The 55619-nt window shown below is 61.7% G+C and carries 59 protein-coding genes, 1 tRNA gene and 2 pseudogenes (1 of these 62 running past the window's edge); 22 read left to right on the top strand and 40 right to left on the bottom strand.

All coding sequences use genetic code 11. The features are described 5' to 3' along the window. The 5 genes from aroQ to CO670_RS22175 form a co-directional block, all read left to right on the top strand. On the top strand, positions 1-377 hold the 3' portion of the coding sequence (aroQ, locus tag CO670_RS22195; protein ID WP_097592238.1) for a type II 3-dehydroquinate dehydratase. Its footprint begins 61 nt before the window's first position; 377 of the gene's 438 nt are visible here — the last part of the coding sequence; its start codon lies beyond the left edge, outside the window; the stop codon is at positions 375-377. A 20-nt stretch (positions 378-397) separates the two neighbouring features. Continuing rightward, positions 398-874, top strand: a complete 477-nt coding sequence (gene accB, locus CO670_RS22190; RefSeq protein ID WP_097592237.1) for an acetyl-CoA carboxylase biotin carboxyl carrier protein — start codon at positions 398-400, stop codon at positions 872-874. Between the two features lie 4 nt (positions 875-878). Then, positions 879-2234: an acetyl-CoA carboxylase biotin carboxylase subunit gene (gene accC / locus CO670_RS22185; protein ID WP_176539001.1), complete on the top strand. Its 1356-nt coding sequence runs from the start codon at positions 879-881 to the stop codon at positions 2232-2234. Positions 2235-2241: 7 nt separating this feature from the next. Further along, the gene (gene aat, locus CO670_RS22180; protein WP_097592236.1) at positions 2242-2856 is read left to right on the top strand and encodes a leucyl/phenylalanyl-tRNA--protein transferase; all 615 of its coding nucleotides are present in this window, start codon (positions 2242-2244) and stop codon (positions 2854-2856) included. A 75-nt stretch (positions 2857-2931) separates the two neighbouring features. Next, the gene (locus tag CO670_RS22175; RefSeq protein ID WP_097592235.1) at positions 2932-3861 is read left to right on the top strand and encodes a DUF2167 domain-containing protein; all 930 of its coding nucleotides are present in this window, start codon (positions 2932-2934) and stop codon (positions 3859-3861) included. A gap of 115 nt (positions 3862-3976) precedes the next feature. Here CO670_RS22175 and CO670_RS22170 read toward each other — a convergent pair whose 3' ends face one another. From CO670_RS22170 to gatB, 5 genes and pseudogenes are all read right to left on the bottom strand, one after another. Further along, entirely contained in the window at positions 3977-4417 is a 441-nt protein-coding gene (locus tag CO670_RS22170) for a DUF2155 domain-containing protein (protein ID WP_097592234.1), read from the bottom strand. A gap of 111 nt (positions 4418-4528) precedes the next feature. Next, on the bottom strand, positions 4529-4927 hold the full coding sequence (locus tag CO670_RS22165; RefSeq protein ID WP_097592233.1) for an NADH:ubiquinone oxidoreductase subunit NDUFA12: 399 nt from the start codon (positions 4925-4927) through the stop codon (positions 4529-4531). A 102-nt stretch (positions 4928-5029) separates the two neighbouring features. Beyond that, positions 5030-5495: pseudogene (locus CO670_RS22160) on the bottom strand (GNAT family N-acetyltransferase). A gap of 4 nt (positions 5496-5499) precedes the next feature. Next, positions 5500-6003 (bottom strand): GNAT family N-acetyltransferase, encoded by a 504-nt coding sequence (locus CO670_RS22155; RefSeq protein ID WP_097592232.1) that lies wholly within the window; start codon positions 6001-6003, stop codon positions 5500-5502. Positions 6004-6006: 3 nt separating this feature from the next. Next, complete coding sequence (gene gatB, locus CO670_RS22150; RefSeq protein WP_097592231.1) at positions 6007-7509, bottom strand: Asp-tRNA(Asn)/Glu-tRNA(Gln) amidotransferase subunit GatB; 1503 nt, start codon at positions 7507-7509, stop codon at positions 6007-6009. 265 nt (positions 7510-7774) lie between these two features. Here gatB and CO670_RS33055 point away from each other — a divergent pair, with 265 nt between their 5' ends. After that, a complete protein-coding gene (locus tag CO670_RS33055; RefSeq protein WP_176539000.1) occupies positions 7775-7951 on the top strand; it encodes a hypothetical protein in 177 nt (58 codons plus the stop codon). Positions 7952-7958: 7 nt separating this feature from the next. After that, the gene (locus CO670_RS22145; RefSeq protein ID WP_097592230.1) at positions 7959-8333 is read left to right on the top strand and encodes a VOC family protein; all 375 of its coding nucleotides are present in this window, start codon (positions 7959-7961) and stop codon (positions 8331-8333) included. A gap of 33 nt (positions 8334-8366) precedes the next feature. Here CO670_RS22145 and CO670_RS22140 read toward each other — a convergent pair whose 3' ends face one another. After that, complete coding sequence (locus CO670_RS22140) at positions 8367-8873, bottom strand: GNAT family N-acetyltransferase (RefSeq protein WP_097592229.1); 507 nt, start codon at positions 8871-8873, stop codon at positions 8367-8369. Positions 8874-9184: 311 nt separating this feature from the next. On the opposite strand from CO670_RS22140, the gene CO670_RS22135 reads away from it, so the two are divergent. Further along, a complete protein-coding gene (locus CO670_RS22135; protein WP_097592228.1) occupies positions 9185-9442 on the top strand; it encodes a YjhX family toxin in 258 nt (85 codons plus the stop codon). Positions 9443-9493: 51 nt separating this feature from the next. Here CO670_RS22135 and CO670_RS22130 read toward each other — a convergent pair whose 3' ends face one another. The 5 genes from CO670_RS22130 to CO670_RS22110 all read right to left on the bottom strand — a co-directional run bounded on the left by CO670_RS22130 (position 9494) and on the right by CO670_RS22110 (position 12884). After that, a complete protein-coding gene (locus CO670_RS22130; RefSeq protein WP_097592227.1) occupies positions 9494-9769 on the bottom strand; it encodes a hypothetical protein in 276 nt (91 codons plus the stop codon). A 22-nt stretch (positions 9770-9791) separates the two neighbouring features. Further along, a complete protein-coding gene (locus CO670_RS22125; RefSeq protein ID WP_097592226.1) occupies positions 9792-10292 on the bottom strand; it encodes a GNAT family N-acetyltransferase in 501 nt (166 codons plus the stop codon). Then, the gene (gene gatA, locus CO670_RS22120; protein WP_097592225.1) at positions 10283-11764 is read right to left on the bottom strand and encodes an Asp-tRNA(Asn)/Glu-tRNA(Gln) amidotransferase subunit GatA; all 1482 of its coding nucleotides are present in this window, start codon (positions 11762-11764) and stop codon (positions 10283-10285) included. The genes CO670_RS22125 and gatA overlap by 10 nt, the downstream gene beginning before the upstream one ends. 58 nt (positions 11765-11822) lie before the next feature. Beyond that, entirely contained in the window at positions 11823-12110 is a 288-nt protein-coding gene (gene gatC, locus CO670_RS22115) for an Asp-tRNA(Asn)/Glu-tRNA(Gln) amidotransferase subunit GatC (protein WP_097592224.1), read from the bottom strand. 69 nt (positions 12111-12179) lie between these two features. Then, positions 12180-12884, bottom strand: coding sequence for a metal-dependent hydrolase (locus tag CO670_RS22110; protein ID WP_097592223.1), 705 nt, complete (start codon positions 12882-12884; stop codon positions 12180-12182). Between the two features lie 113 nt (positions 12885-12997). On the opposite strand from CO670_RS22110, the gene ruvX reads away from it, so the two are divergent. Further along, positions 12998-13492 (top strand): Holliday junction resolvase RuvX, encoded by a 495-nt coding sequence (gene ruvX / locus CO670_RS22105; protein ID WP_088675315.1) that lies wholly within the window; start codon positions 12998-13000, stop codon positions 13490-13492. Here the strand turns inward: ruvX and CO670_RS22100 are convergent. From CO670_RS22100 to CO670_RS22095, 3 genes are all read right to left on the bottom strand, one after another. After that, on the bottom strand, positions 13429-13761 hold the full coding sequence (locus CO670_RS22100; RefSeq protein ID WP_088687237.1) for a DUF6105 family protein: 333 nt from the start codon (positions 13759-13761) through the stop codon (positions 13429-13431). The genes ruvX and CO670_RS22100 overlap by 64 nt on opposite strands. Next, positions 13758-13931 carry a hypothetical protein gene (locus tag CO670_RS33050; RefSeq protein ID WP_176538999.1) on the bottom strand — a complete coding sequence of 58 codons (174 nt, stop codon included), beginning with the start codon at positions 13929-13931 and terminating at the stop codon, positions 13758-13760. Before CO670_RS33050 ends, CO670_RS22100 begins: the two co-directional genes overlap by 4 nt. Before the next feature lie 129 nt (positions 13932-14060). Next, a complete protein-coding gene (locus CO670_RS22095; protein WP_097592222.1) occupies positions 14061-14717 on the bottom strand; it encodes a TetR/AcrR family transcriptional regulator in 657 nt (218 codons plus the stop codon). A 248-nt stretch (positions 14718-14965) separates the two neighbouring features. Here CO670_RS22095 and map point away from each other — a divergent pair, with 248 nt between their 5' ends. The 7 genes and pseudogenes from map (at position 14966) to CO670_RS22060 (ending at position 22558) form a co-directional block, all read left to right on the top strand. Beyond that, positions 14966-15802: a type I methionyl aminopeptidase gene (gene map, locus CO670_RS22090; RefSeq protein WP_088675312.1), complete on the top strand. Its 837-nt coding sequence runs from the start codon at positions 14966-14968 to the stop codon at positions 15800-15802. A gap of 4 nt (positions 15803-15806) precedes the next feature. After that, positions 15807-16619, top strand: a complete 813-nt coding sequence (gene radC, locus CO670_RS22085) for a DNA repair protein RadC (protein ID WP_097592251.1) — start codon at positions 15807-15809, stop codon at positions 16617-16619. 177 nt (positions 16620-16796) lie between these two features. Further along, a complete protein-coding gene (locus CO670_RS22080) occupies positions 16797-17984 on the top strand; it encodes an alpha-hydroxy acid oxidase (RefSeq protein WP_097592221.1) in 1188 nt (395 codons plus the stop codon). Continuing rightward, a pseudogene (locus tag CO670_RS22075) lies at positions 17974-18117 on the top strand (JAB domain-containing protein); the annotation flags it as partial. The gene CO670_RS22080 and the pseudogene CO670_RS22075, both read left to right, overlap by 11 nt. A 117-nt stretch (positions 18118-18234) precedes the next feature. Further along, positions 18235-19641: a Si-specific NAD(P)(+) transhydrogenase gene (sthA, locus tag CO670_RS22070; RefSeq protein WP_097592219.1), complete on the top strand. Its 1407-nt coding sequence runs from the start codon at positions 18235-18237 to the stop codon at positions 19639-19641. 179 nt (positions 19642-19820) lie between these two features. Then, the gene (locus CO670_RS22065) at positions 19821-20624 is read left to right on the top strand and encodes an endonuclease/exonuclease/phosphatase family protein (RefSeq protein WP_097592218.1); all 804 of its coding nucleotides are present in this window, start codon (positions 19821-19823) and stop codon (positions 20622-20624) included. 158 nt (positions 20625-20782) lie between these two features. After that, complete coding sequence (locus CO670_RS22060) at positions 20783-22558, top strand: radical SAM protein (protein ID WP_097592217.1); 1776 nt, start codon at positions 20783-20785, stop codon at positions 22556-22558. Positions 22559-22653: 95 nt separating this feature from the next. Here CO670_RS22060 and CO670_RS22055 read toward each other — a convergent pair whose 3' ends face one another. The 5 genes from CO670_RS22055 to CO670_RS22035 all read right to left on the bottom strand — a co-directional run bounded on the left by CO670_RS22055 (position 22654) and on the right by CO670_RS22035 (position 26813). Further along, complete coding sequence (locus CO670_RS22055; RefSeq protein ID WP_097592216.1) at positions 22654-23076, bottom strand: nuclear transport factor 2 family protein; 423 nt, start codon at positions 23074-23076, stop codon at positions 22654-22656. Between the two features lie 164 nt (positions 23077-23240). Next, complete coding sequence (tig, locus tag CO670_RS22050) at positions 23241-24728, bottom strand: trigger factor (RefSeq protein ID WP_097592215.1); 1488 nt, start codon at positions 24726-24728, stop codon at positions 23241-23243. 180 nt (positions 24729-24908) lie between these two features. Then, positions 24909-24993 (bottom strand) — tRNA-Leu (locus CO670_RS22045). Positions 24994-25122: 129 nt separating this feature from the next. Beyond that, positions 25123-25713 (bottom strand): GDYXXLXY domain-containing protein, encoded by a 591-nt coding sequence (locus CO670_RS22040; RefSeq protein WP_097592214.1) that lies wholly within the window; start codon positions 25711-25713, stop codon positions 25123-25125. Continuing rightward, a complete protein-coding gene (locus CO670_RS22035) occupies positions 25710-26813 on the bottom strand; it encodes a DUF2157 domain-containing protein (RefSeq protein WP_097592213.1) in 1104 nt (367 codons plus the stop codon). The genes CO670_RS22040 and CO670_RS22035 overlap by 4 nt, the downstream gene beginning before the upstream one ends. Positions 26814-27666: 853 nt before the next feature. Here CO670_RS22035 and CO670_RS22030 point away from each other — a divergent pair. The 3 genes from CO670_RS22030 (at position 27667) to trmFO (ending at position 29792) form a co-directional block, all read left to right on the top strand. After that, positions 27667-27813 carry a DUF1127 domain-containing protein gene (locus CO670_RS22030; protein ID WP_004678838.1) on the top strand — a complete coding sequence of 49 codons (147 nt, stop codon included), beginning with the start codon at positions 27667-27669 and terminating at the stop codon, positions 27811-27813. A gap of 299 nt (positions 27814-28112) precedes the next feature. Then, entirely contained in the window at positions 28113-28256 is a 144-nt protein-coding gene (locus CO670_RS22025) for a DUF1127 domain-containing protein (RefSeq protein WP_004678841.1), read from the top strand. 102 nt (positions 28257-28358) lie between these two features. Then, positions 28359-29792, top strand: coding sequence for a methylenetetrahydrofolate--tRNA-(uracil(54)-C(5))-methyltransferase (FADH(2)-oxidizing) TrmFO (trmFO, locus tag CO670_RS22020; RefSeq protein ID WP_097592212.1), 1434 nt, complete (start codon positions 28359-28361; stop codon positions 29790-29792). 9 nt (positions 29793-29801) lie between these two features. Here the strand turns inward: trmFO and CO670_RS22015 are convergent, their stop codons facing one another. The 5 genes from CO670_RS22015 to yajC all read right to left on the bottom strand — a co-directional run bounded on the left by CO670_RS22015 (position 29802) and on the right by yajC (position 34525). Beyond that, positions 29802-30269: a hypothetical protein gene (locus CO670_RS22015; RefSeq protein ID WP_097592211.1), complete on the bottom strand. Its 468-nt coding sequence runs from the start codon at positions 30267-30269 to the stop codon at positions 29802-29804. A 71-nt stretch (positions 30270-30340) separates the two neighbouring features. Further along, a complete protein-coding gene (locus CO670_RS22010) occupies positions 30341-31198 on the bottom strand; it encodes a phytoene/squalene synthase family protein (protein WP_097592210.1) in 858 nt (285 codons plus the stop codon). Positions 31199-31200: 2 nt separating this feature from the next. After that, positions 31201-31587, bottom strand: coding sequence for an Mth938-like domain-containing protein (locus CO670_RS22005; RefSeq protein WP_097592209.1), 387 nt, complete (start codon positions 31585-31587; stop codon positions 31201-31203). Between the two features lie 4 nt (positions 31588-31591). Next, a complete protein-coding gene (gene secDF, locus CO670_RS22000; RefSeq protein WP_097592208.1) occupies positions 31592-34132 on the bottom strand; it encodes a protein translocase subunit SecDF in 2541 nt (846 codons plus the stop codon). Positions 34133-34177: 45 nt separating this feature from the next. Beyond that, on the bottom strand, positions 34178-34525 hold the full coding sequence (gene yajC, locus CO670_RS21995; RefSeq protein WP_088675297.1) for a preprotein translocase subunit YajC: 348 nt from the start codon (positions 34523-34525) through the stop codon (positions 34178-34180). Positions 34526-34730: 205 nt separating this feature from the next. On the opposite strand from yajC, the gene CO670_RS21990 reads away from it, so the two are divergent. After that, entirely contained in the window at positions 34731-35603 is an 873-nt protein-coding gene (locus CO670_RS21990; RefSeq protein ID WP_097592207.1) for an ATP-binding protein, read from the top strand. 76 nt (positions 35604-35679) lie between these two features. Here CO670_RS21990 and CO670_RS21985 read toward each other — a convergent pair whose 3' ends face one another. The 13 genes from CO670_RS21985 to CO670_RS21925 form a co-directional block, all read right to left on the bottom strand. Beyond that, positions 35680-37272 (bottom strand): M23 family metallopeptidase, encoded by a 1593-nt coding sequence (locus CO670_RS21985; RefSeq protein WP_097592206.1) that lies wholly within the window; start codon positions 37270-37272, stop codon positions 35680-35682. A gap of 138 nt (positions 37273-37410) precedes the next feature. After that, complete coding sequence (locus CO670_RS21980; RefSeq protein ID WP_088675294.1) at positions 37411-38064, bottom strand: protein-L-isoaspartate(D-aspartate) O-methyltransferase; 654 nt, start codon at positions 38062-38064, stop codon at positions 37411-37413. After that, positions 38061-38834: a 5'/3'-nucleotidase SurE gene (gene surE / locus CO670_RS21975; RefSeq protein ID WP_088675293.1), complete on the bottom strand. Its 774-nt coding sequence runs from the start codon at positions 38832-38834 to the stop codon at positions 38061-38063. Before surE ends, CO670_RS21980 begins: the two co-directional genes overlap by 4 nt. Positions 38835-38838: 4 nt before the next feature. Beyond that, positions 38839-40122 carry a serine--tRNA ligase gene (serS, locus tag CO670_RS21970; RefSeq protein WP_097592205.1) on the bottom strand — a complete coding sequence of 428 codons (1284 nt, stop codon included), beginning with the start codon at positions 40120-40122 and terminating at the stop codon, positions 38839-38841. A gap of 90 nt (positions 40123-40212) precedes the next feature. Then, on the bottom strand, positions 40213-41040 hold the full coding sequence (tatC, locus tag CO670_RS21965) for a twin-arginine translocase subunit TatC (RefSeq protein WP_097592204.1): 828 nt from the start codon (positions 41038-41040) through the stop codon (positions 40213-40215). Then, the gene (gene tatB, locus CO670_RS21960; RefSeq protein WP_097592203.1) at positions 41037-41654 is read right to left on the bottom strand and encodes a Sec-independent protein translocase protein TatB; all 618 of its coding nucleotides are present in this window, start codon (positions 41652-41654) and stop codon (positions 41037-41039) included. Before tatB ends, tatC begins: the two co-directional genes overlap by 4 nt. 51 nt (positions 41655-41705) lie before the next feature. Beyond that, positions 41706-41897, bottom strand: coding sequence for a twin-arginine translocase TatA/TatE family subunit (locus CO670_RS21955; RefSeq protein ID WP_097592202.1), 192 nt, complete (start codon positions 41895-41897; stop codon positions 41706-41708). 181 nt (positions 41898-42078) lie between these two features. Beyond that, positions 42079-42783, bottom strand: a complete 705-nt coding sequence (gene scpB / locus CO670_RS21950; RefSeq protein ID WP_097592201.1) for an SMC-Scp complex subunit ScpB — start codon at positions 42781-42783, stop codon at positions 42079-42081. Beyond that, entirely contained in the window at positions 42780-43637 is an 858-nt protein-coding gene (locus CO670_RS21945) for a ScpA family protein (protein WP_097592200.1), read from the bottom strand. Before CO670_RS21945 ends, scpB begins: the two co-directional genes overlap by 4 nt. 18 nt (positions 43638-43655) lie before the next feature. Then, positions 43656-44669, bottom strand: coding sequence for a beta-N-acetylhexosaminidase (gene nagZ / locus CO670_RS21940; RefSeq protein ID WP_097592250.1), 1014 nt, complete (start codon positions 44667-44669; stop codon positions 43656-43658). A gap of 110 nt (positions 44670-44779) precedes the next feature. Beyond that, complete coding sequence (locus CO670_RS21935; RefSeq protein WP_097592199.1) at positions 44780-47950, bottom strand: SPOR domain-containing protein; 3171 nt, start codon at positions 47948-47950, stop codon at positions 44780-44782. Positions 47951-48011: 61 nt separating this feature from the next. Further along, positions 48012-49769, bottom strand: coding sequence for an arginine--tRNA ligase (gene argS, locus CO670_RS21930; RefSeq protein WP_097592198.1), 1758 nt, complete (start codon positions 49767-49769; stop codon positions 48012-48014). Between the two features lie 63 nt (positions 49770-49832). Continuing rightward, positions 49833-51050: a deoxyguanosinetriphosphate triphosphohydrolase gene (locus tag CO670_RS21925; RefSeq protein WP_097592197.1), complete on the bottom strand. Its 1218-nt coding sequence runs from the start codon at positions 51048-51050 to the stop codon at positions 49833-49835. 222 nt (positions 51051-51272) lie between these two features. On the opposite strand from CO670_RS21925, the gene erpA reads away from it, so the two are divergent. Both erpA and xth read left to right on the top strand, forming a co-directional pair. After that, complete coding sequence (gene erpA / locus CO670_RS21920; RefSeq protein WP_097592196.1) at positions 51273-51605, top strand: iron-sulfur cluster insertion protein ErpA; 333 nt, start codon at positions 51273-51275, stop codon at positions 51603-51605. A 125-nt stretch (positions 51606-51730) separates the two neighbouring features. Then, entirely contained in the window at positions 51731-52522 is a 792-nt protein-coding gene (gene xth, locus CO670_RS21915; RefSeq protein WP_097592195.1) for an exodeoxyribonuclease III, read from the top strand. Between the two features lie 9 nt (positions 52523-52531). Here xth and exoR read toward each other — a convergent pair whose 3' ends face one another. From exoR to CO670_RS21900, 3 genes are all read right to left on the bottom strand, one after another. Beyond that, the gene (gene exoR, locus CO670_RS21910) at positions 52532-53335 is read right to left on the bottom strand and encodes an exopolysaccharide production regulator ExoR (RefSeq protein WP_097592194.1); all 804 of its coding nucleotides are present in this window, start codon (positions 53333-53335) and stop codon (positions 52532-52534) included. Between the two features lie 19 nt (positions 53336-53354). Next, a complete protein-coding gene (locus tag CO670_RS21905; RefSeq protein ID WP_097592193.1) occupies positions 53355-53789 on the bottom strand; it encodes a hypothetical protein in 435 nt (144 codons plus the stop codon). A 230-nt stretch (positions 53790-54019) separates the two neighbouring features. After that, positions 54020-55300: an OmpP1/FadL family transporter gene (locus tag CO670_RS21900; protein WP_097592192.1), complete on the bottom strand. Its 1281-nt coding sequence runs from the start codon at positions 55298-55300 to the stop codon at positions 54020-54022. Positions 55301-55619 lie beyond the last annotated feature (319 nt).

Below are 55619 nucleotides of genomic sequence, written 5' to 3'. Positions count from 1 at the left end.
CCGGCATTTATGGCGGCAAGACGCTCAAGGACATCGAGGCGGACTGCAAGGCCGCCGGCCGTGAACTCGGCTTCGATATCGACTTCCGCCAGAGCAACCACGAAGGCACGCTTGTGGACTGGTTTCATGAGGCGGACGAAAAGGCCGCCGGGGTTGCCATCAATGCGGGCGCCTACACGCATACATCGGTTGCGCTGCATGATGCGATCCGCGCTATTTCCATTCCCGTCGTCGAGCTCCACATATCGAACGTCCATGCACGGGAAGAATTCCGCCACAAGTCGATGATCGCGCCGGCATGCAAGGGCGTGATCTGCGGCTTCGGGCCTTACAGCTACATCCTGGCGCTCCACGCGCTGAAGAACATCACGGCATAAGAAGAAGACAGGGCAACACCATGGCTGAAAAGAAATCGGGTATCGATCAGGCACTGATCCGCGATCTCGCCAACATCCTCAACGACACGGATCTGACCGAAATCGAGGTCGAGCAGGACGACCTGCGCATCCGCGTTTCGCGCGCCGGTGCGATGCAATACGTCCAGGCGCCGATCGCAGCACCTGCCTTTGCCGCGCCCGCAGCCGTAGCAGCCGCCCCGGCAGCAGCCGCCGCCCCGGCCGCAGCGCCCGGCCGCAACCCGGCCAATGTGGTCAATGCGCCGATGGTCGGCACCGTCTACATGGCGCCGGCTCCGGGCGCGCGTCCCTTCATCGAGATCGGCGCGACCGTCAAGGAAGGCCAGACGCTCATCATCATCGAAGCGATGAAGACCATGAACCAGATCCCTTCGCCGAAATCCGGCAAGGTGACCGAGATCCTCGTCGATGACGGACATCCCGTCGAATACGGCCAAGCCCTCGTCGTCATCGAATAGGCCGATGCCCATGATTTCGAAAATCCTCATCGCCAATCGCGGGGAAATCGCCCTTCGCGTGCTCCGGGCCTGCAAGGAACTCGGCATCGCCTGCGTCGTGGTTCATTCCACCGCCGACGCCGATGCCATGCATGTGCGCCTTGCCGACGAAAGTGTCTGCATCGGCCCGCCTTCCTCGCGCGAGAGCTATCTCAACATTCACCAGATCGTTGCGGCCTGCGAGATCACCGGCGCCGACGCCGTGCATCCGGGCTATGGCTTTCTGTCGGAGAATGCCAAGTTCGCCGATATCCTCGAGGCCCATGGCATCACCTTCATCGGCCCGACGGCGGAGCACATCCGCATCATGGGCGACAAGATCACCGCCAAGACGACGGCTCTCGAACTCGGCATCCCCGTGGTTCCGGGCTCGGACGGCGAAGTGAAGACGGAAGAGGATGCGTTGAGGACAGCCGCCGAAATCGGCTATCCCGTGCTGATCAAGGCGACGGCCGGCGGCGGCGGACGCGGCATGAAGGTCGCCAAACGCGAGGCCGACCTGATCGAAGCCTGGTCGACGGCGCGCACGGAAGCGGCGGCCGCCTTCGGCAACGATGCCGTCTATATGGAAAAATATCTCGGCAAGCCGCGCCACATCGAGATCCAGGTGTTCGGCGACGGCGAAGGCAACGCCATCCATCTCGGCGAGCGTGACTGCTCGCTGCAGCGCCGCCACCAGAAAGTCTGGGAAGAGGCGAATTCGCCGGCGCTCAATGTCGAACAGCGCATGAAGATCGGCCAGATCTGCGCCGACGCCATGAAGAAGCTGAAATATCGCGGCGCCGGCACGATCGAATTCCTCTATGAAAACAGCGAGTTCTATTTCATCGAAATGAACACCCGTCTGCAGGTGGAGCATCCGATCACGGAAGCGATCACCGGCATCGACCTCGTGCACGAGCAGATCCGCGTCGCTTCCGGCGGCGGCCTGTCAGTAACGCAGGACGAGATCCATTTTTCCGGCCATGCCATCGAATGCCGCATCAATGCCGAGGATCCGCGCACTTTCGTGCCCTCGCCCGGCACGATCACGCATTTCCACGCGCCGGGCGGCCTCGGCGTGCGCATCGATTCCGGCGCCTATCAGGGCTACAAGATCCCGCCCTATTACGACAGCCTGATCGGCAAGTTGATCGTGCACGGCCGCACCCGCGTCGAATGCATGATGCGCCTGCGCCGCGCGCTCGACGAATTCGTCGTCGACGGCATCAAGACGACGCTGCCGCTGTTCCAGGAACTCGTCTCCAACCAGGATATCGCCAACGGCGACTATGATATCCATTGGCTGGAGCACCATCTCGCCAACACGCCGGCGGCATAGGACAGGAATGGCAGGACCGCGCAGGAAGTCACCAGGCATTACCCCTGAAATCCTCCTGCGCGCCTATTCCATCGGCCTCTTCCCGATGGCCGAATCCGCCGACGACCCGGAGATCTTCTGGGTCGAACCGGAGATGCGCGGCGTGCTGCCGCTCGATCGTTTCCATGTGTCGAAGAGCCTCGCCAAGACGGTGCGCCGGCAGCCTTTCGAAATCCGTTTCGATCACGATTTCGATTCGGTGATCGCGGCTTGCGCGGAGGAAACATCCGGCCGCCCGAGCACCTGGATCAACAGCACGATCAGATCGCTCTATTCGACGCTCTTCGACATGGGCCATGCCCATACCGTCGAAGCCTGGGACGGTGACGGACTGGTCGGCGGCCTTTACGGCGTCTCGCTCGGCTCGGCCTTCTTCGGCGAAAGCATGTTTTCACGCCGGACGGACGCCTCGAAGATCTGCCTCGTGCATCTGGTCGGCCGATTGCGGGAAAAAGGCTTCACACTGCTCGACACGCAGTTCACCACCGAGCATTTGAAGACATTCGGGGCGATCGACGTTCCGAAGACCGATTATGCCGTCATGCTGGCCGAGGCGATGGAATCGCCACACCTGAAGTTTTAAGCGCAATCGTTTCAGCCCTGCGTTGATTTTTTGGCCGATCTGAATAGGTTCGGAAACGCAACGGGGGATAGAATTTTGAAACGATATTTTGCTGCGGCGCTCCTTTTCGCTTTGTTCACGGGTCAAGCCGGCGCACGCCCTTACCAGGAGATGTTTCCGAACCGGACCGATTTTTCCGAGGCGGAAAAGCCATTGCTGGAAAAGCTCGATTTTCAGCAGGGTGCAATCAAGCTGCCCGAAGCGAAGGCGACGCTGAACGTGCCCGCCGACTTTTATTATCTCAATCCTGCCGATACGAAAAAGGTGCTCGTCGACATCTGGGGAAATCCGGCGGAAGCGGCCGAAGGCACGCTCGGCATGATTTTCCCGGCGAAATATGCGCCGACCGACGCGGAATCCTGGGGCTCCATCGTCGGATACAGCGCCGACGGCTACGTCTCGGATGCCGACGCCGCAACGACGAATTACGACGAACTGCTACAGAATATTAAGGATTCGATCCGGGAAAACAACGTCGAGCGCGAGAAGCAGGGTTTCCAAAAGATCACGCTTGTCGGCTGGGCTTCTCCGCCGCATTACGACACATCCGCGCATGCCTTGCATTGGGCCCGCGACCTGATGTTCGGCGATGATCCGCAAGTGCCGCACACACTGAACTATTCCGTGCGCGTACTCGGCCGTGAGGGTGTTCTTCAATTCAATTTCGTTGCCGGCCTCGCGCAGCTGCCCGAGATCAAGGGCGTCATTCCTACTGTCACGAAGCTCGTGCAGTTCGACAAAGGGAAAGCCTATGCGGACTATGTCGACGGCGACAAGATGGCCGCCTACGGCATGGCGGGAATGATCGCTGCCGGCGCGGGCGCCAAGGTTGCTGCGAAAGTCGGGCTGCTGGCGCTTGCCCTGGCCTTCTTCAAAAAGGCCGGCATCCTCGTCGTCGTTGCGCTCGCCGGTGCGCTCCGTTTCGCCAAGGGGCTTTTCACGAGGAATAAGACACCCAACGCATGATGTTTACGGCTGGGGCCAAGGCGCGTCGCATCAATCAGTTGCATGCGACGCGCTTCCAATATTGGCTGGAGTCTATTTACCGCGCCGCTTTCAAGTCACCTCCAGGTGACAATGGTCAGCGCGCGGGTGCCTTGGCGTTACCTGGCGCCGGGACGTCCGAGGTCGTCTTGCAGTCCTTCAGCCAGACGTCGTAGATCGGGTGCTCGACGGCGTTGAGGCCGGGGCTGTCGGCGAACATCCAGCCGGTGAAGATGCGGCGGATCTTGCGATCGAGGGTGATTTCATCGACCTCGACGAAGCCGTCGATCTTCTGCGCTTCGGCCTGATCGCGCGAGTAACAGGCCTTCGGCGTCACCTGCAGAGCGCCGAACTGTACCGTCTCGTTGACATAAACATCGAAAGTGGTGATGCGGCCGGTGATCTTGTCGAGGCCGGAGAAGACGGCGACCGGATTATCGATGCGCGCGGCATTTGCCGCCCCCATCGGAAGCAGGGCCGAAAGCGCCAGCAGCGATCCGGCGGCACGCAGGACTAGGTTCCGCGTGAAGAGCTTCATTGTACCCGTCTCCAGAATTTTCAACCATGGCCGTGATCAGGCGCAGCCAACCTGCGGGTAAAGGTCAATTGTGGCCAAAAGCCGGGCTTGGGATCGCCCGGTCGAGCCATCTCAGTTGCCAGGCGTCCAGGCGTCATAATCGCCGGTAACGCGCGGCCGCTCGCCCGAAGCGGCAAGGGAGCCCGGCGGGCGGTAAGCCTGCGGCGAACCCGTGAGGTTCGGGCGGTGCGGCCTCTGCCATTCCTTGGCGGTATAATTTTCCTTGGAGGGCGGGACATCGGTGCGATGATGCATCCAGCCATGCCAACCCGCCGGGATCGCGGAGGCTTCGGCATAACCCTTGTAGATCACCCAGCGCTTCGGCAGGCCATAGGAAGACATGCCGCCTTCATAATAGACGTTGCCGAATTCATCCTCGCCGACGCGCTTGCCAAAACGCCAGGTCGCAAAACGCGTGCCTATCGTCTGACTGTTCCACCAGGTGAAGGTTTGAACCAGAAGATTCCACATGTCTTTTCCTTGCGCTCGCCGGGACGCGAGCCAAACCACATTCGTTTCCTGCTTATGCCGTCGCCAAGCCGAATTGTCCAGCGATTCCACGAGAAGAGCAGGTCATTTCAAAGCCATCTTGAAGCCCAAATGCGAAGGCTTGAATCCCAGCATTTCATAGAAACGGTGGGCATCCTTGCGGATCACATTCGAGGTCAGTTGTATCAGCCGCAAACCGCGGCCTTTTGCCTCGGCGATGGCGAATTCGATCATCAGGGCGCCGATCCCCTGCCCGCGCATGTCCGCCCGGGTCTGCACCGCCTCGATGATCATCGCCGAGGAGCCGCGGCCGGTCAGAGAGGTCGTCACCATCGTCTGGAACGTGCCGACGACCTCGCTCCGCGACGTAAAGCGTCTGGTTGGGCGATGCCTCGATGATGGCAAAAGCTTTGGCATAATCGGGAAAGGCCGCCGGATCGGTCGTATCGCCATGGCCTCCGAGCGCATCGGCGGCAAACAGCGCCACGAGGGCCGGCAGATCGCCGCTGTGCGCTTTGCGAACGAGAACATCGGGCAACTCGATCGTCACGATCTCATTGGCCTTCGAGCGGTTTTTCGAAAATCAGCGACGGAATGCCGGATTGTCCCGGCGCGCTGTTGTCGTTGCGGCCGACCTCGGTGAAGCCGTGCGCCTGATAGAAGGCGATCGCCGCCGCATTGCGCGGCTCGACTTCGAGACGCATGATCTCCGCATCGGGGAAGCAGGTTTCGAGCTCGGCGAAAATATCCCGGCCGATACCCTGGCGCTGCAGCGCCGGGCTGACATAGAGCAGATGCAGCATGACGGTTTTCGTCAGCTCCTGCGACATGACCGCATAGCCCATGCCGCCGATGTTGCGGCCGTCATCGGCAACGAGGAATTCGCCATCCTTGCGCGCCAGCCGCGCCTTCAACGCCGCCGGCGACAAGAGATGGGCGATCAGCTCGTCCACCCTGGCTTTGCCATGGAGACCGTCATAGGTGGCGTGAAAACTCTCCACCAGAAGAGCGCGCACCTTTTCCAGGTCCCGCTCTCCGGCGGTGCGGACGAAATACACCGCTTATTCCTCGATACCGAGCTTCGCCTTGACCAGCGCCTGGACGGCCTGCGGATTGGCCTTGCCGCCCGTCGCCTTCATCACCTGGCCGACAAACCATGCCGCCATGGTCGGCTTCGCCTTGACCTTTTCCACCTGCTCGGGATTGGCGGCAATGATCTCGTCCACGGCCTTTTCGATCGCGCCGGTATCCGTCACCTGCTTCATGCCGCGCGATTCGACGATCTCGGTGGGATCGCCGCCCTCGGTCAGCACGATCTCGAACAGATCCTTGGCGATCTTGCCGGAGATGGTGCCTGCCTTGATGAGATCGATGATGGCGCCGAGCTGGGCCGGCGAAACCGGCGTCTGCTCGATATCCTTCCCGGTGCGGTTCAGCGCGCCGAGCAGATCGTTGATGACCCAGTTCGCCGCCGTCTTGCCGTCGCGGCCTGCCGCTACCGCCTCGAAATAATCGGCGATCGCCTTTTCCGAGACGAGCACGGAGGCGTCGTAGACCGACAGGCCGAGTTCGCGCACGAAGCGCTCCTTCTTGTCGTCGGGCAGTTCCGGCAGGTCGGCTTCAAGCGTCTTGATGAAGGCATCGTCGAATTCGAGCGGCAGCAGATCCGGATCAGGGAAGTAACGATAATCGTGCGCATCCTCCTTGGAGCGCATCGAGCGCGTCTCGCCCTTGTTGGGGTCGAAGAGGCGCGTTTCCTGCTCGATCTCGCCGCCATCCTCCAGAATGCCGATCTGGCGGCGGGCTTCGTATTCGATCGCCTGGCCGATGAAACGGATGGAGTTGACGTTCTTGATCTCGCAACGCGTGCCGAAAGCCTCGCCCGGGCGGCGGACGGAGACGTTGACGTCGGCGCGCATCGAGCCTTCGTCCATGTTGCCGTCGCAGGTGCCGAGATAGCGCACGATCGAGCGCAGCTTGGTCATATAGGCCTTGGCTTCGTCGGAGGAGCGCATGTCGGGCTTGGAGACGATCTCCATCAGCGCCACGCCGGAGCGGTTGAGATCGACATAGGACATGGTCGGATGCTGGTCGTGCATCGACTTGCCGGCATCCTGCTCGAGGTGCAGGCGCTCGATGCCGATTTCGATGTCCTCGAACTGGCCCTGGCGGTCCGGCCCGAGCGAAATGACGATCTTGCCCTCGCCGACGATCGGATCCTTGTACTGGGAGATCTGATAGCCCTGCGGCAGGTCGGGATAGAAATAGTTCTTGCGGTCGAAGACGGAGCGCTTGTTGATCTGCGCCTTCAGGCCAAGACCGGTGCGCACGGCCTGCCTGACGCATTCCTCGTTGATGACGGGCAGCATGCCGGGCATGGCGGCATCGACCAGCGACACGTTCGAATTCTGAGGCTTGCCGAATTCCGTCGAGGCGCCGGAGAAGAGCTTCGAATTGGACAGCACCTGGGCATGGACTTCCATGCCGACGATGACCTCCCAGTCGCCGGTCGCGCCGGGGATGAAGCGTTTCGGATCGGGCGTGCGGACGTCGACAAGGGTCATTTGATGCTCTTTGCAGGCTGTTCTTTTCCACTGGTGAGGTAAAGGAAATGGCGTTCCGGTGCAAGGCTTTCGCGGCGTTGCAGAGCAGCCGCCGCTGGTCATTTCCTCTAAGTCCCAAGGCCGCTTTGCGTCGGAGCGCTATATTTTCCGCACCGGCCAAGGGAGAAGAGTTTCGATCGCCTCCTGATTGCCGCCGCCGCATTCATCACTATGTTCGTCCAAGAATGCTTTTGGGATTTCATGCGCTCACCACATGGAGGCTCGATTGAAGGATTATTTGCCCTATCTGGCCGGAGCTCTCCTTGGAGTGCTGGCCGCGCTCCTCATTTCCGGCCTGTTGACGCTGCAGGGAACAGCACAGCTCATGCTTTTCGCCTTGCTGCCGGCCTTCGGCGGCGCAATCGTCGAGCGGGCTTTCCAGCGTCGATCCGGCAAGTCCTAGAAGCGCCATGGCAAGGCTGAAAGAAATCGTCATCGACTGCGACATTCCCTCGCGTGTCGCCCGTTTCTGGGCGGCGGCGCTCGATGGCTACCAGGTGATGCCTTATGACGATGCGGAGCTGGCTCGCCTTGCCGCGATGGGACTAACACCGAAAACGGACCCGACCGTGATGGTCGATGGCCCCGGAACACGCCTGTGCTTCCACCTTCGCCAGGGCGAGCGCCCCGCCCGCAATCGTGTCCATCTCGATATCGCCGCGTCGGACCGCAGACAAGAAGTGGAACGGCTCCTATCCCTCGGCGCGACTTTCGTGCGTGAGACGGATACCTATACGGTCTTGAATGATCCCGAAGGCAACAACTTCTGCGTCACCTCCGAATAGCTCGCTTGCCCCGCGGACGGCGCCGTTGAAACGTCAGAATTCCTGTCCGTATCCGCCGCCGTCTGAGACGAGTTGTTTCGTCAGTCCGACGGAGGGCACGTCGCGGTCGAGCTTCGGACTATAGGCGACCGAGAGCCAGTGGATGCTGTAGCCGTGCTTCTGGAAAAAGCCGATCGCCTCGGCGTTGCCGGAGTGGGTCTGCATCGCTGCCTTGTCGAAACCCTGCTCGGCAATGTCTTTTTCGATGCGTTCGAGAAGAGCCGAGCCCAGCCCCTGGCGGGTGAAGATGGGATCGATCCAGAAATCCGAGATGGTTTCGTCCAATCCCTCGCGCGCCGCCCAGCCCGCGACCTGGCCGTTCTGCTCGACGACCGTGATGGTCAGCCAGTCATTTTCAACAAAATTGCGAAAGGCGTTGCGCGCTGCGTCGATCATCGCGTCCGATTCGCCGATCGACGCCATCGCCCTTTGCCAGGCCCTCAGCCCGATTTCGCTCAACAGTTCCGCTTCCCCGTCGCGGGCATTGCGAATGTGGATCAAAGACACCTCCGCGTTACCTCTCAACTAGACCATTGAGTCGCGGAATTTACCAGTGCCTCCAAAGGGATGATGCATGGAAAGCGCGGTTTTCGACCGATTTCATGAGCTAAGGCCGCCTTGACCGCTTTTTCCGGGCTGAATATGAAGGCTTATCGAGGTGTTTTATGTTGAGCCTGCCTGAGACCCGGTAAAGGCCCTGCCCGCAAGTTCGCTTGCGCGCACGGGCCCGAAAAAAACGAAGCCCTGACGTTCGAATCGAGCGCCAGATCGTTTTTGTGCGCCCTGCCGGGCGCGATATCGGATCTCAACATATGGACATTTCCCGCACGGAGCAGCGCATCCTGCATCTCATGGCCCAAGGCGGCCGCATCGAAATTACCCGCGACGACGACAGGAAGATCGAGGCGGTCAGTTGCTTCACCCGCGACGGCTGGCTCTATCCCGGCGTCGACCTCGACCTCTTCCGCAAGCTGAAGCGGCTGAGGGCAATCAAGTCGTCAGCCGGCCAACCCTACCGGATTACCGAAAGAGGGCTGAGGTTGGTCAGGTCGCAGCTGGACAATAGATAAATCGGGCAACCAACCCTGATCGCGCCCAACCGGCGCGGTCAGGGCTCAGCCTCAGGCTTTCCCAGACAATTCCGCCCGCATCGCCGACCATTCGTCGGCCGCCGCACCCGTGCCGCGCATCTTGCCGGCGCGGCGATACCAGTAGTCGGCATTCCAGTCGTCGCCTTCGATGCGATGACAGAGGGCATGGCCCCAATCAAACGGCTGTTCGCCCTCATGGCGCTGACAGATATCGTGCACCGCCCGCCAATCCGCCCCCATGGCGAAACCGGCGGCAGCAAGACGATCGATTGCCTCGATCAGTCGCACAAGATCATTATTTGCCATAAGACCCCCTCTCCCGGTTCGGCTATCGATCAGCCAATTGCTTCTCCATATGCACCTTTTCGAGGGCGACGCCCATGCTCTTGGAAAATTCGATCCCATGCCAGACGATGTTGAAGCCGCAGCGTTCGTAAAGACGGATCGCGCGCTCATTCCTGGCATGTGTGTCGAGCCGGACCGTCGCCAGCCCCTCGGCCGCCATCATCTCGCACAGATACAACAGCAGAGCCCGGCCGACACCCCTGCCCTGATAATCCGGATGCACCCAGAGATCGGACACATAGTTCCGTTGATCTTCCCGCGCATCCCAGCCGACGATATCGCCCGCTCGCTCGGCAACGAAGATCTCACCTTTCGTCTCATGGGGAAAGGCGGCGAACTCTTGCCGGACCTTGGCGATGACATCGGGATCGCGATAGCAATCCTCGAAGGCCTCGCCTGCGGCCCAGGCGGCGAAGCCGATGGCGCCGACCGTTTCGTGGTCGGCGGGCGTCGTTGTTCGGATCGTGAGACCCGTTACCACCACTTGGCCGGCGTGAACTTGCCGGCCGCCTGTTCGATGACATAGGCGGTCTTGAAGAGGGTTTCCTCGTCGAAGGCCTTGCCGATCAGCTGCAGGCCGAGCGGCAGGCCCTTCTGGTCGAGGCCGGCGGGCACGGCGATGCCCGGCAGGCCGGCCATGTTGACCGTCACCGTAAAGATGTCGTTCAGATACATCTTCACCGGATCGGCGGCGAGGTTCTCATCGGCGATGCCGAAGGCCGAGGATGGCGTGGCCGGCGTCAGGATGGCGTCGACACCGGCGTCGAAGGCGAGTTCGAAATCGCGCTTGATCAGCGTGCGGACCTTCTGGGCGCGGATGTAATAGGCGTCATAATAGCCGGCCGACAGCACATAGGTGCCGATCATGATGCGGCGCTTGACCTCCTGGCCGAAACCGGCGGCGCGCGTCTTCTCATACATGTCGACGATATCCTTGCCGTCGACGCGCAGGCCGTAGCGCACGCCGTCGTAACGCGCGAGGTTCGAGGATGCCTCGGCGGGAGCGACGATGTAATAGGCCGGAAGAGCATATTTCGTGTGCGGCAGCGAGATGTCGACGATTTCGGCGCCGGCATCCTTCAGCCAGGCGATGCCCCGGCGCCAAAGGGTCTCGATCTCCTCGGGCATGCCGTCGACGCGGTATTCGTTGGGGATGCCGATCTTCATGCCCTTCAGCGACTGGCCGAGGACCGCCTCGTAGTCCGGCACCGGCAGATCGACGGAGGTCGTGTCCTTGGCGTCGGTGCTTGCCATCGACTTCAGAAGGATTGCGGCATCGCGCACGTCGCGGGCGATCGGGCCTGCCTGATCGAGAGAAGAGGCGAAGGCGACGGTGCCCCAGCGCGAGCAGCGGCCATAAGTGGGCTTGATGCCGACGGTTCCGGTGAAGGCCGCCGGCTGACGGATCGAGCCGCCGGTGTCGGTTGCCGTGGCGCCGGCGCAGAGATGCGCGGCGACGGCTGCGGCCGAGCCGCCGGAGGAGCCGCCCGGAACGAGCTGCTGGTTGGACCCGCCCGCCCGCCAGGGATTGATCACCGGGCCGTAATAGGAGGTCTCGTTGGACGAGCCCATGGCGAATTCGTCCATGTTCAGCTTGCCGAGCATGACGGCGCCGTCATCCCAGAGGTTTTGCGTCACCGTCGATTCATAACGCGGCTCGAACCCATCGAGAATATGGCTGCAAGCCTGAGTGTGCACGCCAACGGTGGCGAAGAGATCCTTGATGCCGAGCGGAATGCCTTCGAGCTCGCCCGCCTTGCCGGCAGCGATGCGCTCATCGGACTTGCGGGCCATGAGGCGGGCGAGATCCGGCGTCGTTTTCACATAGGCATTGAGCCGGCCATTGGCCGCGTCGATCGCCGAGATATAGGCTTCGGTGAGTTCGATTGCGGTGATTTCCTTGGCGCGCAGCTTCTGGCGGGCTTCGGCAATGGTCAGGCTGGTGAGTTCGCTCATCGTGTTTTCGCTTCAGATCTTTAAAAGGCAACGGGGTCGGAAAGAGGCGTTCGAAGCCTTATTCGACGACTTTCGGCACCAGGAAGAAATTATGGTCGGTAACGGGCGCATTGGCGACGACGTCAGCCGGCTTGTTGCCGTCGGTCACCTCGTCGCCCCGCTTCTTCATCGCCATCGGCGTCACCGAGGTCATCGCCTCGACGCCATCGACGTTGACTTCGGAGAGCTGCTCGACGAAGCCGAGGATACCGTTCAATTCGCCGACCATGCGGTTTGCCTCATCCTCGGAGACGGCAATACGGGCAAGGCGAGCGACGCGCTTGACGGTGGCGAGATCGACGGACATGGCATTCTCCGGATGGGATTTTTCCTACCCGCTATAAAGGCCATGTTAGCGCTGTGCAACGGGGTTTCGTCAGATCGACAGGCTCTCGGCAGGCTTCATCGCCTTCGCTTCGGTCTTCGCTCCCTCCATGCCGGCAACGAATTTATCGGCCGTCTGGTCGATGATCGGGAAGGTGCCGTAATGGCAGGGGATCGCCATCTTGAAGCTGAAATAGCGCTGGCAGGCGAGTGCGGCCACCGCGCCGCCCATGGTGAAGCGGTCGCCGATCGGCACGAAGCCAATATCGGGCTGATGCAATTCGTTGATCAGCGCCATGTCGGAAAAGATGTCGGTGTCGCCCATGGCGAAGATCGATGCCTCGTCGTCGAAATGCAGCATCAGGCCGTTGGCGTTGCCGAGCGCATGCGAGACGCCGTCCTCGGTGATCTGGGCGGAGGAATGCAGCGCATTGGTGAAGGTTGCGGAGAAACCGCCGAGCGTGATCGTGCCGCCGGTATTGCCCATCTCGATCCTGTCGACGCCCTTGGACCCCAGCCATGCGGCAAGATCGGCATTGGCGAGCACGACGGCGCCGGTTTCTCGGGCGAGCGCCACGGTATCGCCGACATGGTCGCCATGGCCATGCGTCAGCAGGATGTGAGTGACGCCTGAGGAAACATCCTTGATATCCTGGCCGGAAAAGGAAGCGTTGTGGGTGAGGAACGGATCGAGCAGGATCTTCGCCTTGCCGGTCTCGATACGGAAGGCGGAATGGCCGAGCCAGGTGATCTTCATGAAATCTCTCCTAACGTGATGCAAAATCTGATTTCGATGGTAAGGACATATCTCATGCGCCTGCAAAGGAAAGCGGCGGCGGCTTCAATTTCTTTTGACGGGACGAGACTGCGATGACGGTGCTGACGATCGAGGAAATGGCCGAGGCGCTTTCCCCTGGACAGGCGATCGCGGGCCTCGATCTCGGCACCAAGACGATCGGGCTTTCGATGTCCGATCTAGGGCGGCGTTTCGCCACGCCGCGCCCGGTGATCCGCCGCGTCAAGTTCACCATCGATGCTGAGGCGCTGCTGGACTTTGCCGCAGCCGAAAAGATCGCTGGCTTCGTCATCGGCCTGCCGATGAACATGGACGGCTCGGCGGGCCCGCGTGTGCAGGCAACGCGCGCCTTCGTGCGCAATATGGAGCAAAAGACGGCGCTGCCCTTCGTCTACTGGGACGAGCGGCTTTCGACGGTTGCGGCGGAACGGGCGCTGCTCGAAATGGACGTCTCGCGCGCCAAGCGGGCCGAACGGATCGATTCGGCCGCGGCAAGCTTCATCCTTCAGGGCGCCCTAGACAGGCTTTCCTTGCTGGCAAGGTCTGCTGGGGACGAATTCAGCGCCTGACGCGCTCTCCACCAGGCGATGATCGACTTGCGCTTTCTGAAGGCGAGAATGGCGAAGACGACGAGGCTGTCGACGGCGATCGCGCGGGCAACGAGCGGCGGAATGGTCTCGGGCGGAACACCCAGCGCCTCGCCATAGAGCTGGAAGGTCAGGTCATGGACCTGCCGCGTCAGCATGAAGATGCCGAAGTTCATGTCGTAATAGGAAAGCCAGTACCATCCGCCCAGGAAGACGATGGGGCCGGCCCAGAAGATCAGAAACCACTTCATGCGGCCTCTCCTCCATGCTTGCGCGTGACGGGCAGATCGAGAGAGACCAGCCAGATCGACAATGCCATGGTGCACAGCACCAGCGCGGGAATCGCGATATCCAGCGCCAGGACTGCGAAGAACATCACCGCGGTCACAAGCAACGAGGCTTTAGCGATTTTGGCTCCCATGGACGTCAACTCGACACTCTACTCGTATCATCTCTGCTGACCGCCACACTGTCGGGTTAACCACCCCCACGCAACGTAAACCATTCATTAAGGTTAACGCGGCAGGCCGCCCCTGTGGATGAAGAGCTGTCAGCCGTAGACGCCGCGCACGATGCGCTTCAGCGCCGTCGCCGCCTTCTCCCAGTCCTTGGGCGTCTTCAGCGCCAGACCTGCACACTGCCCGCCTGCAGCACCGGCAAGCACCAGATGCTGGATCGCGGCAATGATGACGGCGTTGAGGGTGGCTGTGTCCACGCCCTTCGGCGGCGCCAGCGATCCGCGCATCCGCTCCAGCCAGAGAGCAAGCGCCTTCGAGCGGGCTTCGGAAAGCCGCCTCACCTGCTCCGTGTTTTCCGATATTTCCCAGGCGAGGATGCGGCGCATCAGCGGATCGCTCCGCAAAGCGTCGAGCAGCAGAAGCGACAGCCGCTCCATCAGGTCGCCATAGGTGAGCAGGAACATGCCGCCGGTATCTTCCGGGATGCGATCCCTCACCCAGTTGCCGAGATCGGCGCCGATCGCTTCGACCAGCCCGTCGAGGCCGCCATAATAGCGATAGATCAGCTGCTTGTCGCAGCCGGCGCGGCGGGCAACGGCATTGATGCCGAAATTCTGGAAGCCTTCCTCGGCCAGCAGGCTCTTGGCCGCGGCAAGGATGGCGCGCTCGGTGGCGCCGCGGTCGCGCACGCGCCGTTCCGGCTCTACCGTTTGAGGCAAAGTTTCAATTTCTACGGCTTCATTCAGCATGACCGACCCTTCCCCGCTGTCACCAATCGGTGAGTAGCTGGGGGATTTCATCCGATCAATCCTATCTCCTTGGGAAGATTGTGGATATTCCGGCCGGACCGGCGATTTGATCTCGAAGGGATGCGGAAAGCCGCGCGCTCGGCGGATCGGATCGGTTCAGAATTATCGTCCGCGCGGTTGATCGCGATGGACGAACCCGGCATAGCTGCATTATGAACAAATCTAATATTCTTTGCTAAGGCCCTGCAATGGTGAACTATATCGAAGCCTCTTCCGCGCCCCCGAAGAATACGGGCGCCATCCGGCTTTACGACTCGGAAGCATTCGAAGGCATGCGCAGGGCGTGCCAACTGACCGCGCGCTGCCTCGACGCGCTCGCCGATATCGTCAAGCCGGGACTGGTGACCGATGACATCGACCGATTCGTCTTCGATTTCGGCATGGATCACGGTGCCTATCCGGCGACGCTGAACTATCGCGGCTACACCAAATCGACCTGTACCTCGATCAACCACGTCGTCTGCCATGGCATTCCGAACGACAAGCCACTCCGTGAAGGCGATATCGTCAATATCGACGTCACCTTCGTGCTCGACGGCTGGCACGGCGATTCCAGCCGGATGTATCCCGTCGGCACGATCAAGCGCGCGGCCGAACGGCTGCTCGAAGTCACCTATGAATCGCTGATGCGCGGCATTGCCGCGGTCAGGCCGGGCGCCCGCACCGGCGCGATCGGCGAGGCGATTCAGGCCTATGCAGAGGCCGAGCGCTGCTCGGTGGTGCGTGATTTCTGCGGCCACGGTGTCGGCCGGCTGTTCCACGATTCGCCGAATATCCTGCATTACGGCCGCGCCAACGAAGGGCCGGAACTGCGCGAAGGCATGATCTTCACCATCGAGCCGATGATCAATCTCGGCAGGCCGCATGTGAAGGTGCTTGCCGACGGCTGGACGGCAGTGACCCGCGACCGCTCGCTTTCGGCGCAGTACGAACATACCGTCGGCGTCACCGCCAACGGCTGCGAGATCTTCACGCTGTCGCCCAATGGCCTCGACCGCCCCGGCCTGCCGTCGCTCAGCGGGTGACCTGATGGCGAAAGGGCCTGTTCCCTCTTCCGACGAACTGCCTTTCGAGGAACCCGTTGCCGCCGATGAACGCTCGTTCTTCGGGCGGCAGGGAAAACCACCTGCCGGGAATGCGAAGGCCGCCCTGCCCGCTTCGCTTGCGGTCCAGGAGCATTATCACGGCCATCGCGAGCGGTTGCGCGACCGCTTCCGCGAACAAGGCGAGACCGCGCTCGCCGACTACGAAATCCTCGAGCTCCTGCTCTTTCGCCTCATCCCGCGGCGCGACACCAAACCGATCGCCAAGGCGCTGATCGAACGCTTCGGCTCGCTCGCCGGCGTCTTCGGCGCGCCGGCGTCGCTGCTGACGGAGGTCAAGGGTGTCGGCGAAGCCGTGGCGCTCGACCTGAAGCTGATCTCCACCGTCGCCCAGCGAACCCTGAAGAGCGAACTCAGGAACAAGCAGATCCTGTCTTCCTGGTCCTCGGTCATCCAATATTGCCATGCCGCCATGGCGCACGAGACGCGCGAACAGTTCCGCATCCTCTTCCTCGACAAGCGCAACGTGCTGATCGCCGACGAGGTGCAGGGCCGCGGCACGGTCGACCATACGCCGGTCTATCCGCGCGAGGTGGTCAAACGCGCGCTCGAGCTTTCGGCAACGGCGATGATCCTCGTGCACAACCACCCGTCCGGCGATCCGACGCCATCACGCGCCGATATCGACATGACCAAGGTGATCATCGAAGCCGCCAAGGCGCTCGACATTACCGTCCACGACCACGTCATCATCGGCAAGGACGGCCATGTCAGCCTGAAGGGGCTGAAGCTGATCTGAAAAGCCCTCGGAGCTAGTCGCCGACATGCTACGGTCCAGCCGCGATAAGGTTTGCACTCGAGGCGAGCGAAGATTGAGCAAGGCTGGAGTTGACAGCAGTCGGCGGCGCGCGATTGTATGCAATCTGCGCCCATTCGCTGCACAATGCCCGCCGGAAATACCGAGAAGATAAAGCACATGACGATCTCCAGCGGTAACACTGATCGATCGACCCGGCTCTGCCGCGACGTGCTCTGCCTCGACGACTTTGAAATGAAGGCGCGGCGGCATCTGCCCAAGCCTCTGTTCGGTTATATCGCCGGCGCGACCGAAACCAACGCGTCGCTGCGGCACAACGCAGCGGCTTTCCAGGCCTATGCCTTCCGGCCTCGCGTCCTTCGGGACGTCTCGACGCGCAGCACCGAGACGAGCCTCTTCGGCAAAACTTATGCCGCACCGTTCGGCATCGCGCCGATGGGGATCAGTGCTCTGATGGCCTACCGAGGTGACATCGTGCTCGCGCAAGGAGCGGACCGATCGGGAATCCCGATGATCATAAGCGGTTCGTCACTCATCCCTCTGGAAGAGATCGCTGCGGCTTCGCCCGAAGCATGGTTTCAGGCCTATCTCCCCGGCGAACCCAACCGTATCGATGCTCTGATCGATCGCGTTGCCGCGGCCGGCATCCGCACGCTCCTGCTGACCGTGGACGTGGCCACCCTGCCAAATCGCGAAAACAATGTAAGGGCCGGGTTTTCGACGCCTTTGCGTCCCGGTCTGCGCCTGGCATGGCAGGGCATCTCGCACCCCCGCTGGACCGCCGGCACCTTCCTGCGCACGATCGCCCGACACGGCATTCCGCATTTTGAAAATTCCTATGCCACAAGGGGCGCGCCGATCATCTCCCAGAGCGTGACGCGGGATTTCGGCAAGCGTGATCATCTCAACTGGGATCATTTGGAGCGGATCCGCAAAAGGTGGTCCGGCAAGCTCGTGGTCAAGGGGATCATGCATCCTGAAGATGCGGCGCGGGCGGCCGATACCGGGGCGAATGGAGTGATCGTCTCCAATCATGGCGGCCGCCAGCTCGACGGCACCGCATCTCCCCTTCAGGTCCTTCCGGAGATTGCGGAGCGTGTCGGAGACAGCATTGCCGTCATGGTCGATGGCGGCATCAGGCGTGGAACGGATATCATGAAGGCGCTGGCGCTAGGGGCCTGCTTCGTGTTCGTGGGCAGGCCGTTTCTTTATGCTGCAGCCGTCGCGGGGCTACCAGGCGTGCTCAAAGCGTCAGACATCCTGAAGACGGAACTGCATAGCAATATGGCGCTGCTCGGCGTTACCAGGGTGGGCGATATTTCCGCGGACTACATCACCCGCGCATGAACAGCCGTCGCGCACGGACATCGATATGACGAAGGTGATCATCGACGCGGCGAAGGCACTTGATATCATCGTCCGCGACCACATCATCATCGGCAAGGACGGCCATGTCAGCCAAAGGCTTAAGCTGATCTAAAAAGCACAGTCCGGCTGAATCGGCAGCTGTAAAACAATCTGTAACATTGACCGGCTACCGATAGAGGAGCGACATTTTTGTCGCAAAATGATTCCATTTCCAATCCGGGGCTAGAGAATGTTTCAGTACGATCTCGTTGTGGTGGGTAGCGGTCCCGCGGGGCGCCGCGGCGCGATCCAGGCTGCGAAACTCGGCAAGAAGGTGCTCGTCATCGAGCAGGGCAAACGCGTCGGCGGCGTGTCCGTCCATACCGGCACGATCCCCTCGAAGACGCTGCGCGAGACGGCGCTCAACCTTTCCGGCTGGCGCGAGCGCGGCTTCTATGGCCGATCCTATCGCGTCAAGCAGGAGATCAGCGCCGAAGATCTACGCCGCCGTCTGCTGATTACGCTCAACCATGAAGTGGAAGTGCTCGAGCATCAGTTCGCCCGCAATCGTGTGCACCACATGCGCGGCAGGGCGAGCTTCGTCGATGCGTCGACGCTCCAGGTCGTCAAGGATGACGGCGAAATTACCCAGGTCAGCGGCGCCAGCATTCTGCTCGCGGTCGGCACCAAGCCTTTCCGTCCCGATTACATGCCCTTCGACGGCAAGACCGTTCTCGACAGCGACGAGCTGCTCGATATCGAAGAACTGCCGCGCACGATGATTGTCATCGGCGCCGGCGTTATCGGCATCGAATATGCAACGATCTTTTCGGCGCTGGATACTGCGGTGACCGTCATCGATCCGAAGTCGACCATGCTCGACTTCATCGACAAGGAAATCATCGAGGATTTCACCTATCAGCTGCGCGACCGCAACATGAAGCTGCTGCTCGGCACGAAGGCCGATAAGGTCGAGCGGCTGGACACCGGCAAGGTCCAGCTGACGCTCGACAACGGCCGCCACCTCGTGACCGACATGGTGCTTTTTGCCGCTGGACGCATGGGCGCGACCGATACGCTCAACCTTGAGGCCATTGGCCTCGATGCAGACAGCCGCGGCCGCCTGAAGGTCAATCCGGAGACGTTCCAGACCTCGGTGCCGAATGTCTACGCCGCCGGCGATGTCGTCGGCTTTCCGAGCCTCGCCTCGACCTCGATGGAACAGGGCCGCATCGCCGCCCGCGTCGCGATCGGCGCGGTCGCCAAGGAGCCGCAGAAATATTTCCCTTACGGCATCTATGCCGTGCCGGAGATTTCGACATGCGGCCTGACCGAAGAGGAGATGAAGGAGCGCGGCATTCCCTATGAATGCGGCATCGCCCGCTTCCGCGAAACCTCGCGCGGCCACATCATGGGCCTCGATACCGGGCTTCTGAAGCTGATCTTCTCGCTGAAGACGCGCCGCCTGCTCGGCGTGCATATCGTCGGCGAAGGCGCCACCGAACTGGTGCATATCGGCCAGGCAGTGCTCAATCTCAAAGGCACGGTCGAATATTTCGTCGAGAACACCTTCAACTATCCGACGCTGGCCGAAGCCTACAAGATCGCCGGCCTCGATGCCTGGAACCGGATGGGCGACATCAAGTCGGAACTCTGAAGTATGTCGCGCAAAAGTCTGCAGCGGTTTTCCCGGCAAAGCGAAGCGCTTTTGCGGCAAAGACATGCGAGAAAGCAAACCTAAAGCGCAAGGAGCGAATCTGAAAGATCGCGACGCGCTTTAGGGCCTGCAGCAGTGCCGGCGTTTAAATCCGGCCGCAAAAACGGAGCCGAAGGACAGTGCGGATCATTTCGCTGAACGCATGGGGCGGCAGGCTGCACGAGGCCCTGATCGCCTATGTCAGGCAGGCCGATCCCGACGTGCTGTGCCTGCAGGAAGTGCTGCGGGCGCCCTGTGCGGCCCCGGGATGGTCGATCTATCGTGATGCGGGGATGGAACTGCCGCAGCGCGCCAACCTTTTCGAAGAAATCAGCGCCGCCCTGCCCGGCCATGACGGTTTCTTCTGCCCGACATCGAGAGGCGAACTCTTCGACGGCGACACAACAATCGCTGCCGAATTCGGATTGGCGACCTTCGTGCGCAAATCATATTCCGTCATCGCCCAGGGTCTGGATTTCGTGCATGGCCAACATGCCTGCGATGGCTGGGGGCAACACCCGCGGCCGCGGAATGCCCATTGCATCCGCCTCTTCAGCCACCGGCATGCTTCGACCGTGACGATCGCCCATATGCATGGCCTGCGGGACCCCGCAGGCAAGGGCGATACGCCGGCGCGCGAAGAGCAGGCTTCGGCGCTGGTCGGCCTCGTCGAACGGGTCTGGCCCCGCGACGAAGGGCTGGTGGTCTGCGGCGATTTCAACGTGCTGCCCGACAGCGCGACCTTTGAGATCCTCGCCCGATTAGGCCTTTCCGATCTCGTCACCGCAAACGGCCTTGTCGACACGCGAACCTCCTACTATCTAAAGGAGGGCCGCTTTGCCGACTACATGCTGGTCACGCCGGAGGTGAAGGTTGCCAGGTTCGAAGTGGTCGAAGCGCCCGAGGTCTCCGACCACCGCGCATTGCTGCTCGATATCATGTAGTATATTAAGGATTGTGCGTCGCACGAAACTGGTTGCATGCAGCGACGCTTATGCCTTCGCCTTTATATCTCCAAACGACATTGATACGCCGTGCCTGAATTTCGCCTTCAGATCCGCTTTGCCTCCGGGCAGCGGTTTTTAGAGAAAGATAGATACTCTTGTCCCATGTCTTGGAGCCAGCGCACAGGCGTTTTCAGCTCATCCTGATCAAGCCGTCGCATTACGACGACGACGGTTACGTCATCCGCTGGTGGCGGGCGATGATCCCCTCCAATTCGCTTGCGGCCCTCTATGGCATCGCCGCCGAATGCGCCGAGCGAAAGGTGCTCGGTCCCGATGCCGACATCGACATCACCGTGATCGACGAGACCAATACGCGGATCGATTTCGCCCGGTTGCTCGCCCAGTTCAAGCGTCACGGCAATTTCGGCATGGTAGCGCTGGTCGGCGTCCAGTCAAACCAGTATCCGCGCGCGCTCGATATCGCCCGGCCCTTCCGCAATGCCGGCCTGCCGGTCTCGATGGGGGGGTTCCATGTTTCCGGCTGCCTGTCGATGCTCGACGGGCAAGCCGTCGGGCTCGACGCCTGCCGCGAGATGGGCATCTCGATGTTTGCCGGCGAGGCCGAAGGGCGGCTGGACATGGTGCTGCGCGACGCTGCCGGGGGCGAGCTGAAGCCGCTGTATAATTTCATGAACGACCTTCCCGGCATCGGCGGCACGCCGGTTCCCTTCCTGCCGAAGGACAATATCCAGCGCACGCTTGGCCTCAGCACCAGCTTCGATGCCGGGCGCGGCTGTCCCTATCAATGTTCGTTCTGCACCATCATCAACGTGCAGGGGCGCAAGTCGCGCTTCCGCTCGGCCGACGACGTCGAAAAGCTGGTGCGGATGAACTGGGCGCAGGGCATCCACAAATTCTTCATCACCGACGACAATTTCGCCCGCAACAAGGATTGGGAAGCGATCTTCGACCGGCTGATCGAGCTCAAGGAACGCGACGGCATTCCGCTCGGCCTGATGATCCAGGTCGATACGCTCTGCCACAAAATCCCCAACTTCATCGAGAAATCCAAGCGGGCCGGCGTCACCCGCGTCTTCATCGGCCTCGAAAACGTCAATCCCGACAATCTGACGGCGGCCAAGAAGAACCAGAACAAGATCACCGAATACCGCAAGATGCTGCTCGCCTGGAAGGCGCAGGGCATCATGACGCTCGCCGGCTATATACTGGGCTTTCCGGCCGATACGCCGGAATCGATCCGCCGCGACATCGCGATCATTCAGGAAGAGCTGCCGCTCGACGTCATCGAATTCTTCATCCTGACGCCGCTGCCCGGCTCCGAGGACCATCAGGTTCTATGGAAGAAGGGTGTCGAGATGAACGGCGATCTCAACATCTACGATGTCGAGCATGTCTGCACTGCGCATCCAAAGATGGGCAAGCAGGAGTGGGAAGACATCTACCATGAGGCCTGGTCGCTCTATTATTCGCCTGCTCACATGAAGACGCTGCTGCGCCGCGCCGTAGCGACCGGGGTCCCGCTGGCAAGGCTGGTCAAGGTTCTGGTCTCCTTCGCAACCACCGTGCCGCTGGAGAACGTGCATCCGCTGCAGAGCGGCCTCCTGCGCCTGAAGACGCCATCGGAGCGGCGTCCGGAACTGCCGCGCGAACATCCGCTGGTCTTCTGGCCGCGCTTTGCCTGGGAAACCTTCACCAAGCACGTCTCGCTCGCCCGCACGATCATCGGCCTGACAGTCTCGGCGTTCCTGATCTCACGGGATGCGAAGTCGAAGACCTATATGGACAAGGCGCTGACGCCGGTCGCCGATGACGAGGAGGAGACGCTCAGCCTCTTCACCAAAACATCGGGCGGCACCGCAGCCGTCAGCCATGTCAGGAAAGTCGCACAACTGACACGCGGCGCGAATTGAGCTGCAATTCGCGCAAAGACGGCTGAGGCGTTGTCGCACAGAAATCATGGTCGGCATCATAGTCGAAGCCTGAAGGCTCCGACTATGATGAGCGTTTAAGCGAGCTGGATGATCTGGGTCGTCTCGGCCACCTGCAGCGTGTCGACAAATTCGACGATCTTGACCGGTTTCCCACCGCTGAAATGAATCTGGTCGACGAACTCCGTATGGAAGCTCGCGCCCGACGGGATATGCCTGACCTCACCTTCGCGATGGGCGAAGACCACATGCTCGTCCTCGTCCACATAGATGCCGGCTGTCTTGATTTTGGATAGGTCCCACACAGTGATGAGCTGTGTTATCACCTCACGAAAGGCCTCCCCGCCTAACTCGGTCGAAAACGGCGCCAACCGTGTACTGCCGGCCATCCGAAAGGTGCAATCATCGCCGATCAGCGCCAGCGTGCCCTCGACATCGCCCCGATCACGCACAGCATAGATTTCCTCCACCAGCTTCTTCATGTCGTGCTTTGCAGTCATTTTCTGGTCCCTCCTACCACCAGCAAAATCTGCATCGAATGATGGCTCATTGCAACTATTTGTTGCCGCGGATGAAGACAACACCATGAACCGCCCGGGTGGCCCGAAAAGCAAAAGGCCCCGCGCAATGGCGGGGCCTTTCAAACTTCAGAACCGGAAAGCGATTATTCGGCGCTTTCGTCGGCTGCCTTCTTCTTCGGAGCGGCCTTCTTCTTCGGGGCGGCGGCTTCCTCGCCTTCGCCGGCGTCGGCAGCTTCGGTCTTGGCGGCAGCCTTCTTCTTCGGAGCGGCCTTCTTGGTCTCAGCCTTGGCTTCGCCTTCTTCCTCGGCGAGCAGCTCTTCCTTGGTCACCTTCTTGTCGGTGACGTCGATTTCGGTCAGCAGATGGTCGATGACCTTCTCTTCGAAGATCGGCGCGCGGATCGAAGCGGCGGCGCCCGGCTGGCTGCGGAAGAATTCGAGGATCTGCTTTTCCTGGCCCGGATACTGGCGCAGCTGATCGTAGATAGCGCGCTGCATCTCGTCTTCGGTCACTTCGACGCCGGCCTTTTCGCCGATTTCGGAGAGAACGAGGCCGAGGCGAACGCGACGCTCGGCGAGCGTCTTGTATTCCTCACGCGCCTTCTCTTCGGTCGTGTCTTCGTCTTCGAAGGTCTTGCCGGACTGAGCGAGGTCGTTGTTCACCTGGCTCCAGATGCCGTTGTACTCGGCATCGACGAGCGAAGCCGGGGTCTCGAACTTGTACATCTCGTCGAGCTGGTCGAGGATCTGGCGCTTCAGCTTCTGGCGGGTCAGCGAGCCGTACTGCGATTCGATCTGGCCACGGACGATTTCCTTCAGGCGATCGGCGGATTCGACGCCGAGCTTGGAAGCGAGTTCGTCGTTGATCTCAACCTTGCCAGGCGCTGCAACGTCCTTGACCGTGATGTCGAAGGTCGCTTCCTTGCCGGCGAGGTTCTTGGCCGGATAATCGGCCGGGAAGGTTACGGTGATGGTCTTTTCCTCGCCGGCCTTGACGCCGACGAGCTGGTCTTCGAAGCCCGGGATGAAGCGGCCGGAACCGATCACCAGCTCGGCGCCCTGATCGGTGCCGCCTTCGAAGGCTTCGCCGTCGACCTTGCCGACGTAATCCATGGTGATGCGGTCGCCATTGGCAGCCTTGCCGGTCTTGCTTTCGTAAGAGCGGGCGCTTTCGGCGACCTTGAGGACCTGCTCGTTGACTTCGTCATCCGAGATGTCGATGACTTCGCGCGTGACCTTGACGCCCTTGACGGACTTCAGTTCGATCGGCGGCAGCACTTCGTAGGAGAGCGTGAATTCGAAATCCTGCTCGGCGGCGAGGATCTTGTCGGCTTCGTCCTTGTCCTCGGTCATGGCGATTTCCGGCTGGGTGGCCGACTTCTCGCCGCGGCTGGACAGGATGGCGGCCGGCTGTTCGCGGACGATCTCGTTGACGAGCTCGGCCATGATCGACTTGCCATAGACCTTCTTCAGGTGAGCAGCGGGGACCTTGCCCGGACGGAAGCCGTTGATGCGGATCTTGTCCTTCACATCGGCAAGACGCTCATTCATCTTGTCTTCCATGTCCTTGGCCGGGATAACGACCTTGATTTCGCGCTTCAGCCCTTGAGCGAGCGTTTCGATAACCTGCATGTCTTCCTACCTTCATGTCGTGGCGGCCGTGCCCAGACGCCGTTCGTTTCTATGAGCACGACGCCGGCAGCGTGCCGCGCGTGGCTTTTCCCAATTCCTGCATCATTCCACCCAAGGGGGAACGGCACTCGCTTCCGGGTATCAGGGAACTAAATTCTTAGTCTCCCCCTGCATACAGCCTGGTGCGGGTAGAGAGACTTGAACTCCCACGCCTTGCGGCACCAGAACCTAAATCTGGCGTGTCTACCAATTTCACCATACCCGCGTTCACAGAACCGCATGCCTATGCCTGCGCATGAGGCCTTCCGGAGCGCGGCGTCTCTATATCACCCGATTTGGTCGAGGCAAAGAAAAAATGAACGGCAAATGACAGGGGATCTGCAGCCTTCCGGGATCAGTAAAGCGGCTCTTCGTAAACCGGCTTGCCATCGACGAGCAGGCTGCGGATCTGCGCGCTTCCCGACGGCGAGACACGCACCGATATGGCGACATTGCCGTCATTGCGCGCCTCTTCGATAGGCTTGCCCTCGCCTTCGGGAACGTAGTAGCGCTCGATGCCGTATTCGACGCGGATGTTTTCAACGGCGCTCGGTCCGCTGCTATAGAAAGGCTGGCTGCGCAGGATCACGGTCTCCGGCTGCGGCGGCAGCGCCTGGAAGGACGATTCGACGATTGTCCAGAAGCCGTCCTGCTGCTTCTTCAGCCGCACCCACAAGGTGCGCTCCCCGGGCTCTGCAGGAATGCCGCCGGCAATGGTCTGCACCGGCACGGAGGAAATGTCGTAGTTCAAGACGACATAATCGCCGCGCAGGAAATCGCGCGGATCGACGGGAGCCGTCTTCAAGAGCACCTCGGCACCGTCGCGGAGGATCGAAGCCCGGCTCTGAATGATCGTGCCGAGGATCAGCGTCTGCAGACCGGCGATCACGATTGCCGAAATCAGATAGCCCCTGCCCGACTGCAGCCTTGCCATGAACGCGTTCATGCGTGCTCCTCCCGTGCATGAGCGGAAAAGCGCCGTTCGAGACGGATGACGATCCAGGCCACCAGAGCCACCACGAGGCCGGAGAAGAGGAAGAGGCTCGACGTGCCGAGAATCGAGCCGATGGTGACGGAGGCGAGATAGAGCATCTCGGCTGCAAAGGTCACATAGGCGAGATAGCGGACGGCGCCGTTGTCTCTGCCATGCAGAACGATCGCCAGGATGGAAGCGGCGAGAGTCACCACACCGAGCACCGCCAGACGCCAGCCGCTCTCGATTTCGATATGCAGCAACAGAAAGCCGATCGCGGAGACGAGGAAGCTGTAGAAGGCCGGAGCCGCCCCGGCGCTCCTGACGAGATAGGCGATCTGGGTCATCGGCGCCGCCGTCAGAACGACGCCCACCATGCCGCCGATCGCGAAGGCGAGCGCCACGGTGATTTCCTCATGAAGAGTATAGAGCCAGGCGAGCCAGCCGATCAGCAGCAGATAGGCCAGATGGCGTGCACGCTCGGCGCCGGTGTAACGCACCAGCCCGATGACGATCGCCCCCATGACCGGCGCCATCCAGGGATCGAGCCCGATCCAATGATTGTCGTTGCCCTGGAGATAAACGGCAAAGGACGCCCAGGAAAGGAAGCCCGCGACGACGACCACCGCGCCCGAACGGAACAGGATCGCCGAGACCGTTGCGATCGCGAACCAGAAATACATCACCGTCTGCTGGTCGCCGGAAAGGTGATACATCTGCCCGACCAGCGAGATTGCCCCGCCGAAGCTCATCGCGCCGATAACCAGCAAGCCGCTCGCCGCTGCCGATGCGCCGCGGGCGAGCATCAAGGCGGCGGCGATGTGCACGGCCCAGATCAAAGCAAGGATGGCGCCGACGCGCACCGGACGCGGGATGGCCTCCCAGTTGGACGCGACGACCAGCAGGACGGCCGCGGCAAGCAGCACGGCCGCCAGCGCCATCAGGACCCGGCCAAGGCTGAAGCTCGCCGGGCGGCTGTCATATTCGGCGAGAAGTGCGGCTGCCGTTTGCTCTCCAAGCAGGCCCTTGCCTACCCAGAGCGAGAGATCACGCTGCAGTCTGCCGCGATACATGTTCCACCCCTCATTTCCGCGACGCTCAACAGGGCGTCGCGGCTTCCATCGTTATAAACGCAGCGTGAGGCTTCGCAAACGTCCTTGCGGCAAATATGCAAATTCCTCATTGGTTTAAATTGGGGCGAATATTAACCGGCCGCTAACGCCAGTATTGCTAATATAGGCGCAGCTTCGGAGAGGCATGCACAGAGCGCATATCCCTCATGAATTTATTGCACTGCAAAAGACTCATTAGTCATACTATTTAAGAGTCATCGAAGCACGGGGATGGCGACCCGGCCCGGTTTTGCCGGAATGCCCGCGGATCACTTGTTCCGTGACGAGATTCGCAGCCGCGCACTCCTCCTCCCAAGCGCGCTGCGATAGACTGGCAACAACTCCTCCTCCCAGTTGCCAGTCACTTTAATGCGCCCGCCGGATCCTCCCCCGGCGGGCGTTTTATTTGGGAAATGCTGAGCCAAAACAGGCGCAAGCCCGAAGGCGCGGTGTCAGGCAGATCGCAGCGTCAGGTTATGGCGCCAGGCGGTTCGGTCGGATGATAAGGTTCGCCGGCGGCCAACTGCCGCCTAAGCGAGGAGGATCGAGCCGGATGGGCCGGCCCTTGCGGCAACGACATCCTTTTCAGCGCACCGAAGCAGGGCTTTCTCGAAAGAGTCATTCTGCCTAATCGTTGACCAGAAATGGGTGAGATCGTGTCAAACACTCGGAAAGCAATGCGTATGCCGCATAGGTGATCTGAAAACTTGGCAGTTTTCCTCTTTCGCGCCGCAACATATATTCCAGCCATCAAATAGAAGTCAGCGCCGATGGGTGGCTGCTGGCAGATGAAACCCTCGGAAAGGGGCCTAACATGAACATCACTCGCTCTTTCAATAACTGGCGCAAGTATCGTCAGACCGTCACGGAACTTGGCCGCATGACCAACCGCGAATTGCACGACCTCGGCATCGACCGGTCGGACATCCATCGCGTCGCCCGCGAAGCTTCTTCGCGTTAATTCAAGGCGATCTGCTTCCTCCCAGGCAGGATCGTTCTCGATCGAAACGCCCGCTGCATCGCAGCGGGCGTTTTCTTTTGTCCTCTAGTCCTTAGCGCTTCGGTTGCGTGATCTTCGGCATTGTTAGCCCGCTCAAAAAATATTCACCGCTTAATTCACGAGCATCATCGTGCACAATTGCATGGCAGACGCCTTTTATTTGCACTGCACAATCGGCCTCAGATCGCCTATATAAACATCAACCGCAGAGAGACAGGCGATCCCGCCGTCAAGCGGACATTTGTTCGAGGAAGATCACAATGAACCCGATCCGCATTGCAAAGAGCTGGCTCAGCTACCGCCGTACACTCAACGAACTCGGCAGCCTCTCGAACCAGACCCTGTCCGACATCGGCGTCAGCCGCTACGACATCCGCAATATCGCATCCCGCTCGTTCCGCTAATCGCGGGATAACAAGCGTGATGCTTCCAAGACGGCGCCATCAGGGCGCCGTTTTTGATTCCGGGGTGTTGGATCGCATCTGCCGACATGATATCAGCCCGGGATGAACACGATCTCTTCCTATTCGCCTATCCATGTCGTCGGCGGCGGGCTTGCCGGTTCGGAAGCCGCCTGGCAGATCGCCAATTCCGGCGTTCCTGTCATCCTGCATGAGATGCGCGGCGTGCGCGGCACGGATGCGCACAAGACCGACGGCCTTGCCGAACTGGTCTGCTCCAATTCCTTCCGCTCAGACGATGCGACCAGCAATGCCGTCGGCGTCATCCATGCCGAGATGCGCATGGCGGGTTCGCTGATCATGGCCGCGGCCGATCGGCATCAGGTGCCGGCCGGCGGCGCGCTCGCCGTCGATCGCGACGGCTTTTCCGACGCCGTGACCAAGGCAATCCACGACCACCCCCTCATCACCGTCGTGCGCGAGGAAATCACCGGCCTGCCGCCGCGCGATTGGGATCTTGCCATCGTCGCCACCGGCCCGCTGACGGCGCCCTCGCTCGCAGCGGCCATCCAGGCGGAAACCGGCGAGGATTCGCTCGCCTTCTTCGATGCCATCGCTCCGATCGTCTACCGCGAGAGCATCGACATGGATATCTGCTGGTATCAGTCGCGCTACGACAAGGTCGGCCCCGGCGGCACGGGCAAGGACTACATCAATTGCCCGATGGACGAGGCGCAGTACAATGCCTTCGTCGACGCGCTGATCGCGGGCGACACGGTCGGCTTCAAGGAATGGGAGGGCACGCCCTATTTCGACGGCTGCCTGCCGATCGAGGTGATGGCCGAACGCGGCCGCGAGACGCTGCGCCACGGCCCGATGAAGCCGATGGGGCTGACCAACGCACATAATCCCACGGTCAAGGCCTATGCCGTCGTGCAGCTGCGCCAGGACAATGCGCTCGGCACGCTCTACAATATGGTCGGCTTCCAGACGAAGCTGAAATACGGCGCGCAGGCGGAAATCTTCCGGCTGATCCCGGGGCTGGAAAATGCGGAGTTTGCCCGCCTCGGCGGTCTGCACCGCAATACCTACATCAACTCGCCCACCCTGCTCGATCCGTCGCTGACGCTGAAATCACGACCGGGCTTGCGTTTCGCCGGCCAGATCACCGGCTGCGAGGGCTATGTCGAAAGCGCCAGCGTCGGCCTGCTGGCCGGCCGTTTTGCCGCCGCCGAACGCAAGGGCGAGGCGATCTCGCTGCCGCCTGTTACAACGGCGCTCGGATCGCTGCTCGGCCACATCACCGGCGGGCACCTCGTTACCGACGAGGAACCGGGCAAACGCTCGTTCCAGCCGATGAACATCAATTTCGGTCTGTTTCCGGAGCTTCAGCCCGGTTCGATCGTCAAGCCCGAGGGCGTCAAACGTTTCCGCGGCAAGGACAAGACGATCATGAAGCGCCAGCTGATCGCGCGCCGCGCTCTTGCCGACTGCGCCGCCTGGCTCGGCCAGACCTCGCCGCTTGCCGAAAGTGCCTGAGCGGCGCCTCTACTGCTTGTTGGCTGCGGAAGTATTGCCGGATGGCAGGTCCTTATCCGGCTCAGCGATGTAGTTGCCAAGCAGCCAGAGCGCAACTTCGGAGGCTTCCTTGGCGGAGGCGAATTCGAAATCGCCGTTGTGGTGGGGCGCATCGAGGAAATCGATCACCAGCCCCCTGCCCGTCGGCGAACTGACGACGCGCACGCGGCCGGGCTCGATCAGATGGCAGGCGAAATGACGCGACATGTTGCGCATGATGCCTGCCTTGTTGTCATGCAGGCGCACGAAGATCGCCTGGCCGTTTTGCGTCGCCTGCAGCTGGCGGATCGCCTCGTTCGGAAAGGCGCGGCCGAATTCTATGATGGCGAGGCCCGTGTCGTGCAGGCCGTCTTCCTTGTTCTGCGCAGCCATGCGCGTTGCCACGAAGGCAAATAGAATGACGATGGCGAAAAGAACGCACCAGACGATAAAGCCCACGCCGAGTCTCCGTTCATAAGGGTAGAGGTTAAGCCTTGTAACGCGCGAGACTTGCGCGAGTTTGACCGCTGTCAGATTTTTCTGCGGGCTGCAGAGAGCGCCATGCGGAGCTGGCGGCGCCATTGCGGCGGCTGCAGCGGCCGATCGAACAGCAAGGCGCCGCGCTTCTGCGCCATGAGGAGCACGGGCTCGGCGAGCGTGGCCGGCAGGAAGGCCGGAAAGACGGCCGGCGCAATCGGACCTGCCTTCCTTGCCTTCTCCAGATGCTCCCTACCGAGGCCGCAAAAGGCTTCGATGGCGGCAGAGATCCGCGGCCTGTCTTCGCCGGCGAGAAAGGCGTCGCGGTCGAGCCCGGTCGCCGAAAGGATCTGCAGCGGAATATAGACCTGGCCGCGGCGGCGATGCAGCGGCATCAGCAGCAGCAGGCCGGCGACCGCCTGGGCGACACCGGCATGGCCGGCGGCGTCGGCCGATCGGGCGGCCGCCTCCGGCGACAACACGAGGCTTGCGAGCTGGATCAGGGCGGACGCGGTCTCGCCGGCATAACCTTCAAGCGAAAGACGCGTTTCCATCGGATCGTCGTAGAGATCGAAAGTGCGCGCCTCGATCATGTCGATCAGCGTCTTGCGCGGCAGCCGATGCGTTTCGATCGCGCTCAGAAGGCCCGCGGCAACGGGATTGGCCGCCGTCGAACCATGCGCGCTGCCTTCCAGCAGGTCGCGCCAATATTGCATACGCACCTCGCCGGGCAGCGGTTCGTGCACGAGATCGCGGACGCGGGCAAGCTCGGCATTGAAGGCGTAAAGGGCTGCAAGCGCGCCGCGCTTTTCCTCCGGCGAGAGAAGACAGGCAAGATAGCGGTCGCGATCATTGTCGCGCAGCATCGCCAGGCAGATGTCCTGGTTCGTCGCCATATTGGTTTCCGTCATCGTCAGACCGCAATCAATGCCGCGGCGACGGCGCGCTGCTCCGAGAGCATGATGTTGAAGGTGCGGACCGCAGCACCCGTGCTCATCGGATCGGAGGATATGCCGCGCGCCTTCAGCGCCTGCTTCAACTCCTCGGGCAGACGGCGGAGCTCGGTTCCGGTGCCGACCAGCAGAACCTCGATATCATCAGCCTCATCCAGCACGCGGCGGAAATTTTCAGTCGATAGCGGCTTCGACATATCCATGTCCCAGCCGTAAATGCCGGAGGGCAGGCAAAGGATCGAGCCGCGATGCGACATGTCGGCAAAGCGGAAACCGCCATTGCCGTAGGTATCGATCGGTGCGCGGCCGGGAAAATGCGCCGCGCGGATTTCTATGCCTTTTGCCATGTTTTCAAACCACCGTGCCGGATCTTACACCAGCATCCGTCTTGTTGCTCTCTTCTCCATCGGGAGCTTCCGGCCGCAGCCGGAAGACGATCAATACGGGAGCGGCGATATAGATCGAAGAGAAGGTGCCGAGGGCGACGCCGAAGAGCATCGCAAAGGAGAAGGAGCGGATGACTTCGCCGCCGAAGAGGCACAGAGCCAGCAAGGCGAGCAGCGTCGTCGCCGCCGTCAGGATGGTGCGCGACAGCGTCTGATTGATCGAGGCATCGATCAGGATCGGCAGCGGCATCTTCCTGTAGCGCTGGAGATTTTCGCGCATGCGGTCATAGACGACGACCGTGTCGTTCAGGGAGTAGCCGACGACGGTGAGCACGGCGGCGATGCTCGTCAGGTTGAACTCGATGCCGGTCAGCACGAAGAGACCGAGCATGATGATGACGTCGTGCAGCGTCGCGACGATGGCGCCGACGGCGAACTGCCATTCGAAGCGGATCCAGATGTAGATCAGGATCGCCGCAAGGGCCGCCAGCACGCCCAGCGTCGCCATCATCGTCAATTCGCCTGAAATGGCGGGGCCGACCACCTCGACGCGGCGGAAATCGTAATCCGCCTCGAGCTCGCCGCGCACCAGCGTCGCCGCCGACTGCTCGGCATTCTCGCCGCCGCCCTGGGACTCGATGCGAATCCGTGCGTTCGCCGGCCCGCCCGTGGGCTCCACCTGCACCTCTCCCAGATTGAGATCATTGAGGCGCGACCTGAGATCGGCAATGTCGGCATTGCCCTGCTTCGCCGTCACTTCGATCAGCGAGCCGCCGGTGAAATCGATGCCGAGATGGATGCCGACCGTGGCGAAGGCGGCCATGGCGATCAGCGAGACGACCGCCGATGTCGTGAAGACATAGCGGCGGATCCCCATGAAGCGAATATTGGCGTGTTCGAAGAGATGCGTCAGCACGCTCTTCGGCAGATGCCGGGGATGGCGCTTCCGCAGCCAGATGGCGACGATCGAGCGCGTCAGCGTGAAAGCCGTGAAGACGGTACTGAGAATGCCGACCGCCAGCGTCACCGCGAAACCGCGGATGGATTCGCTGCCGAGGAAGAAGAGGATGACGGCAGCGATGAAGATCGTGACATTCGCATCGATGATCGTTGCGAATGCGCGAGAAAACCCGCGGCTGACGGCCTCGGCGAAGGAATGGGCGGTCTTTTCCTCTTCGCGGATGCGCTCGTAGATCAGCACGTTCGAATCGACCGCCATGCCGACGATCAGGACGATGCCGGCAATGCCGGGCAAGGTCAGCGTCGCGCCGGCAAGGCTGAGCGCTGCAACGATGAGGATCAGATTGAAGAAGAGCGAGACGACGGCGATGACCCCGAGAATGCGATAGAGCGCGATCATCAGCGCCGCCACCAGCACGACGGCCACGAGACCGGCAATGAGACCGGAGAAGATGGATTCGGCGCCGAAACCCGGGCTGACGCTGCGCTCCTCGACGCTCGTCAGCGTCGCCGGCAAAGCACCGGCGCGCAGCATCACCGCAAGATCGCGAACGCCATCCTCGGAGAAATTGGCCGAAATCCGGCCCTCGCCGCCGGTGATTGGCGCCTCGATGACCGGCGCCGACATCACCTGGTCGTCAAAGACGATGGCAAGATGCTTGCCGACATTCTGCCCCGTCACCTGAGCCAGCCGCGCGGTGCCTTCCGCATCGAGACGATAGGCGATAGAGGTGTCCTGCGTCTGCGGGTCTATGACCGGCTCGATATCCGCCATATTGCCGGCAGTGGCAAAAGCCGTGCGGTCGACGAGATAGGGAACCGGCGGATCGTCGAGCGAATAGAGGACTTCGGATGTCACCGGCCAGCGGCCGCTCAGCGCCTCCTGCCCGGACATGCTTTCGTCGATCAGATGAAAGGAAAGCTTGGCCGGCTGGTTGAGGAGGTTCTTCAATCGCTCCGCATCGACCGATCCCAGCACTTGCACGACGATCCGGTCGGCGCCATCGGCACGGACGATGAAATTTTCGTAGCCAAAGCCCGCGATGCGGCGGCTGACGATATCGAGCGACCGGGTCTGTGCGGAGGCAACATCGGCAGTGATGCTTGCATCGGAAATCTGCAGCGAAAGCTGCCCTTCGGCGCCCTGCTGCAACGCGACATCCGGTCCCGACTTTCCGCCGGCCGCCGTCAAAGGCTTGAGGAGATCTACCGCCTTGTTGGTCTCGGCCGGATCGGTGATCCGTACCGTGACGATCTGGCCGTTGCCGGTCAGCCCGGTATAGCGGATGCCGGCGCCGCGCAGCGCGTTGCGCACATTTGCGACGACCTCTTCCAACCGGTCCTTGACGATATCGGAGCGCTCGACCTTCAGAACGATATGCGAGCCGCCCTGCAGGTCGAGACCGAGCATCACCCGGTCATGACGCAGCCAGGCTGGCAAAGAGGCGCGCTGCGCCTCGCTCATGAGATTGGGCGCAGCGACGACGATCGCTGCAAACGCGACCAGCCAGATCAGAAGTGTTTTCCAGCGGGAAAAATAAAACATTCTCTCGACGATCTTCCGATCCGGCGGTCCTGCCGTTAGCGCTCGTTACGCGGCGTCGGCCTTGACAGGTTCACCCTTGACGCGAACATCGGAAATGCCGCTGCGGACGATGCGCACGCGAACGCCTTCTGCGATCTCGACTTCCAGTTCCTTGTCGTCGACGACCTTGGTGACCTTGCCGACGAGACCGCCGCCGGTCACCACCTGATCGCCGCGACGGATCGATTTCAGGGTTTCTTCGCGCTTCTTGGCCTGCGCGCGCTGCGGACGGATCAGCAGGAAGTACCAGACGACCATCAGCGGCACAAACAGGATGATCATTTCGAAACCGGAGCTGCCGAATCCCGTTGCGGTATCGGTCGCAGTTTGGGCGAATGCCGGGGTGATGAACATGCTAAACTCCTCAGGCTTCTACGGCGGAACTCCGCCTCTCTTTTCAGGTTGCCGGACTATAGTTGCCGCTTCGATGAATGCAACAGAAACAGCCGGAGACAGTACCGATTCCGCTGCCTCATAACCTTTCCGGGTTCAAAATGCCATGCTACCCCGCATCGAAAGATCAAAGCGGATTGCTATAGCGAGAAATCAGGAGTTCCCGATGACCGAGGAAACCAACGCCGCCCTGCTTGCCGAACTGAAGCGGCTCGCCGACGCCGTCGAGCGCCTTGCCGGCCCGGCGCCGGTCGTCAACGACTGGGACGCGGCCGACTGTTTCGTCTGGGCGCCGCAGCGCCAGCATCTGCAGCCTGTGAAGAAACCAAACCGCGTAGCGCTGAAGCTCATCCGCGGCGTCGACCACGTGCGCGACATCCTGCACGAAAATACGGTGCGTTTCGCCGAAGGTTATGCTGCCAACAACGTTTTGCTCTGGGGCGCGCGCGGCATGGGCAAATCCTCGCTGGTCAAGGCGGTGCACGAGGATGTCAGGCGCGAAAGCGGCGTTGCGCTGAAGCTGGTGGAAGTGCATCGCGAGGATATTGCGAGCCTTCCCACCATGCTCGACCTGTTGAAGGACACGCCGTACCGCGTCATCGTCTTCTGCGACGACCTCTCCTTCGACCACGACGACACGGCCTACAAATCGCTGAAGGCGGCGCTCGACGGCGGCGTCGAGGGGCGGCCGGACAATGTGCTCTTCTACGCCACATCGAACCGGCGCCATCTCCTGCCGCGCCACATGATGGAAAACGAGCAGTCGACGGCGATCAATCCGTCGGAAGCCGTCGAGGAGAAGGTGTCGCTATCCGACCGCTTCGGCCTCTGGCTCGGATTCCATAAATGCAGCCAGGATGATTATCTCGGCATGATCGACGGCTATGCCGACCACTTCAAGCTCGGGCTCGAACGCGACAAGATGCACGCGGAGGCACTGGAATGGGCGACGACGCGCGGCGCCCGCTCCGGCCGCGTCGCATGGCAGTATATTCAGGATCTGGCCGGGCGCATGCGCATCCATATCGACCGAGCCTGATGCGCGTTGCGTCTGCACATTAAATGACAAAAGCCCGGCGGGTGGCCGGGCTTTTGCGCTTCCTGGTACGCTATACCTATTCCAGGAAAGTCATGGGATTGACCGGGGACGCATCCTTGCGCACCTCGAAGTGGACCTGCGGCTGCTTGACGTCGCCGCTCATGCCGGAAACCGCAACGGTCTGGCCGCGCTGGATCTTCTGACCGCGGGTGACGCTCAGCGTATCGGCGTTGCCGTAGACGGTGACGGTGCCGTCGTCGTGGCGGACGAGAACCGTATTGCCCAGTTCCTTCAGACCGTTGCCGGCATAGATGACGACGCCGTTTTCGGCGGCCTTGATCGGCGTGCCCTGCGGCACCGAGATATCGATGCCGTCATTGCGGTTGCCGTTGACGTTGGCGCCGTAGGCGGCAATGACCTGACCGCGAACCGGCCAACGGTATTTGCCGATACCGGTCGATTCCGGCGCCGCGGAGCTGACATCAGACTTCTTCTCGACATCGTCGACCGTCTGGGTCGCAGCCGGAGCCTTGTAAGGCGCGGGCTGAACGGATGCCGTCTGCTGGGCCGGCGCGGACTCGGCCGGCTTCGGATCGACCTTCTCAGCCGGGATCGAAGCGGTCTTCATGGTGTCGGCGGAGGCCGTCGGGATCTTCAGGGCCTGGCCGACGCGCAGCGAATTACCTGAGAGACTGTTGGCGGCCTTGAGATCGTCGACACTGGCGCCGGTCGCCTTGGCGATCTTTGCCAGCGAATCGCCCTGCTTGACGATATAGCCGCCGGCAGGCGCCTTCGGATCCTTGCCGGCGCCAGCCGGAAGCTTGCCTGTGGGATCGGCGCTTGCCAGGGCCTTGTCGCGGGCAGAGTTGGCGCCGGGTACGACGGCCACCTTCTGCTCCGGCGCCTTGGCCGGCTCCGGCATCTGACCGGGCTTGGAGAGATCCGCCGCCTGCGACGCCGCCTTGGCAGCATTGCCGCCGTTGTAGGTCGGGATCAGGATTGCCTGACCGGGCATGGCAGCGGAAGCCGTCTTCAGGTTGTTGACGCGCAGGATTTCCTTTTCCGGAACACCGAAGCGTCTGGCGAGCGTAGCTGTGCTTTCACCCGGACGCAGCGTCACGGATGGCGCGTTGGCCGCGGACCAGCCGGAAACCTTCGGCGTCGTGCCCGTCGTCAGGGCATCGGGCGCTGCTTTCGGCGCAGCCGGAGCGACCAACCGGGGCTTTTCGGCCTGGGGCGACGCCGGGAAAGGCTGGGCGAGCGCTACTTCCTTTTCCCGCAGACGGGACGGCGCGACAGCCGTCGGAGCGGCAAGCTCGGAACGCTGCACCGAGACCGGCGCGGAAGCCATACGGGCGCTCGACGTGCGGACCGGATCATAACTCGGACGCGCCGGATAGGGCTGACTCATCGTATCATTGCCGCCACCGTAGCCGGACTGGCTTGCAACGGCGGAGCCACCGAGATCGGCGCGCGGCACCGGATCACCCTGCTGCCCGCCACTGCGCGGAATGGAACTTGTGGTGATCTGATCCTGCCCTGAGGAAGAAAACAAGCCGCCAAACCGTGTCACATCGGAACTGCAGCCCGTTGCGGCACTTGCAAGCAAGCCAACAACCAGAAGATTACCGGCTGACTTCCCGAACTTCGGCGAAAGACTGAAACGCATGACTCGACCCACTGAGAACGCAACCATTTGTGAGTCTATTAAAGCGCGTTAGTGTTACCACGCGGTTAAGATGCTGGAATCAGTGCGATATTTTTGAGAAGTTGCTAACCATAGCTTACGGGTGAAAAATCACAGTGCCTACAGCTGCGAGGCAAGGCGCGGAACGATCGGCAGATAAGGGGCTTCGAACAGTTCCTCGCGTTCGAACCGGCTGCCGGTTTTCGTCAGCCGCACCATGCGGCACTCGTTCTCGGAAATCATCAGCGGCGCGATCATCGAACCGCCGGAAACGAGCTGGTCGCTATAAAAGCGCGGCATAGCGTTGAAGGCGGCCGTTACCAGGATGCGATCGAACGTGCCCTCCCCCTGCATGCCGGCGCTGCCGTCGGCATGGCGGATGACGACGTTGCGCAGGCCAAGCGATTCCATGCGCCGCTGCGCCGCCGATGTCAGCGTCTTGTAGCGGTCTATAGACAGAACACGCTCGGCAAGCCGGCCCATGACGGCGGCGGTAAAGCCGCTTCCGGTACCGATCTCCAGAACGCGCTGCCCCGGCTTGAGCTTCAGATGATGCAGAATACGGACGGCAAAATCGATGCCTTCGAGGAAGGAGCCGCATTCGATCGGTATCGTCCGGCTGGAATAGGCGTTGTCTGCGAATTGCGGCGGCACGAAGAGCGAGCGCTGCGTCTGCTCGACCGCCGTCAGCAGATCGAGGTCGGAGATGCCTTCGGCGCGCAACCTGAGGACGAGCGCCGCAAAGCCTTCCTTCTCCGCCAGTCTTGCCGTCAAACCTGTGCTCCGTATCCCAGTGCCCGCGCCACGCGGTCCGTCACGGAATAATCGGTCAGATCCAGTTTCAAAGGCGTTACCGAAATCTTGTTGTGCTTCAAGGCGTGAATATCGGTGCCTTCGACAAAGGCGCCGGCGCGCTCGCCGAACTTCAGCCAGTAATAGGGGAAGCCCCGGCCATCGGAGCGGGCGTCGACCTGCAGATTGAAGGCGAGCTTGCCCTGCATGGTCACCTCAGCGCCATCGACTTCCTCGGGACGGCAGTTCGGGAAATTGAGATTGAGAAAGGTGCCTTCCGGCAGGTCCAAAACCATCAGCTTTTCGAGAAGAGCCGGCGCATGCGCCTCGCACACTTCCCAGGGCACGATGCGCGCGCCGTCCTCATAGAGATAGGCCTGGCTCAGCGCGAAGGAGCGAACACCCTGCATCGTGCCTTCGATGGCGCCGGCAATCGTGCCGGAATAGGTCACGTCGTCAGCAACGTTCGAGCCGGAATTGACGCCTGACAGAACCAGGTCCGGCTTAATGTCCATCACCTGCCTGATACCCATGATGACGCAATCTGTGGGCGTACCGCGCAGCGCGAAGTGCTTGTCGGAAATCTTGCGCAGGCGCAGGGGTTCGGAAAGGCTCAGCGAATGGGCAAGGCCGCTCTGGTCGGTTTCGGGCGCGACGATCCAGACATCGTCGGACAGCGTGCGCGCGATCCGCTCCAGCGCGGCGAGACCTTCGGCGTGAATGCCGTCGTCATTCGTAAGCAGGATGCGCATCGCCTCAGGCCGCCCGTTCGATCTTGGTCAATCCGCCCATATAAGGCAGCAAAACGTCCGGAATCGTGACGGAGCCGTCCTCATTCAGATAATTTTCGAGGACGGCGATCAGGCAGCGGCCGACGGCAGTGCCGGAGCCGTTCAGCGTATGAACGAACTTATTGCTCTTGTCGTCCTTGCCGCGGTAGCGCGCATTCATCCGGCGGGCCTGGAAATCGCCGCAGACCGAGCAGGACGAGATTTCGCGGAAGGCATTCTGCCCCGGCAGCCAGACTTCGAGATCATAGGTCTTGCGCGAGCCGAAGCCCATGTCACCGGTGCAAAGCGTCATGGTGCGGAAATGCAGGCCGAGGCGCTTCAGCACTTCCTCGGCACAGGCGGTCATCCGTTCATGCTCGGCAATCGAGCTTTCCGCATCGGTGATCGAGACGAGCTCGCACTTCCAGAACTGGTGCTGGCGCAGCATGCCGCGCGTGTCGCGGCCGGCGGAGCCCGCTTCCGAGCGGAAGGAGGGCGTCAATGCCGTGAAGCGCAGCGGCAGCTTGTCCTGGTCGAGGATTTCCTCGCGCACCAGATTGGTGAGCGTCACCTCGGCCGTCGGAATGAGGTAGCGACCGTCGGTCGTCTTGAAGAGATCCTCTTCGAACTTCGGCAGATTGCCGGTGCCGAACAGAGCTTCGGCGCGAACCATCAGCGGCGAGCTGACCTCGGTATAGCCGTGCTCTCTAGTGTGGAGATCGATCATGAACTGGCCGAGCGCGCGTTCGAGTCTTGCAAGCTGCCCCGTCAGAACTGTGAAGCGCGAGCCGGAGAGCCTGGCGGCGCGCTCGAAATCCATGTAGCCGAGTGCCTCGCCGATTTCGAAGTGCTCCTTCGGCGTATGGTTCCAGCGCGGCTTTTCGCCGACGATGCGGGTGACGACATTATCGTGCTCGTCCTTGCCGACGGGAACGTCGTCGAACGGCACGTTCGGGATGCGCGAGAGCGCGTCATTGAGCTCGGCGGAAAGCGTGCGCTCCTCCTCCTCGGCTGCGGGCAGCGTCTCCTTGATTTCGGCGACCTCGGCCTTTAGCTTTTCGGCCAGCTCCGTATTCTTCTGCGCCATGGCCGCGCCGATCTCCTTGGAGGCGGCATTGCGGCGCGAGAGCAGATCCTGTGCCTTCTGCACGGCGGAGCGGCGCTTTTCATCAAGGGCGACGAGACTTTGGGCCAGAGGCTCCGCACTGCGCTTGGCAAGGGCGGCATCGAGCGCTTCGGGATTCTCACGGATCCATTTGATATCGAGCATCGTCGTTCCAACTCGTTGCAACAGAAATGACCCGGCCGGAAAACCCGACCGGATAGGAAACGGCAGACTTCAAGGAAATGTCCGGGACGGTCAGACGCTGTCCGTCTTGGCGACGTCGGAGGAACCAGATTCCTCTTCAAGTGCCCGTTGGGAACGCTGACGCTCCACGAGTCGTGCCGCGTAGATGGAAATCTCGTAGAGAAGGATCGTCGGCAGCGCAAGGCCGATCTGGGACATCGGATCGGGCGGCGTCAGGATCGCGGCGACGACGAAGGCGAGCACGATCGCGAATTTACGCTTTTCCGACAGCCATTGCGACGTCAGAAGCCCGACGCGGGCGAGAAGCGTAGTGATAACCGGCAGCTGGAAGACGAGGCCGAAAGAGAAGACCAGCGTCATGATCAGGCTCAGATATTCCGAGACCTTCGGCAGCAGCGAGATCGCTACCTCGTCATGGCCGGGCGCCTGCTGCATCGACAGGAAGAACCACATGACCATCGGCGTGAAGAAGAAATAGACCAGCGCGGCGCCCAGGAGGAACAGGATCGGAGACGCGATCAGGAACGGCAGGAAGGCCGCGCGTTCGTTCTTATAGAGGCCCGGCGCGACGAATTTGTAGATCTGCGCGGCGATGATCGGGAAAGCGATGACAAGGCCGCCGAACATGGCAACCTTCACCTGCGTGAAGAAGAATTCCTGCGGCGCGGTGTAGATGAGCTGCGCCTTCTCGACATCGAGGTTGGCCCAGCTGACGGCGAGCTTGTAGGGATAGACCAGGTAGTTGAAGATGTGCTTGGCGAAAAAGAAGCACACGACAAAGGCGATGAAGAACGCGCCGATCGACCACATCAGCCGCGTGCGCAGCTCCATCAGGTGCTCGATCAACGGCTGCGGCTTGTCTTCGATTTCACCGCTCATGCCTCGTCCTTCTTCTCAGTCTGCGCCGGCGTTTTCGGCGTTGCGGGCTTCCTGGCTGCCGTCGCGCGTTTCGGCTTTTCGACCGGCGCGGCGATGGCGGCGGCGGCATCAGCCTTATCGGCAGCCTTGACACGCGGCTTGCGTGGCGCCTTCGGCTTGGCGGCAATCGTATCGGCCTGGACGGCCGCTGCGGCGACCGGTTCCGGCGCCGGTGCGGGTGCCGGAACCAAGGGCGGCGTTTCCGGCAGGCTCATCGACGGCGTCGGGGCCGAAACGGCGGCCGGCGGCACCTCGGTCTTGTTCTCAGGCGGCGTGCTCGCCTTCTGCAGATCGGCCTTGATCTCGTTGCCCATCTGGCGAAGGGGGTTCATCGCTTCGCGCAGGCTGTTGACCGGGTTGAGCCTCTGGGCGTCGCTGATCGTCTGCCGGACATCGTCAAGCTCGGCCTCGCGCAGCGCTTCGTCGAACTGCGCACGGAATTCGCCCGCCACCTTGCGGGCACGCTGCGTCATCTTGCCGAAAGCGCGCAGCATCGGCGGCAAATCCTTGGGACCGACAACGACGATCAGCACGACCGCGATGACCAAAAGCTCGGTCCAGCCAATATCGAACATGCAAGGCTCCTGGACGGGAAGCGCGGGGGCTGCGCTTTTTCCCGGACTTGTTTACTTCGTTTCGTCGGCCTTGTGATCGACGGTCTTCGCCGTTTCCGGCCCGTCTTCGTCCGTCATGCCCTTCTTGAAGCTCTTGATGCCCTTGGCGACGTCGCCCATCAGTTCCGGGATCTTGCCGCGACCGAACAACAACAGCACGATGACCAGAACGATCAGCCAGTGCCACATGCTAAAAGAACCCATTACGCTAACTCCCTGTTGTGATGTTCCCTCGATGTAAGGATTTCCCACACCGTTTCCAACATCAAGCCCTTTGAACTGAGCTTAATGTCACGGTATCGCCCTTTGTGACAAGCCACCGACCCATCGAAAAGTGGTGAGGACATTGTTTTCGCGATGCATGGCAAAAACAAGACGCGGGACTTCAATCTTCTGGGGTACCACGCGGGGCAAGCAACCCAAGTTCCTCGAGGTCCATCTGCGTGATCGGATCCTCATCCTCGGTCAGCTCGTCGTTCATCAACGGCGAGGGAATATTGAAGTTCGCCGGAATGCGGCCCGACAGCAAGCCCGCGCCCTTCAGTTCTTCGAGACCGGGCAGATCGCGCAGCTCCTCAAGGCCGAAATGGTCGAGAAAGTCGCGCGTCGTGCCCAATGTCACCGGCCGGCCCGGCGTGCGCCTGCGGCCGCGGAAACGCACCCAGCCGGCCTCCATCAGCACGTCGAGCGTGCCGCGCGAGGTCTGGACACCGCGGATATCTTCGATTTCGGCGCGCGTCACCGGCTGGTGATAGGCGATGATCGCCAGCACTTCCAATGCCGCGCGCGAGAGCTTCTTTACTTCGTTGTCGTCGCGGCGGATGACGAAGGAAAGATCGGCAGCCGTGCGGAAGGCCCAGGCGCCCTCGACCTGGACGAGATTGACGCCGCGCGGAGCATATTGCTCCTTCAGACGCTGCATGATCGCCCGCACGTCCGCACCTCTCGGCAAACGCTCGGCGAGGAAACCTTCGGAAACCGGCTGCGAAGACGCGAAGACCAGCGCCTCGGCGGTCCGCTCGGCCTCGATCTCTGCCTGAATGTCGCGGCCTTCTTCCTCGAATTCCTCTTCGCTGTTCAGATCGATCAAGCCTGCCGCTCCTGTTCAACCACCTGCAGCGTGGCATGTTTCGGACCGCGCCGCATGAAAATCGGCTGAAAGGCACCGTCCTGGCGGATTTCGAGCTTGCCTTCGCGCACCAGTTCCAGCGAGGCGGCAAAGGCGCTGGCGATCGCCGTGATGCGTTCCTCGGGCGCCGCGAGATAACGCAGCAGATAATGTTCCATCGCCGTCCAGTCGCCGATTTCGCCGATCATCTGGGTCAAGAGCTCGCGCGCTTCGGTCAGCGACCAGACGTTGCGCCTCTCGATCGTCACCTGCGTGACGGCATGGCGCTGACGCAGCGCCGCATAGGCGGTCAGGAGGTCGTAGAGGCTTGCCGCGTAAGCGGATTGCTGCCGGTCGGGAATATGCTCTGGCGCGCCGCGGGCAAAAATATCGCGGCCAAGGCGGTTGCGGTTGACGAGGCCTTCCGCCGCCTGGCGCATGGCCTCGAGGCGTTTCAGGCGAAAGGCGAGCGTTGCCGCCATTTCCTCGCCGGACGGGCCGTCATCCTTGACCTGCTGAGGTATCAGCAGCCGCGACTTGAGATAGGCAAGCCAGGCCGCCATGACGAGATAATCGGCGGCAAGCTCGATGCGGATGCGCCGGGCGCTTTCGACGAACTGCAGATATTGCTCGGCGAGCGCCAGCACGGAAATGCGCGACAGGTCGACCTTCTGATTGCGGGCGAGATAGAGCAACAGGTCGAGCGGGCCTTCGAAGCCGGCGACGTCGATCACCAGCGCCGGCTCGTGGCTGGCGCGCTCGGCGCTGTTGTCCTGCCACAGCTTGTCCATCGGCGTTGCCGCCTGCGGACGCTCCGTGCCCTTGACCGTGTTCACCTCACTGCTCCCTTACGATCAGACCGTCGCAAACATTGCCTCGAATTCCGCCCTCACTTCCGCTTCATCAGCCGCATCCGGCGCCGCGAAGCCTGCTTCGACCGCTTTGGCGCGGGCAAGCGACAGGCCAGCGAGCGAAGGAACATTTGCCACGACATCCACCATCTCGTCCATCTTGCCATTGCAATGCAGCACGATATCGCACCCGCCTGCAATGATATTCGCCGCGCGTTCGCCAAGCGTGCCGGAAAGAGCGTTCATCGAGCTGTCGTCGGAGAGCAGCAGGCCGTTGAAACCGATATGCTCACGGATGACGCCATCGATCACCTTACGTGAGGTCGTCGCCGGATTGTCCGCGTCGATGGCGGTGAAGACGAGATGGCAGGTCATCGCCATCAGCTCGTCCTTCATCGCGACAAAGGGCGGGAAATCATGGACCTCCAGCTCATTTCGCGAGACGGTGACAACAGGCAGCTCCAGATGCGAATCCGCAAAGCCGCGGCCATGGCCCGGCATGTGCTTCATCACGGGCAGCAGGCCGCCGGCTTTCAGCCCTTCGGCGGCGGCACGGCCCATCGCGATCACGGTCTCGGGGTCGCCGCCATAGGCGCGGTCGCCGATGACATTGCTGCTGCCCTCGACCGGCACATCGAGCACCGGCAGGCAATCGACATTGATGCCGAGCTTCGAAAGGTCGAAGGCGTGCAGCCGCGACAGCAGCCAGGCGGCACGAAGCCCGAGCGCCGGGTCGCGGCGATAGAGATCACCAAGCGCCTGGCCGGAAGGGTAACGCGAGAAGATGGGCGGGCGAATACGCTGGACGCGGCCGCCCTCCTGGTCGATCAGCACCGGCGCATGCCAGCCGACGCTTTCGCGCATTTCGGCGACGAGATCGGCAATCTGCTCCGCTTCGGAAATGTTTCGCCCGAAGAGGATGAAACCCCAAGGCCGCTCGCCCCGGTAAAAGGCTTTCTCTTCGGGGGTGAGGGAAAGGCCGCTACAGCCAAGGATCATCGCTTTTGATTCGGTCATGTGAGAATCATAGACGCCGGCCCGGCAAATGCGAGCAAGGTCGGGCGCGATGCACAAAAAAGAGCGGCGGACCGATCCGGCCCGCCGCTCTTTTGTTCGACGATATCAAATTACCTAGAGATCAGGCAGCTTCCGCCGGCCGCGCGATACTGTTCGCAGAGTGCAGCGGCTTCGTCCTTCGAACCGGCCGGGATGCGGACACGGTAGAAAGTGCCCTTCCCGGCGATATCGGCCCTGCGGATCTCATGGGCGCGGCCGCCGAGCACGCTGGCGAATTTCTTCGACAGGCTGGCATAGGACTTGTTGGCTTCATCTTCCGACGGCAGCGAGGCGATCTGGATGCCGTAGCCGCCGGCGGATGCCGCCTGCTGAGGCTGGGCGGCAGCCGGTGAAGCGGCCGCGACCTGCGTCGTCTTCGGCTGCTGCGCGGGCTGGCGGACATTGCCCTTTTCGGTCACGGTGCCGACGATGTTGACGGGCTGCTCGGCTGGGCGGGCCATCGGAACCGGCGCGGTATCGTTGACCGCCGTCGTCTTGACCGGACGCACCGGCGCATCGGCCGGGGCAGCATTTGCGGCCGGCGTATCGACGGTTGCGGCGGGCGACGGCTGTGCCGGCGCGGTTTCGACGGGTGCGGCCGAACGAGCGTCAGCGGAAGCGACTTCGGCGCTTGCCGGGAAGCTTGCGGCCGATCCGCCGACCGGAGGCACGGCCGGGGTCGACTGGGGCGCCAGCGCCGGCGAAGTCGCCTGGGCAGACTGCGTCGCCCGGGCAGACTGCGTCGCCGGGGCAGCTTGCGCCGGCTGATCGGCGGGCGCCAGTTCCTCGCGGGCAACCAACGTGCCGTCCGGCTTGACGATCATCGTGCGGACCTTGCGCGGCGAAACGGACGGAGCCTTGTCGCCGTCACTTGCAGCACCGCTATCGGCGCTGTCCTGGTTCGGCAGCAGACGCGGATCTTCCGTCTCGCCGACTGCGGTCGGCGTGATCTGATCATTGGCGCCGGCGTTCTCATCGTCCTCAGGCAGCGCCTCCGGCGTCAGCGTGCGCTGAACGACATCGACGGGCGCCTCGTCGGAGGAAACGAGCGCCTTCTGCTTCGGCTCTTCGGCCGAACCCGCGACGCGGTCGTAGACGGCCTTGTCCTGGTTCGGCACGGTCTTGCCGCCCGGATTTTCCGGAACGACCTTGACAGGCTCCTTATCGGCGACGATTACGCGCGGCTCGCCCGATGCGACGATGCCGAGCCCCTCGCCGTTCCAGACGGAGGAATAGACGCCGTAACCGACGCCGGCAAAGACCACCAGCACGACGGCGCCGGCCAGCAGGCGGCGCATGGACCGGGCGCGGCTGAAATCGGCGGCCTGGCTTGCAGATTCGATGCGGACCTCGGACACATTCTCGCGGCGCTCGACGGGTTCGCGCACGCTGCGGCGGAAATCCTCCTCCAGCGCCCGTTCGAAATCATCGAGGCCATCGGCGATGGTCGGCTTGACCGGCTTTGCCGCGGCGGCGGCGGTGTCGCGAACCGGCGCCGGCGTTTCGCGCGGCTTGGCGGGTTCGAAAAAGCTTGCGATTTCCGCATCGAGATCGAAATCGAAATCTGCGGTTTTCGCAACAGGCGCCGGCTGCTCGACCGGCGGCAATGCCGGCACGTGCATGTCGTCGACCGTCTCGGGACGCTCCTCCGGATCGGAGATCATCGCCGGATCAAACGGCAGGTCCTCGGTCGATTCGGCGAGCGGCGTCCAGTTGAAGGCCGGAGCCTGCGCTGGAGCCGGCGGCTCGGAGGTGATGACTGGAGCGGGCTGCGCGGGCGCGGCAGCAGCCTGCGGACGCGTCACCGGCTGAGGCGCGGGGGCGACCGCCTGCGGCTGCGGCGCCATCACCGGCACCTGCGGTTCCGGCTGCGGCTCGGCTTCGCCCGGCTCGGAGAAATCGAGATCGGCGAGTTCCAGTTCGATGCCGGCAAGGTCCAGCTCGAAATCATGGCCGGCGAAGGGATCGTCGGCTTCCGGCAACGGCTGCGGCGCCCGGGGATACGACGCTGCGGCGGGCTGCTGGGGAGCGGCCTCGGCAAGCTGCGGCGCGATAGGCCTTGCGGCTTCGACGACATAGGCCGGAGCCGGTTCGACCGAAGCAGGCGCAATCGGATCTGGCTGGACGGGAGCGACTGCAACGGGCGCAGCCTCGATCGGCGCGGGCTGCGGCGCAACGGCCACCGGATTGGCGCGCTTCAAAACCGGATTCGGCACGGGATAGCGCGAGACGTCGGCGAGCAGATCGTCGAGATCGAAGGTGCCGGCGGTATGCGGCACTTCGGGAACGACCTCCGTCAGCGCGGCATCGGCCTGGATTTCACCTTCGACGGCGGCAGCAAGATCGAAACCGGCGTCGGAGTCGAAATCCTGATCTTCCTGGATTTCTACGAACTCCTCAGCCTGCGCAGTCTCTTCCGGCGCGGCCAGCTCATCGTCATGACGATCGAGTTCGGCGGGGAAGCCAAGGGACGGAGCCGCGGATTCGAATTCCTCGGACGGCTCGACAGCGGCGACTGGCGCCGGCTGCTCGATTGCCGGCTGCGGCTCGACCTCGGGGAGATCGACCCGCGCCTCAACCACCGGCTCGACTTCGAGTTCGATCACCGGCTCCAGCTGGACGACCGGTTCCTCGCGTTTGGCCGCGTGGAAATTGGCAAGCGGCAGCCTGATGCTGGCGGCGGACCATTGCGGCGCCTTGGCAGGCTGCGGCACTGGAGAGACGGGCGCCGCACCGATCGACAGCTCGAGCTCCTCGATCAGGTCGCGCGCACCGCCGAAGGCCGATTGAACCGGCGCTTCGAAATCAGGATCGACAGAAAGCTGCTGCGGACCGGCAGCCCAATCGGCAGCCTGCTCGTCCCAGCCCCTTGCGGCGGGCACAGCCGCTTCCTCGACGGGAGCGGGAGCAACGGAAACCGGCTCGGGAGCCTCAGCGCTTTCGAGAACAGGGGAAGCGTCGAGAACGGGCTCGACATAATCCTCGGGATCAACATCCTCGGCGACCGGCTCGGCCGGCCGGTCGAGTTCGCCAAGCGGGCGCGGCGAGTCGTAACGATCGAACTCGCGCACAAGCTCGTCCTCGAGATCGAGGGCAGGCTCGCGCCGCGCGGCTTCGTTCACCGTATTTGCTGCAACACGCGGTTCGAAGCCGACGATACGGGCAAGTTCCGCCAACGGATCATCGTCGGCAAACAGATCGTCTTTTCCGCGCGTATCATACGCAAGTTGTTTCTCAGCCATGCCTATCCCACTCGCAAACGCCAACGCTCAAATGCCAGCGCATTGTGGGGAAATGGTGACGTTATCGCATTTCGTCAGGTGCTGCAGTGCCTGTAATGGCAAGTCCCGACTTCAAAACCGACGCGACGGCGTACACCAGCCCAAGTCTGGCAATACTTGATTCTCGGTTTTTATCATTAACAAATCGTAATTCCGGCTGATCTTTACCTTTGTTCCAGTGCGCGTGGAACGAACTGGCGAGGTCGTAGAGGTAAAAAGCGATGCGATGCGGCTCCTGCGACTGGGCCGCCGCCTCGACCACACGCGGGAATTCGGCGAGCTTGGCGACCAGCTGCAATTCGGCCGGATCGCCAATGCCAGCAACGGTTTTCGCAAGATCCTCGGGCGAAACTTCGAGGCCGGGGAAAGCCTCCCTCGCCTGCCGGAAGACGGACATGCAGCGGGCATGCGCATACTGCACGTAGAAGACGGGATTATCCTTCGACTGTTCCGTCACTTTGGCGAAATCGAAGTCGAGCGGTTCGGAATTCTTGCGGTAAAGCATCATGAAGCGGACCGAATCACGGCCGACTTCCTCGACGACGTCCCGAAGTGTCACGAAATCGCCGGAGCGCTTCGACATCTTCACCGGCTCGCCGTTGCGATAGAGCTTGACGAGCTGGCAGAGCAGCACCGTCAGCTTCGCCTTGCCTTCCGAAACGCCGCGCGCAACCGCTTCCAGACGCTTCACGTAGCCGCCATGATCGGCGCCGAGCACATAGATCATCTCGTCGAAGCCACGGTCGAACTTGTTCTTGAAGTAGGCGACGTCGGCGGCGAAATAGGTGTAGGAGCCGTCCGACTTGATCAGCGGCCGGTCCATGTCGTCGCCCACCTCGGTCGAGCGGAACAGCGTCTGCTCGCGGTCCTCCCAGTCCTCGGGAAGCTGGCCCTTCGGCGGTGGCAGCGCGCCCTTGTAGACATAGCCCTTGAAGGTCAGGTCGTTGATCGCCTTACGGATCGCGGCCGCGCCATCGGCGTGCAGGGTCCGCTCGGAGAAGAAGATGTCGTGATGGACGTTCAGCGCCGCCAGGTCCTCGCGGATCATGACCATCATCGCGTCGATCGTGCGATCCTTGACGATCGGCATCCATTGTTCTTCCGGCATGTTGTGCAGCCGCACGCCATAATCGGCGGCAAGCGACTGTCCCACAGGCACGAGATAGTCGCCGGGATAAAGGCCCGAGGGGATTTCGCCGATCCTTTCGCCAAGGGCTTCGCGATAGCGCAGGAAGACGGAGCGCGCGAGCACGTCGATCTGCGAGCCGGCGTCGTTGATGTAGTATTCCTTCTCGACGCCGTAACCGGCAAAAGCCAGCAGGTTGGCGAGCGCATCGCCGACGACGGCGCCACGGCAATGGCCGACATGCATCGGGCCGGTCGGATTGGCAGACACATATTCGACATTGACCTTGCGGCCATTGCCGAGGGTCGAACGGCCGTAATCCGTGCCGGAGCCGATCATCGAGGCGAGCAGCCGCTGCCAGTAGCCGACGGCGAGACGGATGTTGATGAAGCCCGGACCGGCGACCGAGACATCGGCGACGTCGGCATCCTCCTTGAGCTTGGCGATGATGACGTCGGCAAGCGCGCGCGGATTGCTTCCGAGCGGCTTTGCCAGCACCATCGCGGCATTGGTCGAGACATCGCCATGGCTCGCATCGCGCGGCGGCTCGACGGTGATGCGGCCGAAATCGAGCTCGGATCGCTTTTCCCTGACCAGATCGATCTGTTCAAGGGCGGTTTTGATCCTGGCTTCGAAGTCGGTAAAAAGGTTCATCGCACTCTTCCATGCATAGGCTGTGCCAAAGGCGCAAATCGGCCTCGGCGGGGCGACCGCTGCCTATCGCAAATCCGGAGTGTGGTCAAACAATCGCCTGTGGGCGCTGATCGCATAGGTATCCGTCATGCCGGCCAGATAGTCGCCGACATGGCGGGCTTTCGGCGCGTCGGAGAGGCCGGCGATATGATCCACCCAGTAATGGCTCTGCATCTCCTTGGGATTGGCCATGTAGGCGCCAAAGAGGTCGGTGACGATCTGGGCGGCGCCGGCGCGGATGCGCATGATATCGGGATTGCGGTAGATGCGCTTGAAGAGCATCGCCTTGATCTGCCTGTCGGTTTCGGCCATCCCCTCGGAAAAGGTGGCAATGACCCGGTCGGCGGCGCGGATATCGGCTGCGCTCTGCGGGCGGATAAGGGAAAGCCGCTGCTGCGCGACGCCGATCACGTCCTCGACCATGCGGGTGATCTGACGACGCATGATCTCGTGGGTGAAGCGGCTGGGCTCCAGATGGGGATATCGCCCCCTAACCTCGGCCATCAGCCCGGCAAGGAACGGAATTTCCTCCAGCATGTCGAAAGTCAGGTAACCGGAGCGCAGCCCGTCGTCGATATCGTGGGTGTTGTAGGCGATATCGTCGGCGATCGCCGCGACCTGAGCCTCGAGGCTGGCATAGCTCGCAATCTCGAGATCGTGCAGTTCGCAATAATCGAGGATCGGCTGCGGAACGGGGCCACGCGTGCCCACACCATCAGGCGTCAGCAGCGGACCATTGTGCTTGACCAGACCTTCCAGGCTTTCCCATGTCAGGTTGATGCCGTCGAATTCGGCATAACGCCGCTCGAGCTTGGTCACGATGCGCAGGGATTGGGCATTGTGGTCGAAGCCGCCATAGGGCAGCAGCACCTCGTGCAGCGCATCCTCGCCTGTGTGACCGAAGGGCGTGTGGCCGAAATCATGGACGAGCGCCACGCCCTCGGCCAGATCCTCATCGAGCTTCAAGGCGCGGGCCAGCGCGCGGGCGATCTGCGCTACCTCGATCGTATGCGTCAGCCGCGTTCGGTAATGATCGCCGTCCTGGGCGATGAAGACCTGCGTCTTGTGCTTCAGCCGGCGAAAGGCGGTGGTGTGGACGATTCGGTCGCGGTCGCGCTGGAAATCGGAGCGCGTCGGACTGTCGTCTTCCGGATAGAGGCGCCCGCGCGTCGTCCAAGGGTCCGCCGCATAGACTGCTCTCTCGCTGCCGCCAAATCCTAAAGCCCGCCTGTCAATCGTCATTCTTCACCGTCATTCTGCCTGTTGCCGCATCTGCCCATTGACGCCGCTTTGCGCCCTTCATACCTATAGCCCGATGAAACGGCAAAGAGGCGTGTTCCCAACCGCTTCGGCGCATCATGGCCTTTTAACGAAGATCATGGTAAGTTCCTTTGATATCAGGCATTTGAACCTTCGAGTGCCGAAACCCATTCTCTCCGGATCTTGACCCCGGCAGGAGGAAACATGACGGATACGAGTGTAACCCTTTCGGACGCCGCGGCAAAGCGCATCGCGGCGATCATCGGTGCGGAGGCCGGCAAGAGCGCATTGCGGGTTTCCGTCGAAGGCGGCGGCTGTTCGGGCTTTTCCTACAAGTTCGACCTCGCCGACAGCGCTGATGACGACGACATCATCGTCGAAAAGAACGACGCCAAAGTGCTGATCGACAGCTTGTCGCTCGTCTACATGGCAGGTTCGGAGATCGATTTCGTCGACAATCTGCTCGGCCAATCCTTCCAGATCAAGAACCCAAATGCGGTTGCAAGCTGCGGCTGCGGCACCAGCTTCTCGATCTGAACATCAGAACATACAGCTCTGTCCCCAACGACCGGCCGAAGAATTGCTTCCGGCCGGTTTATCGTCTTGTCCTGTTGTGAAAGACCGCGATAAAAGTAGCGCGCGAAGCGAAACAGGACGAAGAGATGAAGATCGCGACTTGGAACATCAACGGCGTCAAGGCGCGCATCGACAATCTCACCCAGTGGCTCAAGGATTCCGATCCCGATATCGTCTGCCTGCAGGAGATCAAGACGATCGACGAGGGTTTTCCGAGGCTCGAGATCGAGGCGCTCGGCTATCACGTCGAGACGCACGGCCAGAAGGGTTTCAACGGCGTGGCGATCCTCTCCAAGAGCTCCCCCTTCGAGGTCAACCGCGGCCTGCCCGGCGACCCGCTGGACGAACAGTCCCGTTTTCTCGAGGCGGTGTTCACACTGGCCGATAAGCGCATCCTGCGCGTCGGCTGCATCTACCTGCCGAACGGCAATCCCGTCGACACGGAGAAATATCCCTACAAGCTCGCCTGGATGGAGCGTCTGCGGACCTTCGCCGCCGAACGGCTCGCCTATGAGGAGATGCTGATCCTTGCCGGCGATTACAACGTCATCCCCGAACCGCATGACTGCTTCGATCCGAAGGTCTGGGAAAATGACGCGCTGTTCCTGCCGCAGACGCGGGAGGCATTCCGCAGGCTCGAAAATCTCGGACTGACGGATGCGGTGCGCGCGACAACGGATGCGACGCAGCTCTACTCATTCTGGGATTATCAGGCCGGGGCATGGCCGAAGAACAACGGCATCCGCATCGATCATCTGCTGCTGTCGCCGGAAGCGGCCGACCGGATGACGTCGGCTGCAATCGAAAAACATGTGCGGGCCTGGGAAAAGCCGTCCGACCACGTGCCCGTGATCGCCTATTTCGATTTCGCCGCCTGAGGTTGCTCCTCAGTCGTCGGAGCCGCTGGAGATGCTGTGGGATAGCGATACCGCTGTGCGGCGATCGGCTTCGTTGGCAACCGAGAAGGCCTGCTCCTGCAGTGCTTCCATCCAGTTGCAATCCTTCGGCTTGCAGCGGTCGAGCGCCGCCGTCATCAGCGCCAGGCCGCGGGCCGTCTGGCCTTCGTCGAAAAGAATATTGCCGAACACGGCCATGGCGCCGGGATGGCCGCTCTTGCGGGCCTGGTTCAGCCATTTCTTCGCCTGCTGCGGGCTGGCGGAACCGCCCTCGCCGGCCAGCATCATCTGTGCCAGCTGGAACTGCGCCTCGGGAACCCCGAAGGTGGAGGCCACCTGGAAATAGAGCTGGCGGGCCTGGGTGAGATCCACCTTCACGGGGCTGCCTGATATGCCGTGTTTGTAATAATTGGCGAGCGAGAGCAGCGCGTTGACGAAGAAGCCTGTATCTTCAGAGCCGGGTTCGACGCCCTGCTGGGCGATCTCGCTGTAGATCTTGAAGGCTTCGAAATCATCCTGGGTGACGCCGTCGCCATCGGCATACATGTTGGCAAGCGCCCAGCGCGAACCGGTATGGCCTTTTTCGGCGGCGTATTTATAGGCTTCGACCGCCTCTTCCTTCTGTCCGTTCTTATAGGCCTTGAAGCCGAACTTGAAGAGATCGAAAGGACCGGATTCCTTGCTGACGCCGGCCTTGATGTCGAAGGCGCGAGCCGGGCAAGTCATGGCCAGCGCCACGGCCACCGACATGCCCATCAGCATGAATTTGAACAGTTTGAACTCGGACGTTACCATTTCAACCGATTTCTTTCGTTCATCCCTGGCAGGCGACGGCGCTTGCACCGTGCATCCCGCGGATGTGTCCCGTCAAGGCGAGCGATCCCGCGGCGAGCTCCATGGCTCCTTTGCCCGCGTCGCATCCAGCCCATCCGCCTTTTCGCAAAGGCCAAATTTTCAGCACATCATTCAGGACCACCCGGCTCCCGGCACGGCCCGACTGCAATTTTCCCGGCATTCTTTCGGCAGGCGCGGCATCCGCCTTCCCGCCTTTATCGCATTCGTAAATAGCAAATGTGACCAAACCGGTATCGACATCTGCGGCGACGCTCCGTTGCCCATGCGAGCGGGCAGAAAACACCGACAATAAGCCGGTCGACGGCGTCATCGCGGGGCCGGAAACGGCCGCAATCAAACGACTGTCGCCAATCGCGCCGTACGATCTGGTGTTACCGGAAAAAAATCGACCCATGCTACTAATTACACGCACCGTAAGTCTGCCATCACCTCGCCCGCAAATAGCGGTGCTCCCTCTTTGTGGCGGGAAATGGACAAATTCGCCCCATCGCCACCATACGCCATCCGTCGTAAAAAAGTGTTGCTGAATCGTCACAAAACGAGGCCGGGAAATGACATGATTAACGGGCGCGAATAAAGAAGAGCCCGGCAGCGCCGGGCTCCTTAATTCTTCAAATCGGGCAATTAGAACTTGATCTTTATGCTGGTCGACAGTGCAGCGACCAGATCATTGTCAAAGGAATAGGAGACATCATCTCCAAACGTGACGCCATTTTCGGTCACAACGCCAGAGGAACCGCTCGTCAACACGCCCACGGCGCCGGCGAAGCGCCATTCGATGTGTTCGGTCGGCGTGTAGGCGGCACCCAGACCCACCGTCCAGCTGTCGGTCTGCGCGCCATAGCCCTGGCTGGTGCCACGGTCCCATGTCAGGCTGACGGCACCGGCCCATTGCTCATTGAATTTGTGGCCGACGCCACCGGTGATCGTCCAGCCATCACGATAGAGAAGATCAAGCGAGGTCAGCTCCGTCGCGCCGCCGGAGCGGCAGGCGACAAGGCCCTTCGTCGAGGTCGGGCAGAAAGGCACCGACTGGAGGACACTCCAGTTCGTCCACTTGACCGATCCGAAAGCGAGCCAATCCGGAGCGATACCGCTCTGCAGCTTCAGCTCAAGCGAATCCGGCGCCTCAGCAGAGCCGAAAACGTCCGTGACCCTTCCATATGGAGCGCCATTGAGCGGCGCAATCGGCGCGCTCACCTGCGTCAGATCCACCGTGCCGGTCAGATTGTCGTATTTTACGCGGCTGTTATAAACGAGGCTCGCGCGCATCGCATATTCAGGAATCTCGTAAGCAATACCGGCGCGCCAGCCCCAGCCGCTATCGTCGAGATCGAGGCGGCCGACGCCTGTGCCGGTGCCGAAAAGAAGCGGAACCGTTGAAACCAGACGCTCCTTGAAGCCTTCAACTTCCTGATAGAAGGCGCCGCCGATGAAGCGAAGCTGCCCGGGGCCGACATCGAAACGATAGGAGCAGGTGCCGCCATAGTTGCGGGTTTCGATCTTCGTCTCGATATTGTTGTTGGCGCCAGCCCAGTTCAGACCCGGGTTGGAATGCCCGCCAAAGGGCTCGGAATAATCGACAAGGCAGTCGATCGTATCGGCGAACCCAGCCTTAAAGCCAATATAGGGGATGGTGTAATTCGCGGTTTCGTCGGCGGTGTCTGGCCGGCTATTCAGATTGCCACCGCCCGGAGATGCCGAGGTATCCGTGTCGCGGACATCCTTCAGCTTGCGCTGCGGTGTGACGTAGGTCACTCCCGACTGGAACGAGAAAGGCGATGTATCGAACAGCTGATCGATATTGTATCCGCCACGCTCCAGGCCACCGGCAAAGGACGGCGCGGCAAGCGACGAAAAAAGAACGAGCGACGTTACGCCCTTGGAAAACATACGCGGTGCCATTGTGTCTCCCCCACTCCAGCAATTGATGTGGCGACACTGTGTAAGTGTTCGCCGGAAATGGCAACGCGGCCCTCGGCAGCACCGCCGGTCATTGCAGCGGCTAATTTACGTAAAGATATTGACGGACACGTCAAAAAATCTGGTTAATAAAATTTTATTCCAGCAATCGAATCCTTTCGAAGGATTTTTAGACGTTCGTTCCAAACATCGTGAAAGCTGTATCAATCGGACAACAGTGCCAGTTTTCGCCCGCAGCCCCAGGCGACAGCCACAATCCACAGCCTAGAGCGTCGGGCGATTAATTTGCAGCGCATCCGGC

Origin of the sequence: Rhizobium sp. J15, assembly GCF_002531825.1 — a bacterium.
GTDB lineage: Bacteria > Pseudomonadota > Alphaproteobacteria > Rhizobiales > Rhizobiaceae > Rhizobium.
The sequence above is the reverse complement of the archived record's forward strand: the minus strand, read 5'-3'. Positions and strand labels throughout refer to the sequence as shown.

Bases quoted from the DNA above. Each gene is read 5' to 3' on its own strand.
- accB (WP_097592237.1), top strand. From the start codon at position 398: ATGGCTGAAAAGAAATCGGGTATCGATCAGGCACTGATCCGCGATCTC.
- accC (WP_176539001.1), top strand. From the start codon at position 879: ATGCCCATGATTTCGAAAATCCTCATCGCCAATCGCGGGGAAATCGCC.
- aat (WP_097592236.1), top strand. From the start codon at position 2,242: ATGGCAGGACCGCGCAGGAAGTCACCAGGCATTACCCCTGAAATCCTC.
- CO670_RS22170 (WP_097592234.1), bottom strand. From the start codon at position 4,417: ATGAAGCTCTTCACGCGGAACCTAGTCCTGCGTGCCGCCGGATCGCTG.
- CO670_RS22165 (WP_097592233.1), bottom strand. From the start codon at position 4,927: ATGTGGAATCTTCTGGTTCAAACCTTCACCTGGTGGAACAGTCAGACG.
- gatB (WP_097592231.1), bottom strand. From the start codon at position 7,509: ATGACCCTTGTCGACGTCCGCACGCCCGATCCGAAACGCTTCATCCCC.
- CO670_RS22145 (WP_097592230.1), top strand. From the start codon at position 7,959: ATGGCAAGGCTGAAAGAAATCGTCATCGACTGCGACATTCCCTCGCGT.
- CO670_RS22135 (WP_097592228.1), top strand. From the start codon at position 9,185: ATGGACATTTCCCGCACGGAGCAGCGCATCCTGCATCTCATGGCCCAA.
- CO670_RS22130 (WP_097592227.1), bottom strand. From the start codon at position 9,769: ATGGCAAATAATGATCTTGTGCGACTGATCGAGGCAATCGATCGTCTT.
- gatA (WP_097592225.1), bottom strand. From the start codon at position 11,764: ATGAGCGAACTCACCAGCCTGACCATTGCCGAAGCCCGCCAGAAGCTG.
- gatC (WP_097592224.1), bottom strand. From the start codon at position 12,110: ATGTCCGTCGATCTCGCCACCGTCAAGCGCGTCGCTCGCCTTGCCCGT.
- CO670_RS22110 (WP_097592223.1), bottom strand. From the start codon at position 12,884: ATGAAGATCACCTGGCTCGGCCATTCCGCCTTCCGTATCGAGACCGGC.
- ruvX (WP_088675315.1), top strand. From the start codon at position 12,998: ATGACGGTGCTGACGATCGAGGAAATGGCCGAGGCGCTTTCCCCTGGA.
- CO670_RS22100 (WP_088687237.1), bottom strand. From the start codon at position 13,761: ATGAAGTGGTTTCTGATCTTCTGGGCCGGCCCCATCGTCTTCCTGGGC.
- CO670_RS33050 (WP_176538999.1), bottom strand. From the start codon at position 13,931: ATGGGAGCCAAAATCGCTAAAGCCTCGTTGCTTGTGACCGCGGTGATG.
- CO670_RS22095 (WP_097592222.1), bottom strand. From the start codon at position 14,717: ATGCTGAATGAAGCCGTAGAAATTGAAACTTTGCCTCAAACGGTAGAG.
- map (WP_088675312.1), top strand. From the start codon at position 14,966: ATGGTGAACTATATCGAAGCCTCTTCCGCGCCCCCGAAGAATACGGGC.
- radC (WP_097592251.1), top strand. From the start codon at position 15,807: ATGGCGAAAGGGCCTGTTCCCTCTTCCGACGAACTGCCTTTCGAGGAA.
- CO670_RS22080 (WP_097592221.1), top strand. From the start codon at position 16,797: ATGACGATCTCCAGCGGTAACACTGATCGATCGACCCGGCTCTGCCGC.
- sthA (WP_097592219.1), top strand. From the start codon at position 18,235: ATGTTTCAGTACGATCTCGTTGTGGTGGGTAGCGGTCCCGCGGGGCGC.
- CO670_RS22055 (WP_097592216.1), bottom strand. From the start codon at position 23,076: ATGACTGCAAAGCACGACATGAAGAAGCTGGTGGAGGAAATCTATGCT.
- tig (WP_097592215.1), bottom strand. From the start codon at position 24,728: ATGCAGGTTATCGAAACGCTCGCTCAAGGGCTGAAGCGCGAAATCAAG.
- CO670_RS22040 (WP_097592214.1), bottom strand. From the start codon at position 25,713: ATGAACGCGTTCATGGCAAGGCTGCAGTCGGGCAGGGGCTATCTGATT.
- CO670_RS22035 (WP_097592213.1), bottom strand. From the start codon at position 26,813: ATGTATCGCGGCAGACTGCAGCGTGATCTCTCGCTCTGGGTAGGCAAG.
- CO670_RS22030 (WP_004678838.1), top strand. From the start codon at position 27,667: ATGAACATCACTCGCTCTTTCAATAACTGGCGCAAGTATCGTCAGACC.
- CO670_RS22025 (WP_004678841.1), top strand. From the start codon at position 28,113: ATGAACCCGATCCGCATTGCAAAGAGCTGGCTCAGCTACCGCCGTACA.
- trmFO (WP_097592212.1), top strand. From the start codon at position 28,359: ATGAACACGATCTCTTCCTATTCGCCTATCCATGTCGTCGGCGGCGGG.
- CO670_RS22010 (WP_097592210.1), bottom strand. From the start codon at position 31,198: ATGACGGAAACCAATATGGCGACGAACCAGGACATCTGCCTGGCGATG.
- CO670_RS22005 (WP_097592209.1), bottom strand. From the start codon at position 31,587: ATGGCAAAAGGCATAGAAATCCGCGCGGCGCATTTTCCCGGCCGCGCA.
- secDF (WP_097592208.1), bottom strand. From the start codon at position 34,132: ATGTTTTATTTTTCCCGCTGGAAAACACTTCTGATCTGGCTGGTCGCG.
- yajC (WP_088675297.1), bottom strand. From the start codon at position 34,525: ATGTTCATCACCCCGGCATTCGCCCAAACTGCGACCGATACCGCAACG.
- CO670_RS21990 (WP_097592207.1), top strand. From the start codon at position 34,731: ATGACCGAGGAAACCAACGCCGCCCTGCTTGCCGAACTGAAGCGGCTC.
- CO670_RS21985 (WP_097592206.1), bottom strand. From the start codon at position 37,272: ATGCGTTTCAGTCTTTCGCCGAAGTTCGGGAAGTCAGCCGGTAATCTT.
- surE (WP_088675293.1), bottom strand. From the start codon at position 38,834: ATGCGCATCCTGCTTACGAATGACGACGGCATTCACGCCGAAGGTCTC.
- serS (WP_097592205.1), bottom strand. From the start codon at position 40,122: ATGCTCGATATCAAATGGATCCGTGAGAATCCCGAAGCGCTCGATGCC.
- tatC (WP_097592204.1), bottom strand. From the start codon at position 41,040: ATGAGCGGTGAAATCGAAGACAAGCCGCAGCCGTTGATCGAGCACCTG.
- tatB (WP_097592203.1), bottom strand. From the start codon at position 41,654: ATGTTCGATATTGGCTGGACCGAGCTTTTGGTCATCGCGGTCGTGCTG.
- CO670_RS21955 (WP_097592202.1), bottom strand. From the start codon at position 41,897: ATGGGTTCTTTTAGCATGTGGCACTGGCTGATCGTTCTGGTCATCGTG.
- nagZ (WP_097592250.1), bottom strand. From the start codon at position 44,669: ATGACCGAATCAAAAGCGATGATCCTTGGCTGTAGCGGCCTTTCCCTC.
- CO670_RS21935 (WP_097592199.1), bottom strand. From the start codon at position 47,950: ATGGCTGAGAAACAACTTGCGTATGATACGCGCGGAAAAGACGATCTG.
- argS (WP_097592198.1), bottom strand. From the start codon at position 49,769: ATGAACCTTTTTACCGACTTCGAAGCCAGGATCAAAACCGCCCTTGAA.
- CO670_RS21925 (WP_097592197.1), bottom strand. From the start codon at position 51,050: ATGACGATTGACAGGCGGGCTTTAGGATTTGGCGGCAGCGAGAGAGCA.
- erpA (WP_097592196.1), top strand. From the start codon at position 51,273: ATGACGGATACGAGTGTAACCCTTTCGGACGCCGCGGCAAAGCGCATC.
- xth (WP_097592195.1), top strand. From the start codon at position 51,731: ATGAAGATCGCGACTTGGAACATCAACGGCGTCAAGGCGCGCATCGAC.
- exoR (WP_097592194.1), bottom strand. From the start codon at position 53,335: ATGGTAACGTCCGAGTTCAAACTGTTCAAATTCATGCTGATGGGCATG.
- CO670_RS21905 (WP_097592193.1), bottom strand. From the start codon at position 53,789: ATGGGTCGATTTTTTTCCGGTAACACCAGATCGTACGGCGCGATTGGC.
- CO670_RS21900 (WP_097592192.1), bottom strand. From the start codon at position 55,300: ATGGCACCGCGTATGTTTTCCAAGGGCGTAACGTCGCTCGTTCTTTTT.